The 42,393-nt window shown below is 36.4% G+C and carries 20 protein-coding genes; 13 read left to right on the forward strand and 7 right to left on the reverse strand.

The window, feature by feature from the left end; genetic code table 11:
* The 6 genes from SAGCYANO_RS33580 to SAGCYANO_RS33605 form a co-directional block, all read left to right on the forward strand.
* Nucleotides 1-1,082, forward strand: a 1,082-nt coding sequence (locus SAGCYANO_RS33580) for a phycobilisome rod-core linker polypeptide (protein ID WP_202224010.1), incomplete at its 5' end; no start/stop codon positions are given.
* 850 nt (nucleotides 1,083-1,932) lie between these two features.
* Entirely contained in the window at nucleotides 1,933-2,253 is a 321-nt protein-coding gene (locus tag SAGCYANO_RS33585; RefSeq protein ID WP_202224011.1) for a 2Fe-2S iron-sulfur cluster-binding protein, read from the forward strand.
* Between the two features lie 500 nt (nucleotides 2,254-2,753).
* A complete protein-coding gene (locus tag SAGCYANO_RS33590; RefSeq protein WP_202224012.1) occupies nucleotides 2,754-2,957 on the forward strand; it encodes a hypothetical protein in 204 nt (67 codons plus the stop codon).
* Nucleotides 2,958-3,478: 521 nt separating this feature from the next.
* Nucleotides 3,479-4,537 carry a DUF3326 domain-containing protein gene (locus tag SAGCYANO_RS33595; protein ID WP_375340044.1) on the forward strand — a complete coding sequence of 353 codons (1,059 nt, stop codon included), beginning with the start codon at nucleotides 3,479-3,481 and terminating at the stop codon, nucleotides 4,535-4,537.
* 197 nt (nucleotides 4,538-4,734) lie between these two features.
* Nucleotides 4,735-5,319 carry a CPBP family intramembrane glutamic endopeptidase gene (locus SAGCYANO_RS33600; RefSeq protein WP_202224013.1) on the forward strand — a complete coding sequence of 195 codons (585 nt, stop codon included), beginning with the start codon at nucleotides 4,735-4,737 and terminating at the stop codon, nucleotides 5,317-5,319.
* Nucleotides 5,320-5,678: 359 nt separating this feature from the next.
* Nucleotides 5,679-7,355 carry a M14 family metallopeptidase gene (locus SAGCYANO_RS33605; RefSeq protein WP_202224014.1) on the forward strand — a complete coding sequence of 559 codons (1,677 nt, stop codon included), beginning with the start codon at nucleotides 5,679-5,681 and terminating at the stop codon, nucleotides 7,353-7,355.
* A 317-nt stretch (nucleotides 7,356-7,672) separates the two neighbouring features.
* Here the strand turns inward: SAGCYANO_RS33605 and SAGCYANO_RS33610 are convergent, their stop codons facing one another.
* From SAGCYANO_RS33610 to SAGCYANO_RS33625, 4 genes are all read right to left on the reverse strand, one after another.
* Nucleotides 7,673-7,834 (reverse strand): hypothetical protein, encoded by a 162-nt coding sequence (locus tag SAGCYANO_RS33610; RefSeq protein WP_202224015.1) that lies wholly within the window; start codon nucleotides 7,832-7,834, stop codon nucleotides 7,673-7,675.
* Between the two features lie 102 nt (nucleotides 7,835-7,936).
* The gene (locus SAGCYANO_RS33615) at nucleotides 7,937-8,179 is read right to left on the reverse strand and encodes a hypothetical protein (protein ID WP_202224016.1); all 243 of its coding nucleotides are present in this window, start codon (nucleotides 8,177-8,179) and stop codon (nucleotides 7,937-7,939) included.
* A gap of 1,924 nt (nucleotides 8,180-10,103) precedes the next feature.
* Nucleotides 10,104-10,475, reverse strand: coding sequence for a Lin0512 family protein (locus SAGCYANO_RS33620; protein ID WP_202224017.1), 372 nt, complete (start codon nucleotides 10,473-10,475; stop codon nucleotides 10,104-10,106).
* A gap of 758 nt (nucleotides 10,476-11,233) precedes the next feature.
* A complete protein-coding gene (locus tag SAGCYANO_RS33625; protein ID WP_202224018.1) occupies nucleotides 11,234-15,544 on the reverse strand; it encodes a calcium-binding protein in 4,311 nt (1,436 codons plus the stop codon).
* Between the two features lie 1,749 nt (nucleotides 15,545-17,293).
* On the opposite strand from SAGCYANO_RS33625, the gene SAGCYANO_RS33630 reads away from it, so the two are divergent.
* From SAGCYANO_RS33630 to SAGCYANO_RS33650, 5 genes are all read left to right on the forward strand, one after another.
* Complete coding sequence (locus tag SAGCYANO_RS33630; RefSeq protein WP_202224019.1) at nucleotides 17,294-18,682, forward strand: type IV pilin-like G/H family protein; 1,389 nt, start codon at nucleotides 17,294-17,296, stop codon at nucleotides 18,680-18,682.
* A 971-nt stretch (nucleotides 18,683-19,653) separates the two neighbouring features.
* Nucleotides 19,654-21,693, forward strand: a complete 2,040-nt coding sequence (locus SAGCYANO_RS33635) for an FHA domain-containing protein (RefSeq protein WP_202224020.1) — start codon at nucleotides 19,654-19,656, stop codon at nucleotides 21,691-21,693.
* Nucleotides 21,694-22,042: 349 nt separating this feature from the next.
* A complete protein-coding gene (locus tag SAGCYANO_RS33640; RefSeq protein ID WP_202224021.1) occupies nucleotides 22,043-22,528 on the forward strand; it encodes a type IV pilin-like G/H family protein in 486 nt (161 codons plus the stop codon).
* A 156-nt stretch (nucleotides 22,529-22,684) separates the two neighbouring features.
* Complete coding sequence (locus tag SAGCYANO_RS33645) at nucleotides 22,685-23,569, forward strand: UTP--glucose-1-phosphate uridylyltransferase (RefSeq protein WP_202224022.1); 885 nt, start codon at nucleotides 22,685-22,687, stop codon at nucleotides 23,567-23,569.
* A gap of 345 nt (nucleotides 23,570-23,914) precedes the next feature.
* The gene (locus tag SAGCYANO_RS33650) at nucleotides 23,915-25,144 is read left to right on the forward strand and encodes a glycosyltransferase (RefSeq protein ID WP_375340043.1); all 1,230 of its coding nucleotides are present in this window, start codon (nucleotides 23,915-23,917) and stop codon (nucleotides 25,142-25,144) included.
* 2,088 nt (nucleotides 25,145-27,232) lie between these two features.
* Here SAGCYANO_RS33650 and SAGCYANO_RS33655 read toward each other — a convergent pair.
* Nucleotides 27,233-27,562: a sensor histidine kinase gene (locus SAGCYANO_RS33655; protein WP_202224024.1), complete on the reverse strand. Its 330-nt coding sequence runs from the start codon at nucleotides 27,560-27,562 to the stop codon at nucleotides 27,233-27,235.
* 11 nt (nucleotides 27,563-27,573) lie between these two features.
* A complete protein-coding gene (locus SAGCYANO_RS33660; RefSeq protein WP_202224025.1) occupies nucleotides 27,574-32,868 on the reverse strand; it encodes an ATP-binding sensor histidine kinase in 5,295 nt (1,764 codons plus the stop codon).
* A gap of 342 nt (nucleotides 32,869-33,210) precedes the next feature.
* Here SAGCYANO_RS33660 and SAGCYANO_RS33665 point away from each other — a divergent pair, with 342 nt between their 5' ends.
* Complete coding sequence (locus SAGCYANO_RS33665; protein ID WP_202224026.1) at nucleotides 33,211-38,553, forward strand: VWD domain-containing protein; 5,343 nt, start codon at nucleotides 33,211-33,213, stop codon at nucleotides 38,551-38,553.
* 294 nt (nucleotides 38,554-38,847) lie between these two features.
* Here SAGCYANO_RS33665 and SAGCYANO_RS33670 read toward each other — a convergent pair whose 3' ends face one another.
* A complete protein-coding gene (locus SAGCYANO_RS33670) occupies nucleotides 38,848-40,179 on the reverse strand; it encodes an MFS transporter (RefSeq protein WP_202224027.1) in 1,332 nt (443 codons plus the stop codon).
* A gap of 1,584 nt (nucleotides 40,180-41,763) precedes the next feature.
* Here SAGCYANO_RS33670 and SAGCYANO_RS33675 point away from each other — a divergent pair.
* The coding region (locus SAGCYANO_RS33675; RefSeq protein ID WP_202224028.1) for an FHA domain-containing protein at nucleotides 41,764-42,393 on the forward strand (630 nt) is incomplete at its 3' end.

Here is a 42,393-nt window from a genome sequence, read left to right on the forward strand (position 1 = left end):
GTTCTACTCAAAAAATTATTACAGCTGCTTATCGTCAGGTATTCGGTCGTGATGTTTATGATGGTCAGCGTCTCAAGAGTGCTGAGAACAAACTAGAAAATGGTGATATCACTATTCGCGAGTTCATTCGTGCTTTAGCGAAGTCTGATACTTTCCGTAATATGTACTGGAGTTCTTTGTATGTGTGCAAGGCAATTGAGTATATTCATCGAAGGTTGTTAGGTCGTCCGACTTATGGACGTAAGGAAATTAATTCTTACTTCGATATTTGTGCTAAGAAGGGTTTCTATGTTTTAGTCGATGCAATTATCGATAGTCAAGAATACAATGACGCTTTTGGGGAAGATACAATTCCTTATGAACGTTATCTAACTCCTGGTGGTTTGTCGTTAAGGAATACAAGAGTTGGCAGTATTGCTGACAAGAATCTACTTGTACAGAAAGAAGTTACGCCAAGATTTGTGGAGTTGGGCACTCCTGGGGAGGTTCGTAGCGAACCTGATGTTGAGTTCCGAGTTGGTCAAGGTGTTAACAAGCAACGGGAGCAGTCTAAGGTATTTAAGTTGACAAGTACCCAAGATAAGCAACAGGTGAAATTGATTATTGCTGCTGCTTATCGTCAGATTTTTGAACGCGATATCGATCCTTACGTTGTTAAGAGTGAGTTCTCTTCCTTAGAAAGTAAGTTAGGAAATGATGAAATCAACCTCAAGGAATTTATTGAAGGATTAGGTTGTTCTCAACTTTATGTTAAGGAGTTTTATACGCCATATCCTAATACTAAGGTAATTGAACTTGGTACTAAGCATTTCTTAGGACGTGCTCCTCGCAATCAAGTTGAGATTCGTAAGTATAATCAGATTCTGGCAAGTTTGGGTATCAAAGGTTTTATCAACGCTATGGTGAATAGTGCTGAGTATATTGAGATGTTTGGGGAGGATACTGTTCCTTATCGTCGCTTCCCGACTCTCCCTGCTGCTAATTTCCCGAATACTGAAAGACTGTATAATCAGTTAACTAAGCAAAATGATGATTTGGTTATACCTAGTTTTGAACCTGTAGCTATAGCTGACCGCAGTTAACTAGCTATCAGCTATTAGCGCTTCCCTACGGGATGCTACGCAAACAGCTATCAGCGTAAAAAGGTAGTGCATGGAATTAGCTATCTTTTTGCGGAGTATTCCGTCAAGAAAAGCTTTTTAAATTGCGTTTATCCTCTGCTATAGATTTTTATAGCAGGGATTTTTGATAGCAGAAGGAAGAAGGAAGAGTTCATTAATTGATAATTGATAATGGATAATTGATAATTACCTCGGGTTTTAACCGTTACGGAATTGAATATAAGGAAATATTATTTCTTTATTTCCCCTTAAAAGGGAAGGCTTTAAAGCAGAATTATTTAATTATTAATTATTAATTATTAATTATTCGGTAAGGAGGAAGGAAAAAAGGGAAATAATATTTAGAGAAGCAGGTAATAAGGTATTGCTCAAACCTGCTAAGTCAGATTTTGGTAATACGTTAAATTATTCTCTGCTTTCTATTGCCAAAAAGTGCTAAAGTAGCTTATTTACTAGGTATTAAAAAAACTGCGATCGCTATAAAAATTAAAGCAATAATTAATAGACATATCCAGAAAATAAATTTGCCCTTTATTTGCTATAAATTAGAGTATAATAACTAAAAATCCTTTTTCGTGTTTTTTCCTAAAAATATCTTCCCTGTTCTCTATTCCCTATTCCCTATTCCCTACTTTGATAAAAAGTCTATATCTTTTTCACGCCTATGTCTAATACTATTAAGATTGTAAAATTTTGTTTCATTTCGGAGAATTAACGTTGCCCTCAATCTCTAAAAGGGCTAATATACATAAGATTTCATAAAATCAAAGAGTCTAAATTCCTCTCTGGAATTAAATCTACAAATTACAATATGTCAAAGACTTATACTGTTGAAATTCAACACGAGGGAAAAACTCACACTATTCAGGTGCCAGAGGATAAAAAAATATTAGAGGTTGCTGATAAGGCTGAACTAGGTTTGCCTAATTCTTGCAACGCAGGGGTTTGTACAACCTGTGCAGCCAAAATTATTGGAGAGGGTACTGTAGATCAGGCCGATGGTATGGGAGTTGGTCGAGAACTTCAAGAAGAGGGTTATGTTTTATTATGTATTGCCTATCCTCGGTCTAATTTAAAGATAGAAACTGGAAAGGAAGATGAGGTTTACGACCGTCAATTTGGTGCTTCATAAATAGCTTCAAAATCACTTAAAAGGAAGACTTCAAAAATTAATAATGAATAATTAATAATGAATAATTAATAATTAATAATTAATAATTACCTCTCCTTGAACAGAAGAGGATTGAATAAAAGGAAAATTTTTTCTTCTCTTGGTCGATTGGATATGGCGAGGAGACCCGCTCTTGACAGAGCCGCTCGAATTGCGCCATCCCACCCTACGGGAAGCTCGGAAGATAGAACTCCGTTCCGAGATACGCGTTTCGCGTCAGCGTTGCGTTGCGCCAGCTTTGCGTTGCGCCAGCTTTGCGTTGCGCCAGCTTTGCGTTGCGCCAGCTTTGCGTTGCAAGCCAGCATTTGCGAAGCAAAAGCAAAAGCAAACGACCGCTTTTTCTCCTTTAAAGGAGAGGCTATAAACCTTAATTATTCGGTAAATAAAGTTTATTTTGTAAACTAATTAACTTAAAATTGTACTGATAACTGATAACTGATAACTGATAACTGATAACTGACATGACTACTCATTTTATTAATGTTGAAATTGACCTGCAAGAATCACCAAATAAACTCAATCAAGAAATTGAAAAAGAGTTAGAAAAACGTGGTGCACCTCTACGTTGGGCAGTGACTAAAGTAGATACGGAAACACAAAAGGCTCATGTAGAAGCTGTGGTAGTTAACACTAACTCAATTACAACAGAAATTTCCAAAAAATAAATAGTTATATTTGATATAACTGCTACCTTAGACTAATTATATCAAGTCCTATTTTCATGGTTTTTATAATTAGTTTTACTTTAAAAATACGCCATTATCTTGTGGTTGAAATATTTTTCAATAGATTTATAAAGCTAAGTTTATATACAGTGGATTCCACTTTGGTGAAGTACACCCATCGCGGGCAAGATGCCCGTACTTGCGTTCATTTAATTGTTAATATTTGTACTTCATATACTTGGAATCTTCTGCTTTATCTATAGTTTTAGTGGAGAAGTACGATTGCTATAGCTGTATCACCAGATTTTACATGAGTATAAATAATTTTTTCTATTTACCGATAAGTGGTCTAAAGCCTCCTCTTTTAAGAAGATAAAAAAGAGAATATTCCATATTTCAAGCCTACTTATTGCAGAGGTACTGATAACTGAAATTACCTGTTTCTTGAAATATCTTGCATCTAAAAATCAAATAATTTCTGCTTAAATTACCCTACAAATTTGATTTTGACTTTTAATTTGATACCTCGTCCTTATACAGTAGTCTTAATTATTCCCACTGGTATCGGTGCATCTATTGGTGGTTATGCTGGAGATGCTCTACCAGTGGCACGAGCGATCGCACAAACTTGTGACCTCCTAATTACTCACCCCAATGTTCTGAATGGGGCACAACTTTATTGGCCATTATCTAATGCTCTCTATGTAGAAGGCTATGCTCTTGACAAATTTGCTCAGGGATGGTATGGATTACAACCGGTACATCAAAACCGAGTGGGTTTAATTCTAGACCAAGGCATTGAGCCAGAATTGCAACTGCGCCATTTACAAGCTGCGGATGCGACTAGAGCAACTTTAGGGCTAAATCTCACAGATTATATAATTACAGATGTCCCACTAGAAGTACAATTACAACAATCTGATTCTGGGGCATCCTGGGGCACAATAGCTAATTCTGATAGTTTGCTACGAGCAGCAGAAACTCTAATTCACAAAGCTAAAGCAGAAGCGATCGCTGTTGTTGCCAGATTTCCCGATGATGAAGGTAGTACAGGATTACAACTATATCGCCACGGACAAGGAGTGGACCCTTTAGCTGGTGCAGAAGCAGTTATTAGTCATTTGATTGTCAAAACTTTTCAGGTCCCCTGCGCTCATGCTCCTGCTTTATTGCCTCTACCCTTAGACCCTAACTTATCGCCTCGGTCTGCTGCAGAAGAAATTGGTTACACATTTTTACCTTGTGTATTAGTGGGGTTGAGTCGAGCGCCTCAATTAGTAAATACAAAAGATACTCCCCTACTCCCTAATACTATTTTGGCAAAACAAGTAGATGCTGTGGTTGTACCTGCTACTGCTTGTGGTGGTAGTGCAGTAATGAGTTTCAGTCAAACTCCAGCACAAATTATTGCCGTCAGGGAAAATCAAACTCAAATGCAAGCTTCACCAGAAAGTTTGGGGATAAAAGCATTAGAGGTTAATTCATATTTGGAGGCGTTGGGGGTGTTGGTTGCTCATCGAGCTGGCATTAATGCAGAAGCTTTGAGGCCAGAAATATTACCAATTGCCAAAATTCAGTAGTGCCATCCTGTACAATAGTTACAGCGCAATTTATTTAAGTAGACCACAAAATTATTATTGGGTAGGAAGTTAGGGACGTTGCATGCAACGTCCCTACAGAGTAGAAAAATGCTTTTGGGTTGGCCGTACTAACTGTAGTCTATCTATGTGAAAAGCGCTATAAATATAAAATCTAAAGTTAATTTTATAGAGGACAAGTGACAGAGCAAATTCCTGAAAATCCAGAAACCGAACCTCTAACTCGTACTCAAGTATTGGTGGCAATGGGAGTAACAGCATTAGTATTACTGGCAATCTCTAAAACCTGTTTGCTACTTGGTGTTGATTTATTACCTGTGAGTTGGAATCCCAGAGCGTTATTGTGGGGAGTAGCGATCGCTTTAGGTATTACTATTGCTAGTTCCTTAGTTTATCGCATTTGGCCTACCTATCGTCGTAGTGCAGATCAATATCTTAAATTAGTTGTGACTCCTTTGTTATGGCCCGATTTAATCTGGTTGGGGTTACTACCAGGATTGAGCGAAGAATTGTTATTTCGAGGTGTAATTTTGTCTGCTTTGGGATTGGATACAGTGGCATTAATTGCTTCAAGTGTTTTCTTTGGTGTTTTACATTTGAGTGGTAAGCAACAATGGCCTTATATGGTTTGGGCAACAATAGTTGGAATGGTGTTGGGATATAGTGCCTTAGAAACAGGTAATTTATTAATACCAATTATTGCCCACATTTTGACAAATTTGATTTCTAGTGGTATGTGGAAGTGGGAACATAATTATAAATAGACATCTCCTCCAAAAGAGGGAGTAGGGGTTCAAGAATTTAGAATTTAGAATTTAGAATTTAGAATTAAGAGTTTAGAATTACCTCTTCTTAATAAATAAGAGGATTGAATAAAAGGATTTTTTTTCTTTTTTCTCCATGAATGGAGAGGCTTTATACCTGAATTTTTCGGTAAGGGAAAATAATTGATAATTTATGTGCGATAATTGATTTTATTTTTTATTATTGGACATTTATAATAGTCACAAAAAGTTTAATAATTATAGTTGAAACTGATAATGTTAGTCTCCAACTTGGCTTGATAATTCCAATAAATACTAATTCTAATTTAATTACATATATAGAGACTTAATAATTTAAAATGACAGAATCAGGTTTTGACTTTAGCCACTACTATACATATCAAGAAGTGGTAAGTTTTTTGCATCAGATGAGTGAAAGTAATCCCCATTTGATTGAGTTAAAAGTTATTGGTAAAAGCTACGGCGGATTAGATATTTTCTTAGCTACTGTTACTAATAAAAATACGGGAAAAGCAAAAGAAAAACCTGGATATTGGATTGATGCTAATATTCATGCTGGAGAAGTTACAGGTTCTGCTGTTGCTCTATATATTATTTATCACCTACTAAATAATTACTCTAGCGAACCTCAAATTACTCGTTTATTAGACAACTACACAGTTTATGTATTACCTCGTATTGCTGTTGATGGAGCAGAACAATATTTAACAACTCCTCAAAGATTGCGATCGAGTATTCGTCATTATCCATATCCCGAAGAACGCGACGGACTCCACTGGGAAGATGTAAATGGGGATGGGTTAATTTTGCAGATGCGACTCAAAGATGATTGTGGAGCGTGGAAAATTTCGCCAGAAGACCCTAGAATAATGGTGCGTCGCGAACCTGATGAATTTGGAGGCACTTACTACACTATTCTGCAAGAGGGAATTATCAAAAACTATAACGGTTATGATATTAAAATTGCTCCCGCACTGGAAGGAATGGATTTTAATCGCAACTATCCTTATGAGTGGCAACCGGAGGGAAAACAAAAAGGTGCTGGAGATTTTCCTTTTTCTGAACCGGAAACTCGTGCTGTAGCAGAATTTTGGCGCGAGCATTCTAATATTAATGGTTTTATTAGTTATCATACCTTTTCTGCGGTAATTTTACGTCCTTATAGCATTTATCCAGACGACCGCTTACCTGTGGAGGATTTGGAAATTTACGAGTTGATTGGGGAAAAGGGTACTGAAATTACTGGTTATGAATGTGTTTCGGTTTATCATAACTTTTGCTATCCTGCTAATCGGAAGACTTATGGTGCAATGGATGATTATTGTTACGAGTGCTTTGGTTGGTTTGGTTTTATTATAGAGCTTTGGGATGCACCTACAGCAGCGGGAGTTCAGAAGGAAGATTATGTTAAGTGGTTACAACGCCATCCTGTTTCAGATGATTTGAAATTGATGCAGTGGAATGATGAAAAGTTGGGTGGGAAGGGTTTTATTGACTGGCAACCGTTTGAACATCCACAACTGGGTACTGTAGAAATTGGTGGATGGAATCATAAGGAGGTTTGGCAAAATGCTCCTGTGGAATATTTACCAAAGTTGTGCGAGGAACATTGTCAGTTTGCTATTTCTCATGCTTTGATGTCGCCTCGTTTGGCAGTTAGTCAGGTGGTAGTTGAACATCAGGGTGGCGATATTTATTTGGTAGTGGTGCAGTTGGAAAATCAGGGATTTTTGCCTACTTATACCAGTGAAAAAGCTAGGGAAGGAAAAAGTGTTCGACCTATAGAGGTGATGTTGACTTTGCCTGAAAATGTAGTGTTGCTTAGTGGAAAGCAGTTACAGGAAAGAGGTCATTTGGAGGGGCGATCGAATAAAGCTTTTGCTAATTCTGCTCGAGGTAATGATTATCGTTGTCATGTTGAGTGGGTGGTTAAAGGTTTTGCTGGTTGTGAAATTGAAATGACGGCGCGGGGGGAACGTTCAGGTGTGGTGAAAACTGTTATTACTTTAAAATAATTGGCGTTGCTGAATGATTTTATGATTTTTAGTAGTTAGTAGTTATACCAATTCCCAAAAGTCTTGCTATACTTGGGCAGTACTTCAGTTGTCAACTAATCAGTACAAGCAAAATCACTTTGCATGCTAATTTCAGCTTGCGTTAATGTTAATTATTCTTATGTTTGCTTCTCCCTGTACGGACGCCCTTATGCAACGTCCCTACCCACTCCCCTATTTCCCCTCCTAGGAGGGGGAGGGGCTAGGGGTGGGTCCCCTGCTCAACAAAATGTAGAAAAGTTTTTGAGAAATGGTATTACAGGACTTACGCAGAGACTTTACTGATAGGGAGGGCGAATGCCATTTGCGTTCCGCAAAGCTCCGAATGGCGCCCCTACAGATAGTGGTTTACAGCGCTTTTCAAGTTGATGAACCACATCGCCATAACCAAAATCTTGTAGAGAAGTTGCATGGAACGTCTCTATAAGGGCGAATACCATTCGCCCCTACTGTGGTCTACTCAAATGAAAACCGCTGTAAAAGTCAATTTGCGTAAGTCCTGATAAAATTGCCATACAGGAGTTTTACTGTTTTTATCCCTATTAGGCAATGCCAAGTAAGTTCATAACTGTTTTTTCTTCATGCAAGTGGGTTTCTACAGTTCTGTAGGTATTTTTGATTGCTGCTTGACAAGAATGTTCGCGAAAACTGTTTAAAATAATTTGTTTTTTGAGCTTATCTACTAAATTTGGCATTTCTTGCTTGCATTCCAAACAATACCAATAAATTTGGGAATTACGACTATGGCGCAGCATTTGAGTAGAGCAACAAGGACAGTTATTCATGGCTAAATTATGATTATTTTAAAACTTCACAAATTGAATTTAAATTTTAGTTAATTACTCTAAAATACAAAAGTTATTTAATTAAGGCTTGTATTTAGAGAGAATGAAAAATGGATAAAAAGAACTACAGCTACTTCACTAACTATAGTTAACTGAATTTTGCTGAAATAAAGCTTATACTTTTCTGGTGAAACTGAATCAGCTAGATTATTAAAATTGTTAATCGTAGTTCTAGTTTCACAGAATACTGATATGAACAAATCTAGTTATAACTAGATGGTTGTTAAGTTTTGACTATTAGTAATTGTTGAATTGCAGAAGTAATTATGCTGATTAGAAGAAAATCAGTAGTTGATTTTCAATACTTCTCCCATATTAATGATATTTGTGCAATCAATTTGGGAAATCGATCAAGTTATACAGTTATAGGTACAACTTAATTATTAATGATACATTAAAAAAGTAAATTGTGTATCAAATTTAGCAATCTTTAAAATAAATTAGTATTTCAGAGAAACAATAAATTCAAAATACATATTTTTTACAGCCCTGCCTTAGAAAGCTATGCTTTATAAACATCTTTCTTAACATAAAACGCGGACATTAGTGAGAAGTTATGTATAAATCCTTTGAGAGGCTTTTTCCTCAGAAAAGTATATTAAATTAGACGTTTTTTGAATATTATTACGGACCACACTCCCCACACCTCCCCATCCTCCCCACCCTCCCATCAAGGTTTCAGGAGTTCCTTATCAGGGATAGCTTAGAAAGGGGGGTTGGCAGAGATATTCATTTTCTCAAACTTACCCAAATTCTAAAGCTAGATGTGCTAGTAGGAATAGGTATGGAGGGAATAGGTATGGAGGGAATAGGTAGGGACGTTGCATAAGGGCGTCCCTACAAATTATTTCGTTTACGAGTTGTTCGGGAGCAAGTAATGAAAGGGGTATTCATAATTCTGATGTTGATTACAGTTAGTCCAAATATATTAATTCTGATGTTGATTCACCAATGTCGGTATTTTTAGTAGCCAGTAGTTAGGAAAAATAAAATCTATTTTTTAGTCAAATAGATATTAAAATAATTTAGCAGCATAGCTTTCAGTATTGATAACATTCTTTTTGAAATTGACATAAAAGTTGAATAATTGATTTGTCAACTGTCAAAAGTATTAAATTTAAGAAAAAAATATCCGGAAAAATAATAAATATCTATATAAAAGATCGACATCTTCATCAAATCTTTACAACACTCCATTCTTATTTAAAGATTTGATGAAGAAGAGCAAAAACTGATGTTTTTTAAAAAAAAGTTAATAATAGTAAGTGTGAATTTAAACCCACTTATAGTAACCTCAACTAAGTAACCTAGATATATCTGTTATGTCTTTTGTAGTCAAGCATAGCAGATTTTTTATACTTTCAGACACTATAAACTACATCATGTCTGTATAAACCCAAGCAACTTAGCAGATATAAAATGCCGGAATATCCCCAGATAATTCCCACTCTTAATCATTTCTTCCTCCTGACTCGGTCCTCCTGACTCCTGACTCTGCCGATCGTACGATCGCTAATTATCCGGATACTCTATTACCGAAAATTTCAGGTATAAAGCCTCTCCATTTATGGAGAAAAAAGAAAAAAAACAGGACTTACGCAAATTCTTAGACAATACGCTATTGGTAGGGGGCGTTTTGCTACCGCATAACTCCGTTAACGCTCCGCGACTTGTATTGCGGAGCTTTGCGGAGCGCAAATGCCATTCGCCGGGCGAATGCCATTCGCCGGGCGAATGCCATTCGCCGGGCGAATGCCATTCGCCCCTACTAGATATGGCGGTTATGCGTAAGTCCTGAAAAATTCTTTTATCCAATCTTCTTATTTATAAAAAGAGGTAATTCTAAATTCGCGCATTCTAAATTCTAAATTATTGAAATCTCTACCAATACGGTGACTGCTGCGACAGCAATTAACATTTCATCATTTTTATCTTCCAATTCAGCGATCGCTCTACCCTGCACCACCATACCTCCATCTTCAATAGTGATACTTTTTTGGCCAAAAGGTAATACAGCTAAAACCTCTTCTACCTTCACCTGTTCTGGGTAAGGTACAGCCACCTGTACTTCTACAATCATTTCATTGGGATGACTTAAACCTGCGACTTCCCAAACTCCGGGTAAAGCATTATGAGCGATCGCATTTCTGACTGCCCTAGCTGCAGCGACTGTTGGCTCCTGGCCATGTTGGTCTATTCCCATGCCCATTTCAATAATTAAACGTTTTCTAGTCATAAACACTCCAAATTAACGATACAAGACTTTTCAGATTTATGACTTCACATCATATCAAATCCGTTTGATTGGACATAAAAAAATTCTCCTATCGTCATATAGCGCTGCGCGCAGCTCATATCAAATCCGGTAGCATCGGTGTAATTAGATGGGGGATGGGGGGATGGGGGATGGGGGGATGGGGGGATGGGGGGATGGGGAGATGGAGAAATATTTGGTAATCGTTGAAGATGGAACATTTTTTACGTGCCGAATTAAACGGATTTGATATCATCTGGCAATAGGCAATAGGCAGTAGGGGGGATAAAAAGCTGTTTGCGCAGCATCTCCGTTGGAATAATATAAAATTTTAGCTATTGGACAGTTCCTGAAATTTGTAAATATGCCAGCGCACATTGCTATAACTGCTAAATCTTTGTGATTCTCTCTCCTCCTGACTCCTCCTGACTTAAACAACCAATATATCACTGTTTAACAGGATTTGATATCATATCATGTCCGCACTTTATTGTTTGTGTAAAACCAAGGGTGAATATCTACAGGAAATTTAAGTTGTTTCAAGCTTTTAAGCCTTCTTCCCTCTTCCTTCTTCCTTCTTCCTTACTTTCGCTATACAATACCGATGCTACCGGACATGATATCACACCCAAAACTCTGTAGGGGCACCATTCGGCAGCTTTGCGTCAGCAAATGGCCATTTGCCCCTACTTTATGGAATTTTAACCCCAAGCTGCTAAAAGCTGATAGCTGATAGCTAGTTAACGTAGGAAGAAATCATCAGCACTAATTTCTGCTTCGTTAGTTAAGGTAGCAAAATTACCACCTCCACCTAAACCAGCAGCACTACCATTAGCGTTATAGAACAAACGACCGTTTTCAGTGTTGTAGACAATAAACGCATCAGAAGTTCTTGCCGCTGCATTAGTGGTAACTATTGCAAACTCTGTTGCTACACTGAAACCATCACCTTGAATACTGGTAAGTGCAGTGAAAGTGTCTTTATCCAACAGAATAATATCTTTCCCTACAACAAAATCAGTAATTTCGTCTGTACCCACATCTGCTTGAGTAAACTCTTCATTGGTATTGAAAATAAAGCGGTCAATACTTGCACCACCTGTGAGTACGTCGTTACCAGCACCACCATTAAGGCGATCACGACCAATGCCACCACGAAGGGTATCGTTACCTGCACCTCCTAAGAGATGGTCAAAACCGGAGTTTCCTTCTATCAAATCATTACCTCGTATACCAAGCATGAGGTCGTTACCTGCACCACCCCTGAGAGTGTCATTGCCGTTATCACCGATTAGGCGATCGTCACCACTATTGCCCTTAATCAAATCCCTGCCATTACCACCTTGCAGAGTATCATTTTCACCAAGACCTTGTATGGTGTCATTGCCTCCAAAACCATTAAGGATATCTGGACCAGGGCCACCGGAAAGGAAGTCGTTTGTATTTCCACCTGCGAGGACACCAACAAAGGTAAAGTTGCTGACATTCAGGTTTATTTCTGTTTCAAAGGTAGCAACAATTTCTAAACTGTCTTCTTGGAAAAAGGTTAAGACAGTTTGATTTTGTGCATTAACATAAGTGGCAAAAGTACCATTACTGTTAACACCAAGTTGCTGTAGACGTGTTTCTACTTCTGTTAGATTGGAAAAGTCTTGCTCTAACTTAACTAGACCTATATTCCTTGCTACACTGCTGGTTGATTCATTGACAGTAACCTGTCTGAAGTTACTGTTTCGGAAATTTCCAAATATTCCGGTTTGGAACTGCAGTATATCTGTGGTTTCAAAGTCGCTAATAGTAATAGCTTGAGTTAATGAATTAAAGAAAATTGTGTCTATTACTCCAGTAGTGGCAGTAATTTCTGTGTCTGCAGTTGCTGTGGTTATTTGGGTAAAGTTAAAGTTAGCTTCTGTTAGCTCTACTTGGGATGCAAATTGACTGACAATTTCTACTTGAGTGCTACTTTCGGCAAATGCTAATATGCTACGACCTTGCTGGTTGGTATATTGAACGAATACTGGACTGTCTACTTGTAAACTAACTAGCAGTGTTTGTAGTTCTTGTATTGAGTTAATTTGTTGCTCAACAACCAGTAGACTTTGGTTTTGGATATCAATATTGGTGGTTAACTCAGTGACAGTTACACGACTGAATGTTGAATTGCTGAAACTACCGAATAGTGATGAATTGAAGTTTAAGGAGTCTGACTCACTAAAACCGACTATTCTACCACCAATTTCCTCTAAAGAATTGAATTGAATTACATTTTCAATCTCAGTGTTGAGGACAATTGTATTTGAGTTACTGATGACAACATTGACCTCTGATTCTGGTTCTTCTGGTTCTTCTGGTTCTTCTGGTTCTTCTGGTTCTTCTGGTTCTTCAACTTCAATAAAGTCTAAATTATTGACTGAGAAATCACCGAGATTTTGCAACTCTACTTCAAAGTCTTCTACTACTTCAAACTCACTACCATTGAACAATACTAACTGGGTGCGACCATCAATATTAGCTAATAGTATAACTGAGCGTTCACTTACCAGACTTACTAGACGTTCTTGCAGAACTTCTAAACTAGCAAAACTTTCCGACTCAAAAATCAAGAAATTTTCTTGAACTTCTTGAGTTATATCAGCAGTGATATTAATGCTGGTGAAATTTTCTACTGTGACATCAATATCTATGAGTATCTCAACATCAACTTCTAGCTGCTCTGTAGTCACATCAAATGGTCTGAACAAGTCTAAGTTCTCAATAGAGAAATCACTAATATTTTCTATCTCTATTTCTTGAATTAACTCAAATTCAGTACCATTGAACAATACTAATTGAGTTGTACCTTCAACCTCTGCTAATAGTAGAACCGAACGTTGACCTACTAGGAATGCTAGTCGTTGTTCGAGAACTAGAAAATTATCAAAACTTTCTTCGGTAAAAATTAAGAGAGTTTCTTGAACTTGTTGGGTAGAACCAATTTCGATATTAACGGTAGTGAAACTTTCTGCTGTGACTCCTAATGATTCTAAGAGGTTGGCATTAATTTCTATTCCATCAGCATCATCACCATTGTCTCCATCATCACCACCTATGATAAAGATATTATCTGTATCAAGTTCTACATCCGTTTCTTCATCAGTAGATAAGGTAGCAATAACTTCAACTATACCCTCTTGTGAAAAAGCGAAAACAGTATTGTCTGATTCATCGGTGTAAGTTAATAGGACTGAACCAGTTATGTTCAACTCACTTAGTCGTATTTCAACTTCTTCTATGGAAGCAAATATTTGGTCGATAACTAGAAAATTAGCATCTACTACCTGTTCAGAAGTGGTAAATACTGAAACTAATACTCTTGTTAAATCTTCATTTGTCAGACCACCAAAATCTTCTGACCGTAATTTGATAATGTCTGTATTATCGTCAAAGTCTTCAATTGTAAATCCGCCTTCAATTGTTTCCTGAATGAAAAATTCATCAGGATTATTTGTGGCAGAAATAGTATCATTATCTGCTGTAATTTGGATTTCATTTAAGAGACTCAGATTAACACTACTAAATAATTCTAAATCAGATAGAATCACATCAAATTCTTGAATAGTAGTAATTCCTTCTTGACTACCATCTGAGAATAGTAAAACAGTTTGACCATCAATATTAGCAACAGCTAGAACAGCATTATTAACAGCAAGAGTGCTTAATCTTTGAGCAAAAACTTCTATGCTGTCAAATTGTTCTGTGGCAAAAATGAGTAATTGTTCTGTTACCGGAGCGACATCATCAGCACCTATAACAATGGTATTTAGAGTATCTAAATCTACTCCTAATTGTTGAAGTATAGATACACTAATTGATACTTGACTTTGATTACTAATAAAGTCATCTGTGCTAATGTTCAGATTGGTCTCAATATCAAATGCTTCTAGGTTAGATACTATTTCGTACTCAGCAATAGTATTAACTTCATTGCCATCAAAGGAGGCTAAAAATGTGTTCTCTGCTGTACTGAATAAGAATAAAACTGTACTGCTAAATTCAATATCTACTAGCAATTCTTGCAGCACTGTAATATCAGTTATTTCTTGTGAAATAACGAAGAAATTAGCATCATCAATATCTAGATTATTTCCATCAGTTATTGATACTTCAATCTCTTCAATATTAATGCCCAACAATTCCAGTACAGATGATTCAACACTGATGATTCCTCCATCGTTAAAATCAATTACTGTACCATCATCATTAAATACAGGTGCATCAACTGTTACATACTTAAAATTATCAACACTTAATTCTCCTTTTTTAACTGAAACTCTGGCAATAATATCAGTTACATTATCTCGGACGTAAGCTAATGTACCTTTTTTACCATTGTCGTCCTCATCAAAAAAGATAATAGTTGGAAAATTTCCATTGATGTTGGCACCATCTAATAAATTTGCATTACTTAGTTGGACAGCTACATTATCCCTTTCAACATTAACAAATGTAACGAAATTTATTCCGCTAGTGTTATTGGGATCAAACACTTCTTGCAGAAAACCAATGGTATCATCATCAGCTTCTAGATCGCTAATTTCATCTATACCTTCACCAAGAGCTGTATAAAGAAAAATGTCATCACCGGAACCTCCACGAAGTTTATCGTTACCAGGCCCCCCAACAAGAACATCTTCGTCTTTCTTACCTTCTATATCGTCATCACCCTCATCACCAAAAATCAAGTCATTACCGTCATCACCCTTGATTTTATCTTCACCAGTACCACCAGAAATAGTATCATTATTTTTTCCACCTTTAATATCATCATCATCTTCCTGACCAAAAATCAAGTCATCATTATCTTTACCCTCGAGCTTATCTTCACCAGTACCACCAAGTATGGTATCATTCCCATCATCTCCATCTATATCATCATCGTCTGCTCCACCATCAATGAAGTCATCACCATCCTTACCATCAAGTTTATCCTCATCTCCAAAACCACGGATAATATCATTTTCATCTGTACCTTTGATTTTATCTTTTCCATTTGAACCAAAGAATTGAGCCATTTGTGTTTTTTTCTCCTTGATGAAACAATGCAAATTTGTTTGGAAATTTTTTGCAGTAATCTAATCTTTGACAAAAAAATTATTAGTCAAGATTAGATAAATTTTATTTAACATATTCAGGACTTACGCAGATTCATCTTGAAAACACGATCTGTAGGGGCGAATGGCATTGACTAACGTCAAGCTCCGCTAACGCCCTCCCTATCTGTAGAGTCTATGCGTAAGTCCTGATATTTATAGCGCTGTGCGCAGGCAACAGCTCCGGAAAGCAACAGCTCATCTGGGGGAATAAAAAACTGATAGTATAAGACTTTTAGCTATTGGACAGTTCTTGTAATTTGTAAATTATGCCAGCGCACATTGCTATATTTTTATTTTCTTGGGTAAGAGCTAGCAAAATTCCTAGATATTACTGTTTTTATCAATGACATTTCGTATAAATACGACTAGAAATATCTAAAGAATGTTCCAATTTTTCGCTGTTACAATGCACCCTTAAACTTATTTCCCTACACCATCTTACCCATTGGTGTTAAAAATGACAACTTTATTTATTATAGTTAATACTTTTCTATTAAAATTACCGAAAAATTTAGGTATAAAGCCTCTCCATTCATGGAGAAAAAAGGAAAAAAATCTTTTGCTCCAATCCTCTTATTTATAAGAATAGTTTATTAATGGATAATGGATAATTACCTCTCCCTCAAAGGAAGAGGGTTGACCAATAAGGAAAAAAAATATTCTCTTGGTCAATTGGATATAGCGTAGGTTTCCTCGCCATCCCTCGACCACTTTTTTCCCTTGAAAGGGGAGACTTTATACCTAAATTGTTTAATTATTTAATTGTTAATTATTCGGTAATTCTAAATTCTTAATTCTAAATTCTAAATTCTTAAACATGAATCCTGATGGTTTAAAACCCTTAAAGCTCTTAAAGTCCTTAAGTTAGTCTGATATGATAATTTTTCCGTTCTAAATTTATCAAGTAAAATCAGAGATTGACGCAATATAAAAGTATTTTTTCCCACTTCAACAATAAATATTTATAATCTAATCAATCTCCAAAAGCAGATTCCAATATACAAATCAAAAGAAAAATATTGACTTAGTAAACTATTGATGATATTATCAATTTTAAAAATATTTATAGTATCTATAGCGCTTCCCAAGGTTATGAGGTAGAGTTGTATTTTTGTCTTTTTATTCCCTGTTCCCTGTTCCCTGTTCCCTGTTTCCTAAAAGTTTCCAATATCTCACAACTCAAATCATATTGCTATATACAGCGGATTCCACTTTGGTGAGGTACACCCCTCGCGGGCAAGATGCCCGCACTACAAACATTTCATTATTAATATCTGTACCTCATATACTTGGAATGTGCTGTAACTTTAATTGTTAAGAAACCTAATAGTATTAATAAATTAAAAGCCGATCATAAAACTACAAACTCAAAAGGTGTTTTTCCTCAAAGTTGATTTTTTTCAAAATTGTTAACAGAAAAGAGCTTATATCATGTTCGGTTGAATACTTATAAATAAATGTTGTGAGGAGTCAGGAGTCAACCCACCCCTCGCCCCTCCCAGGAGGGAGGGGAAGAAAGAAGAAAAGAGGAAATATTGGAGAAAAGTAAAGATAATTTCAGTATTTCTTTGGTAGTGTCGATACTGTAAGTCATTAAATTTTATTTATAACTGACCCGTCCGAATATGATATTATTTTAAAAATAAACCAACTATTTGAAGAAATATTATGAGTGGTGCTTTATTAAACGGGCGCTATCGAATAATTAGGGAATTGGGGTCGGGAGGACAGGGAAGAACATTCCTCTGTCAAGATATGAGACTTGCAGGAAATCCCTATTGTGCCATCAAAAAACTTCGACCAGCAAACACTAACGACCCCACTCTTTTGAACAAGGCAAAGCGTTTATTCAGTCAGGAAATAGAAGCTTTAGGTAAAGTTGGACATCATCCCCAAATTCCCCGATTATTAGATACTTTTGAGGAAAATAATGAATTTTACCTAGCACAAGAATATGTTGAGGGGGTGTCTCTGAGTCAAGAGTTGCCTCCTGGTAAACCTTGGCAGGAAAATCAGGTAATAGAAATGCTGCGAGAAGTTTTGCAGATTCTCCAGTTTATTCACCAACAGGAGGTTATCCATCGAGATATTAAGCCTGACAATATTATTCGGCGCAATATAGATAATAAATTAGTACTGATAGATTTTGGCTGTCTCAAGCAAGTGGGTGATACTCAACTGACAACTCAGGGAGGAAAAGTATTATCGACAATGGCTGTAGGTACTCAAGGTTATATGGCTTCAGAACAACATCAGGGTAGGGCTTTTCCATGTAGTGACTTGTATGCATTGGGGATGATAGGTATCCAAGCGCTGACGGGGAAAAGTGCTATAGAACTCCAAATGAAGTATACAGAACCATTAAGTGGAGAAGTGCAGTGGCAACCACTAGCTCCTCATGTTAACTCACATCTTGTTGGTATTTTCAGTGAGATGGTTGCCTATCGAGCGAGCGATCGCTTCCAAAGTACAACAGAAGTGTTGCAAGTTTTACCAACAGTTTACCCAAAACCGACACCATTACCGCAACCAATACCATTACCGCAACCAACACCATTACCGCAACCAACACCATCACCGCAACCAAAGCGACGATCAAAAGCGCGTGGAATTATTGTTTTAGTTGCTTTTATCGGATTGATCTTTGTGCTAAGTCCAATCGCTTTCTCCTCGTTTCAAAATCAGGCAATTAAAGCCAAACAATCAGAAGCAAAACAATATATGAGTTCAATTAATAAAGGGCAACAAGCCTATTATGCAGAATATACAAGATTTTCAGATAACATAAATGATACAGGAATAGGCATTAAGTTAGAAACTGAAAATTACTCATACAATATTAGCAAAATAGATTCCAGTAGTCATGTCATCTCTACTGCTACTGCCAGGGACAAACGATTAAAAAGTTATTCTGGCATAGTTTATATAGTTAATGTTGGTAACGGTAAGATTACTGCATCAATGATTTGTGAAACTAACGAACCTTCATCAAGAGTACCTGATGATTTTAAGTCTGTAGATCAATGTCCGTCAGGCTCTTCTAAATTCAGATATTAAATCTGAATAAACATTTATAATTTCATTTTTTTGAGGGCGGGTTTTAGCTAAATTTACTTAATATAAATAGGTAATAATTTTGAGGTTCGACAAATATGAATTTATGTAAGTATTCAGCCACCAGCTATCAGCTTAAACAGTTGTCATTGCGACCGAAGGAAAGCAATTTTATAGGTTTTGTGAGATTGCTTCCTTCCACGGAGTGACCGTCGCAATGACGAATGTAGTGACCAATTCCCCGGATTCTATATAATACCTGAATGCTTATGAATTTCTAGCAAAACTCGCCCTTGATTCAAATTTTTAATTACTTGATTTACCGATAAATTGTGGTTTAAAGCCTCCCCTTTTAAGGGGATAATAAAGAAAAAATTTCATTATTAATCAATCCTCTTCTTTCAAGGAGAGGTAATTAGGGCTTGCTGAATAAATATAAAAGTATTGACATAGAAAGGTTTTAGCCTTTTTGGAACTTGAAAAAGTACAAGGTTTTCGTTCTAGCGAACTCAAAAAGCTAGGATTTTGGGTTGACTATCGCAGAAAAATCAAGGGATAATTCTTCCTACTGCCTCCTTTAAATTCCCCATTTCTCCTGTCTCCTGTCTTTCCCCTCCTGGGAGGGGCGAGGGGTGGGTTGTCTCCTGTCTCCTACAAAGAGCAAAAAGACTTTTTCAGCAAACCCTAATTATTCATTATTCATTATTAATTATTCATTATTCATTGTTGAAAGTGGGATTAGTCATGTAATACCAATTTGAAAAAAGAATGCTACAAAAAGGTAGACCTCGAACGGATATGCTTAAAAATAGCTATTCTAGTTAATTTTAGATAGTTATTTATATCGTTATTCCATTTTTTAAAATATTTATTCCTTCTTCCTTCTTCCCTCTTCCTTCTTTCTTACTTCTACCATTTGTAACAAACATTTATCAAATTGGTATAATATTATGTCGGCTAAGGAATAAAAATCTATGTCACCAAAATTTGAAAAACTACTACAGCAATTAGAAAGTGTAGAAAAATTTGTAGCAGCTAAATCTAATCAAGAACCTGATTTTGAAATAGTAGCTGAAGAATTAAAGCAATTAACAAATGTTCTAAAAGTAGGAAAAATTCGAGTCAATATTGTAAGTCGTTTTCCTGTATTAACAGCAGCATTAGAAAAGTTGATTAGCTCCCAATATTCTCTCTCATCCATCTACAATTTAAAAACAATTACCCCACCCACTCAACCTCAGCCTAGCTTACCTAATTTATCAGCCTCTTTAACTTTACAACCTTCCGTTACGACAGGAGAAAAACCCACTCCTTATCAACTATCAAATCAGCAAAAAGTTACAATTGGCAGACAGGAAAATTGTCAAATTTCTCTCTCCCATGAATGCACATTAGTCAGTAGAAATCATCTAGAAATTATCCCTAGATTAGAAAATTCCCAAAACTTAGTCTGGGAAATTCGTGACTTGAATAGTACACATGGAACCTATATTAATGGGGAGAAACTATTAGGGAATAGTCAAAAATTAAATCCTGGCGATCGCATCACTCTCGGCAGCTCTCAACATACTTTCAGAAGTCCTGAATTTCTATTTGAATGTGAATCTAAACCAGCAGTTATTCAGCAACCAAAGTTAGAGATTAATTTCAATAATTGTGAGATTTTGTGTTTAGTTATTAACCCTTCTCAACCTTTGGATGAACAGGATAAGCAGTTAATTGAAGCAGCAGTTAACACTCAGTTATTTAAGTTGGTTATTGTCTGGGATACCAGCGCTGAAAATCTGGCATCTCCTCTAGTTAAAAATAATATCTATATAGTTGAAACTTGGTTAAAGAGCTATAACTTCAGGGGTGAGTATCTAGTTCAAACCTATTTACAACTCCCACCTTTCCACCATTATAGTCAGGAACAATCATTAACCCAAATATTAACATCAAATTCTCAGTCAGATTACACCCATTTTTATCAAATTTGGGAAAAATTAGTAAATAGCAATCATCAGGAAATATTAAAAGAGCAAGTTCAGGCAAAAATGATATTACAACTAGGTAAATTAGATGATATCTTCAACAAAAAAGAAGCATTTTTAAAACAAGAAATTAAAAAAATAAATGCAGGATTAGCAGGGCAGAGTATAGAAGATTTTCAAGAACAAATAAATAGGGTTTCACAGCAAATTAATAGCGATATAAGTCAAACTATGCTACAAATTATAAACTTAGAGATTCCTTCTGCAAAAGCTAATTTGATTGAGGCTCATAGCCAGAATAGTTTACTATTTAAAATCAAAAACTTTATCGACAATTTGCAGATTACCATTAAAAAAAATGGCGAGCAATATGAGCTACATTTACATTCAGAACAAATGAGAGAAAATGACACCATACACAGTTATATAAATCGTCTTTGTATATCAGAATTAACCAATTGGTCATACCAAGAATGGCAGAAAATTTTGTATACCTATGCCAATGGTGGTTTAATGGGATTTGCTCAGAGAGCTTGTACAAATCTCAACTTTATACCATCCTTTGAATTATCAATTTCAGCCTTGACAATAACTCAACAAAATTTTGATGTTTATAAATGTTGGCAACAATCTTATGTAGAATTTACTCCAGATATTCCACCAGAGCAAAAAGCTAATTATCTAGTTGAGATTGGTAGATTTGGAGCAGGAGCAATGGGAATTACTTTGGGAAATCCCTTTCCTTTGATTACGAGTTTAATTAATGTGTTTGATAAAAATTCTGCCAAACAGTTTCACCAAGAACAACAAATAGAACCTTTAAAAAATAAGTTATGTGACTATTACCAATCTATAGGCAAGTCAATGGTAGAAAAACTAATGATACATCTTAACTATACTATCCAAATGGAAGAAAATTGCTTGAGTAAAACTATTCAAATCAAAGTAGATAAAATGATATCTCACCTGGCTAAATTTAAAAAGTCCGAGAAGAATACCAAGTTAAACTACAGAATTTACAGAAAGAAAAAATTGAACTAAATCAACGAATTAAAGGAGAGATATCTTAGATGTGAATAAGGTTTGTTTCATTGTCAATAGACGGGATTAATATCATGTCCGGTTGAATACTTATTATTAAGGTAGTAGGGGAGTAGGGGAGTAGGGGAGTAGGGGAGTAGGGGAGTAGGGGAGTAGGGAAAATAGGAAGATTTACTGTTTAAGCAAGAGGATAAGTTTTTTCATCACTGATTATCCGGACATGATATAATTTAATAAAAATAACAGCGATTACTTTTTATTTGGCTATATTATTGCTGCCTTTACAGGACAAACAATACATGAAATGATAACAGGTTGCTTAGTAGTCAAAAAACAATAGGAAGCAAAAATGTCAACAACAGAATATGGTGGTTTTTGGGATATAAATGCAGTCGGTTTAGTCAGTTTTATCGGGTTGCTCTTTGTGGCAGTTTACATTCGTATACTCCTCTCTGCTACAAATCAGGCCATTAAAGCGAAACAATCGGAAGAGAAACAATCAAAAGCCAAACAATATATTGCTTTAATGAATAAAGGACAACAAGCTTATTATGCAGAATGGGAAGAATTTTCAGATAACATCTCTAATTTAGGATTAGGCATCAGCTTAGAAACTAAAAGTTACTCATACGATATTAGAAAGATAAGTTCTAATCATTATGTCATCTCTACTGCTACTGCTAAAGACAAACAATTAAAAAGTTATTCTGGCATAGCTTATTTTGATGACGGTATTACTAAATCAATGATTTGTGAAACTGATGAACCCTCATTAACTGCACCTGATGATTTTGAACATTTTGATCGATGTCCATCAGGGTCTTCTGAATTATGATATTAGACATCTCCAATAATAAAAAATAAAATCAATTATCGTACATAAATTATCAATTATTTCCCCTCCTGGGAGGGCGAGGGAGTGGGTTCCCTACTCCCTACTCCCTACTCCCTTTTATTATCATTTATTGGTTAGCAAAAAAACTCAAAACATATGACAGAATTAAAAGCCAAAGTAAGAAAAGCAGTAATTCCAGCAGCAGGTTTTGGTACGCGGATGTTTCCAGCTACTAAAGTTGTCAAAAAAGAACTATTTCCCATCATCGATCGAGATGGTAAAGCAAAACCGATAATTCAAATAATTGTTGAAGAAGCCATAAGTGCAGGAATAGAGAATGTGGGAATAGTAATCCAAAAAAGCGATCGCCAAGTTTTTACAGATTTTTTTCAAGCTATCCCTAGTTATTATCAGAAACTTTCACCAGAAAAACAAGAATATTGTCAATATTTACAAAATTTAGGCAGTAAAATTACTCTATTAACTCAGTCAGAACAAGCTGGTTATGGTCATGCAGTTTTCTGTGCTAAAGAGTGGGTTGAAGATGAACCTTTTTTACTATTACTAGGAGATCATATTTATGCTTCTGAGGTAAAAAAATCTTGTGCAAGTCAAATTTTGCAAGTCTACGAACAGACCAATAAAAGTGTAATTGGGGTGAGAATAATACCAGGAGCAGAAATACATCATTATGGTTGTATTAGTGGGAGTTTAGTTGCCGATGGCATAATTAATATAGATACAATCTATGAAAAACCAGAACTCAATTATGCCAGACAAAAACTTCATGTGGCAGGAATGAAAGAAGATGAATTTATAGGAGTTTTTGGCATATATTTACTGACAGCCAAAATATTTGATTACCTAGAAGAAAATATCAAACAAAATGTTAGAGAAAAAGACGAGTTTCAACTGACATCTTGTTTAGATAAGTTGCAAAAAACAGAAGGAATGAACGGGTATTTGGTAAAAGGGAAATGCTTTGACACCGGAATGCCAGATGTGTATTGGCAGACAATGATTGATTTTCGTAATGCTTGATAGTATCATTGTAGAGAAAAATTCAGAAAACAAGGAAAAACTTACCCAAAAATTAAGGTATAAAGCCTCTCCATTCCTGGAGAAAAAAGCGGTCGAGGGATGCTGAGGAAACCTAGCCATATCCAATCGACCAAGACAGCGGTCGTTTGCGGAGCATTCCGTAGGATGGGATGCTGAGGAAACCTAGCCATATCCAATCGACCAAGAGAAAAAAAATTCCTTTTAACCCAATCCTATCCGTTTTCAAGGAGAGGTAATTCTAAATTCTAAATTCTAAATTCTAAATTCTTGAATATGACTCATTTTGGTCTCATTTGCCCTGCATCAGCAGGACACCTAAACCCAATGCTTCCCTTGGGGCAAGAATTGAAAAGGCGGGGTCATCGCGTTACTATGATCGGGATACTTGATGCTGAAGCTAAAACATTAGCAGCAGGATTAGAATTTCTGGCCTATGGTACAGAAGAATATCCTAAAGGAGCGATCGCAGAATCTTTGCAGAAGCTGAGTAAACTTAGCGGGTTAGCTGCCTTTCGCTATACCATTAAGCTGTTTAAAGAAGGGACAAATGTTTTGCTTCGGGATGCTCCGCAAGTTATCAAAAATGCTGGCGTAGATGCTTTGCTAATTGACCAAGCTTCATCAGGAGGCTCGATCGCCGATTTTCTCAACATTCCTTTTATCACTATCTGCAATGCATTAGTATTAAATCAAGATGAGAATGTCCCCCCTTTTTTTACCAACTGGAAATATAGCACTGCCTGGTGGGCCAAATTCCGTAATCAAGCTGGTTATGCTTTACAGAAACGCCTGGCAAAATCTATTAGGGAAGTAATAGCTGAGTATCGTCGCCAATGGAATTTACCCGTATACACTCAACTTAGTGATACTTATTCTCAACTAGCTCAAATTAGTCAGCAACCTGCTGAGTTAGAATTTCCTAGGAAAAATTTGCCCCAGTGGTTTCATTTTACTGGACCCTATCATTGTTCCAGTAGTCGAGAACCTGTTTCCTTTCCCTGGGATAATTTGACAGGAAAACCTTTGATTTATGCTTCTATGGGAACTGTGCAAAATCGTCTGATTGATGTCTTTTATAAAATTGCAGCAGCTTGTGATGGGTTAGATGCTCAGTTAGTAATTTCTCTGGGGGGGTCTGCGACTCCAGAATCTTTACCCAACTTGCCAGGAAGTCCTTTAGTTGTGGAATATGCACCCCAGTTAGAGTTGCTCAAGAAAGTCACTCTTACTATTACTCATGCAGGTATGAATACAACTTTGGAATGTTTAAATAATGCAGTGCCAATGGTTGCTATTCCTATTGCTAACGACCAACCAGGGGTAGCAGCACGCATTGCTTGGACTGGAGCAGGGGAAGTTGTACCTCTCAAACAGATAACTGTGCCTCGGTTACAAAAAGCTATTTCCCAGGTATTGACACAACCTTCGTATAAAGAAAATGCTTTGAGACTACAGTCAGCAATTCAGCGATCGGGTGGAGTAACTCGTGCTGCTAATATTATTGAACAAGCAGTATCTACAGGAAAACCAGTCTTAGCTGAAGCTATAAACTAGAATTGGCTATTTTTTAATCTTGCTCTGTCAAAAATTCCATCTTTTGAAGTTAAATAATTAGACAATTATGAACACAACCGATCTAATCTAAGAATGGATAATATCATGTTCGGTTGAATAGTTATGATTAGGATATAGATGGAAGAGATACCTCAAACCCTTGAGATTGCTTCCTTCCACTCCGTTCCAGTCGCAATGACTTTATAGTTAGTGTTTATCCGAACATGATATAAATTTACAAAATTACCAGATCATATGCAATTTAATACTTTCAGGACTTACGCAGAACCACCATATCTGGTAGGGGCGAACGGCCGTTCGCCCCTACAAATGGTGTATAACTTGATATTTTGCGTAAGTCCTGACTTTAATAGACCTCCTAGCTGAATGCAGTTTATTAGAGTTGTCGCTAAATAAAGGAAAAAAATCGCTCTAACCTAGACAGAGCAATAATTCCAAGTTTTTTTCTCCAATAGCTACAATCCTTACAGAACAAGGTTTTTGGGGATTTTTAAGCTATAAAGCGACAAGTCTATTATTCTAGTCTAAATGACTTGTGGTTATCTTGGGGAAGATAACCCCGATGGAGATAGGTTTGAGATTCCATCGGGTATCTCATTTCAGGAGCAGACTTTTATTGATTGTCCTGATTAATGCAACTATCTGGTTTATTGCCAAAAGTTTCAAAATTAGAAGAACTTTTGTTTAGTTCAATTCTAATGCTTTTCGGAAATTCGATTTCCAGTATAAAACTAGATGGTGGCACGGGAAAAAAAACAGTTGATAATCGTACAATCAGTATAATCGTATTGATCAATAATTTTTTTCTTTTGTTGCTTGACAGTTTTCTTTGGTTGTGGTTCCATAGATATCTTCTCCTCAATTTTCTAAAATTGCTTACTACGCAACGTTTTCAGAAGATTATTTATGCCAAAGACTTGACAAACAGTGAAAAACTATGTAAATTAGGGAATGTAGGGATTTTATGCTTAAAATCTACTACCTAAAATACTTTTCACAGTATTTGCCATAGTATTGGCACAAAAGAAAATAGGGGCAAAAGCACTCGTTAGGTCTCGCAAACTTTTACTGGGTGCTTTTGTTACCTTGTTTTAACTACTTACAATCAATAGTACCTCCTTCCTTGTAATAAGTCAATACACAAATAGTAAAGCTATCAGGTTAAGCTCCTCATACTATACCTCAAAAGGAATAAGGTGGGATAATTTCCTTCCCGGAAATAAAGCTAGTTTGAGTTACTATCCAATACTAATACATTATATCGTTCGTCCTCAACCTTCCTGGTTCTGCTCTATATCTACTATTTCTATCAGAATTTCTTATGTTTCGCAAGTTCTTTTGTGAAAATAAGTTTAGTAGTGAAAAAGTTGTGTCAGGAGGCTAGATGAGTAGAGAAAACCGTATATTGTTGTTCTAGTTTTCAGCAATACTTAACTGCACAAGACCGTTTTTATGTTTCCTCACTTAATTTATCGGTATATTGCAAAGAAGCTGTATTTTAATGTTGACTTTTACATCCTAAGATACTGAATGATACCGAAGTTAATACAATTTTCATACGGTAGCCTTCTTAGATTTGTTACAGGACACTTACTATTGTCTGCAATTTTTTTGTTTTATGGGGTGACATTTATCCTTACAAAGCGTGAAATTTATCTATATAAATTAGTGACATAAATCACTGATAAAATACACATTAACTGAACACCTTTCAGACTAAATCCCTTTACATACTTTGCATTAAATCCGGTCACTATAGACCGAAATTTTAGTTGAGAAAAGCTTTATATATATAGATTGTAGTTGACTTATATGTGGTCTAGCCAAACGGATTGGTATTATATAAAATTTAGGATCAACTTAAAATTTTAGCTAATCAATTCTTTTTTGAGCAGGAATAGTTTCGCAGCCAATTTCATAATTATCCCCATCTAATCTGATGATGGAGGAGGTATACAAATTTGGGGATTTTGTGCTAATAACATTATTTCTACTATAACCTACGGAATGTGGGTTGAAATCCTTTACAGTCAATAGTTTTTACTTGAGCTAATAGCAGAATGTATATTAAAATGGAATCTCAATAACAAATTCTACCCCTTGCCCTGGTACAGAATTACATATTAGTTTTCCTTTGTGTTTTTCGACAATAATTGAATAACTAATTGACAAACCTAAACCTGTACCAGTACCTACTGATTTAGTCGTAAAAAATGGGTCGAATATCTTCTGTTGAATTTCTGGGGAAATGCTAGGACCATTGTTACTAATTTTGATTTGTACAGTTCGGTCTTTGGTTACTTTTGTGCTAATTTTAATGGTTGGTTTTTCACTATACCCACTATCTTTTTTCCTCATATCTTCTAGGGCATCAATACCATTATTAATAATATTCATAAATACTTGATTTAGTTGGGAGGGGTAACAATTAATTCGTGGTAAAGAGGCATATTTTTGACTATTTTTATTTCTGATTTATTTCTCTGAAAGTTGAGTCTATTTTGTAAAATTAGTAGAGTGCTATCAATACCATCATGGATATCTACAGGTTTCATATCTGACTCGTCTAATCTCGAAAAATTCCGTAGAGAAAGTACTATTTTGCTAATTCTTTCGACTCCTATTTCCATTGAATGTAGTAATTTATCCAAATCTTGAATTAAAAAATTTAAGTCTATTTCTTCAATTATTTCTTTGATTTTAGCTGTGGGATTAGGATATTCCTGTTGATAAATATTGATTAAATCTAGTAAATCTTGACTATATTCAGCTACATGGTTAATATTGCCAGAGATAAAAGTAATAGGATTATTGATTTCGTGAGCAATTCCTGCTACCATCTGCCCTAAACTAGACATTTTTTCTGTCTGAATTAATTGGGATTGGGTATTTTGAAGTTTTTTAATAGTTTCAGATAAATGTAGATTTTTTTCGTTTAATTCTTCTGTGCGTTCTTTTACTTTTTCTTCTAAAGTGCGACTATATTCTTCTAGTTGATTTTTAGCTGTAGATAAGTTTTCATAAAGCTTGGCATTTTCGAGGGAGAAAGCTGCTTGAGTAGTCAGAACTTTTAATACTTCTAGGCGATACTCAGTAAACGCTCCAACTGTTAAATTATTTTCTAAATATAGTATGCCAATAAATTGACTGCGATTAATAATAGGAATGCATAAAATACTCTTGGGTTGATAATTTTGAATATAAGGATCGGCGGCAAATTGAGTTTCATTAGTGGCGTTATCTAGTACAACAGTTTTTTGAGTACGCGCCACATAATAAATCAGGGAATTTGGAAGCTCGTTTGTTGAGTCTAGAGGGACAGATTGTTTTGATTTTAGTTGTATTTCTTCAGAGGAATTATTCTCACGAATAGCTTTAGCTTTTATGACCCATTTTCCTGTTTCGAGAAGGATTAAATAACTTTTTTGAGCGCCAGCATTTTCTAGGGTAACTCGCATCAAAACTGAGAATAAATTTTCTAGTTTTATTTCTCCTGAAATAGCTTGGGTTGCTTTCATTACACTATTGAAGTCAAGTAGAAGGGAACTATCAGTGTGTGTGTAAGTGACTGTTTCTTGAGTAATGTTGCAAGTAAAGTTAGAATCTTGCTGTAGAATAGGTTTGAGTAGTTCACCGTAGGATTTTTCTAGGTGTTTAACTTTAGCAACTGCGCCCCACTGAGCATAAGCGTAGTAAGCTTTGATGAGATATGCTTGGGCAATAGTTTCCTTATTCCACTCTAGGTAAAATTTAGCTGCAAGTTCTTTACCGAGAGCTTCTTCTTGAATGTATTCGTTTTCTTGCGCTCCGGCGATCGCTTGTTCATAAAGTTCAATTGCTGCGATATAGTTACAAAGTACTCGATGTTTTTCTGCTTCTACTAAATGAAATTTATGTAAAAAGTTCATAGGAGCATGGTCTGCCCAGATTTTCATTTGTTCCTGGTTTGAGGTTACTTCTTCTAACCACTGCTGTTGTTGTTCCTTAGAAGCTTCATTGTAGAGAGCAAGTCTGCTCAAAGAATCATAAAAGTACAAAAGTACTTGAATATATTGAGAAGTAAATAGATGGAGATATGATTGTGTTGCGATAGAGATTGTTAAAGATTTCTGATACTCGCCAAACAAATAACATAAAGAAAGTTTGTGCAAATTTAGATATACCAGTGTTTGGTCTTGAGATTTTATTTTTGTCTCATCAAAAGCTTCGCCAACTAAAATACAGGGATTTTCACAGTGGTCGGTTAAGTTCAGAATAGTCTGTTGAATTATTTGCAACCTCCCTAGAGAATCTTCTTGTTTCATTTGAGCAACGGTATCAATAGCATTATTGAGCTTTAGAGTAAGTTCTGTTAATTCTAATCCACTGTAGAAAGCATGAAAATAGTGAAACAAGAGACTATAACTAGCAAATTCTAAATCTCCTCTAGATAATGAAAGGGAGTAATATTCTAAGAATGAAGGTAAACTATTTCGCAAGTGTTCTTGCCAATGACGAAGGTGCATATTTGTTACTGCTACTCCTTTGAGAGCATTTCCACCACAAGACTCAAATACACTTTCTGTTATCTGAGACAATTCATAAGACGCTTTAATTTCTCCCTGACTCCAAAGCATAATTCCATAACAGCAATATCCATAAGCGGAAGCAGATGTATTTCCCCACTTGACAGACAAAGTGATGAGAGCAAAAACTACACTTGACCATAGAGGTGAACCACTCACAAAAGCTGCTGCTCCAATTAATTCCATAATTTGCATCAAGGCCAGCTTTTCAGGATTTGTCATCTTTGGCAATTGTTTGAGGTCTTCAGTAGAGCGATCGCTCAGAAATAACTTGACTTCTTCAATACCAGCAAGCAAGTCTGCTTCTTCTGGTCTAGGGGATAATTCTAATCCCAAATCTTTAATCGCAACTATTGCTAGATCGATACCTTGGGAAAATTGGTACTGAGCAAATTCAGTCTGAATTTTGGCGATGAAAACTGGAACTTGGTCTAATAAATTCTTCGCTTGTTGCTGTACAATTTGAGCTAGTTGTTCCATCTGCTCATAGTCGCCGATCAAATACCTAGCTTCTACTGCTTCTAAATATAGAGCTAATGTTAATTCGTAATTCGTTTCCCAACTATTAGTTGTTAATAATTCTAGTCCTGTATTTAGATAGTCAACTGTGGCGTTATAAGCAGTAGAAGCTTTTGCTTTGCGACTTGCTATTAGGTTGAGTTGAGCGAGTTGTTCTCGTTCAGTGGGATGAGAAATTAAATCTATTCCATAGTTCAACTGATTAACAATATCAAAAATTTTCTCTTGTCTTTCCGTTTCTGGAATATTTTCTAATAATAATTTTCCTATTTTCAGATGAGTTAATTGTTTTTGTGTTTCTGGGATTAACAAATAAGCTGCCTGTTGGACGCGGTCGTGCAAAAATTTATAACTAGCATCAGCTTCTATTGCAGTAAAAGATGTAAATATATTTGACTCTTCTGTATGATAAAATTTATAGACTTCGGTAACAGGTAAAATTAATCCTTCTGGCAATGCCTCCCACAAATCCTGTGCTGTTTCTGTGACAGATTTTTCATAAATAATAGCTAAAGTTTCTAAGGTGAATTTATTGCCAATACAAGCTGCTAATTTTATTACATCCTGGGTCGCTGGTGATAATTTTTGTAGGCGACTTGCCATAAATTCTACAACGTCATCTGTGGCAGACAATAACTTTACTTGAGCAACATTGCATTCCCAATAACCCGCTTCATAATTAAAGGTAATTAATCCTTCTTCATACAGTGCTTTCAGAAATTGAGTGATAAAGAAAGGATTTCCTTTTGTTTTTTGATGGACTAATTTTGCCAAAGGAAATGCTAACTCCAAAGAGCAATGTAAAGTGTCTGCTATTAAGGGGTTTAAATCAAAAGTTAATTCTAGCGGTCTTAAAGTAATAGTATTAACAATTGCCGATGTTTTAGTAATTTCTTCTAATGTTAATATGAAGGGATGAGTAGGACTTACTTCATTATCCCGATAAGCTCCCAATAATAATAAATATTGACTATTTTTGTCACTCATCAACAGTTGCATTAACTTCAATGAAGCAGTATCTGCCCACTGTAAATCATCTAAAAAGATAGCTACAGGATGCTCTTTTGTTGTAAATGTTTGAATGAATTTTAAAAATACTAAATTAAACCGATTTTGAGTAGCAGTTCCTGATAATTCTGCCACTGCAGGTTGAGAACCAATAATATATTCTAATTCGGGAATAACTTCAATAATAACTTGCCCATTTTCACCCAATGCTGAGAGGATTTTAGTTTTCCATTCCTCTAATTGAGTTTCCGTTTCACTCAACAATTGCCCCATCAAATCGCGAAATGCTTGGACAAAAGCACTAAGGGGAATATTGCGTTGAAGTTGGTCAAATTTACCTTTAATAAAGTAGCCTCGTTGCCGGACTATTGGTTTATGAACTTCATTAACTACTGCAGTTTTACCAATTCCTGAAAAACCAGCAACTAACATTATTTCAGAGCCTCCCCGAAGATATCCCCCTCCCGTCCCCTTTGTAATCCCTCTCCCGTCCCCCTGGTTTATCCCCCTCCCGTCCCCCTTGGAAATCCGCCTCCCGTCCCCCTGGTTTATCCCCCTCCCGTCCCCCTTGGAAAGGAGGCCAGATGTTGCTGCGCTTTTTGTTGAACGGGGGAAGCCAGAGGATGCTGCGCTTTGGCTTTGATGGGGGATTGAGGGGATTGCAACTCTTTCAAAAGCATCTAATAAACTTTTAACTTCTGCTTGGCGACCATAGAGTTTTTCTGGTATGGTGAAACGGTCAGAAATATCCCGACTTCCTAACTCAAAAATGACAAAATTTCCTGTTTTTTGCCAAGATTTTAAACAGGTTTCTAAATCATATTTTAATCCCAAAATATTCTGATAGCGGTCTTCAGGATTTTTCGCTATCATTTTCAAAATAATATTACTTACCATCAGAGGTATTTCCGAATTTAACTCACAAGGAGAAGTAGGTTTTTTAGCAATGTGACAGTAAACTAATTCCATTGGGTCAGTTGATAAAAAAGGTAGTTTACCTGTGAGTATTTCATAGAATGTAATTCCTAAAGAATAAATATCACTACGGTAGTCTATACCCCGATTCATTCTTCCTGTTTGTTCTGGAGACATATATGCGAGAGTACCTTCCAGAACATTAGGGTTAATAAATTCTTGGTTTTCTCTTGGTAATAATGTGGAAATACTAAAGTCAATTAATTTGATATCTCCAGTGTCTGGATTAATGACAATATTTGAGGGTTTAATATCTTTATGAATAATCTGATGATGATATAATCCTTCTAAAATTTTTACTATAGAAATAGCAATATTAAGAAAGTCTGGCAGGCTAAGTTTTTTATTAGTCAGGTATTTTTTGAGAGAAATTGCTCCAGTATCCTCCATAATTAGAGCATAACTATTACCATACTTTTCTAAGCATAGAGATTTGACAATTCCCGGTAAATTAAGATTTTTAGTAATTGTATATTGATGGCGAAACTGTAATAATTCAGAAAAGGTAGGGTATTCTTTATTGATAACTTTGATAACTACTGGTTGTTTATTTGTGGTAGTTAGTCCGCGATAAACAGTAGTTCTTATGCCTGTATAAATTTGTTGATTTATTTGATAATTAGGTAGTTTAATCATGGGAAAATTAATAAATTTATTGTTCTATAGGAACCATAGAAGTTATAACAACCAACACCTTTTTACTTCTTATTTAATCTATACTAACGCAGGCATTATTAAACTATCAAACTTAGCAAATATTATATTATAACTTATGAATAAGTCTAATGTCACCCTTGTTGCTAAATCTTGTCGAAAATCGACAAATTTTCAAAATATTTTTGTCAACATCTGCTGAAAAGCTTGTTATATATAGGTTTTAGATTATTGTTGATTTTTGTTAAGCAAGTGTCGATTATCGACAACAGGATTTATTGGGTATGCAATATTTGGTGATATAAGTTATTAACGGAAATTGATATGGAAGGTCTTTTTTTTAAAGATGAAGTATCCTCCTTGGTTTCAGGAGATGGCTATTTTGGGGTAGGCGATGTTAGTGGCGATATAGCTGCCGCTAGGCTCCGCCAACGCTTATTACCTAGTGATGAATTTAACAGTAATTTATACCCAAATCTTCTAGATACTTTGGCGGATAATGCTTTGCCAATAGTCCAAGATTTGCTGCAAAATTTCTCCAGTAAACCTGATTTTAAAGAGCAAATGAAGTTGGCTTTTGGAGATAGTTATGACGTTAGTAAGGCTGATGTTTTAATTGGTGCTTGGCAAGATGAAAGTTTAGAGTTTTTGCCAAAGATAAAAATTGTTTCTGAAGGTCAAATTAATGGGGCGAATGGTGCTTTTGCTGGAGAGACAGAGACAATTTATTTAGCTGAAGAGTTTGTGTCGGAAAATTTGGGGAATGTAGAGGCGATCGCTTCTGTAATTGTTGAGGAGTTTGGTCATTATTTTGATGGAGAAGTTAATAGTTTTGATACTCCTGGGGATGAAGGAGAAATATTGGCCAATTTTGTTTTGGGCAAGGAATTGAGTGCGGATGAGTTTTTGCGGATGAAAGTCGAGGATGATTGGGCGATCGGCTTTTTGGATGGGGAGATGGTGAGTATTGAGCAGAATTTTGTAATCGAAGATAGCACTCTTGATTTTTTTGCCAGAGATGTCGGTGTCTGGAATAATGGCTTTGATGGTAATTTTGAAGAAGCTTTTGGAGGAGACCTAAACGTACCATTCAACTTAAATTTACCTCCTGGTTCCCCAATAGGTATTGTTGGATTGGCTGGAAACCTTCAGGCATCGTTAGGTATAATTCCTTTTGCCAACATTGGTAATCTTGGGCAAGCGTCCTTTGATTATCCAATCAATATAAGCGTAGAACAGTCGGAGAGAAATTTAGGTAATGGAGAAAACTTTTCACTGGACATACCGTTTACAGTTGACAACGTATCATTTAGTGGCTCTGGGTTGAATCTACTTAATGCAGGAATCGATCTAGAGTATGGCATAGGTCCAATTAATTTTGATAGATTTACAGTTGGAAATACACCTTTTGGTTCTCTTTTTGAGGTGGATATTCCACCAGTAGAGTTTGAGGGTTTTCAACCAGATAGAGCTAGTTTAGTTGGTATTGGTCTAGCACCTGTTGGAGCTGAAGCAAATTTTCTTGACTTTTTTAAGGCAAGCATTCAAATTCCTGACATTAAACAATTGACAGTACAACAACCAGAAGTAAGTCTAGGGGAACTACCTGTTATTGAGGGCAAAGGACAAGGAAATTTTGCAAGTTTACAAGGCGATTTAGATGCAGCGGCAGCCACGTTATTCCCACAGTACCGTGCTTTAAACCTTGCTTTTGAACAGGCAAATAATGCCATCAGAGTGGAACGAGGTGGCCAAATTATCGCTGGTCAATTAAATGGGTTAGGGTTCGATCTCAAGATTCCTGGTGGTCGAGAAGAAAGGAAGTTTTTAAGCTTGAGCCTTGACCTTTTAAATTTGACCGCAAATTTGGGATTAGGTATAGAGCAAATATTCAGACTTAATAATCCCAATGTTGATGTCACTATATCTGTAGATAGTGGAGAAGTTGATGGTTCCACAACAGAAGTAACAAAACCTCTAGGAGAAAGCTTCTCCTTGACAACTCCATCTTCTGATACGGGAGTAATGGAAGTAACAGCCAGGTACAATTTAGCTGGCGATCTAGAAAACCAGGTCGATTTGATCACTCAAGGATTTTTCCAGGCTGATGTGTTAAAGGGTGGATTATCTTATAAATTCGGAAACGCTATTGGTACATCAGGTTCCCTAAATTTTAGTCCTCTGTTTACTGATAAGTTTTTTGAAAGCCAGGGTAATTTACAAACCATAGTTGGTCCTTCAGAATCTAGTCCTTTAATTACAATTCCTTCCTTTAATATTGATGAAATTGGCGGTCAAGAAGATGGAACTAAAAACCTAGAAATTGAAAGAACCTACTACATCCCCTACGGAATGCCTGTATCCATCTCAGATGCCAGCGTCACCGAGGGAGAAACTTTACAATTCACAGTCACTCTAACCGAAGCATCCGATGAACCAGTCAGCGTTAATTACAGCAGCGAAAAAGGTAGCGGCACAGTTAGCTTTGCCCCTGGAGAAACTACCCAAATAATTGAAATACTAACACCAGACGATACAACAGAGGAAGACACCGAGACCTTTGAAATATCCCTCAATAACCCTAACGGTATCAGCTTCCCAGAAAACTTACCAAACGGCGAATCTACAATTACCGCTACAGGAACAATTTTCGACAACGACGAACCACCTCCAAACCCAGATGGCAGTGCTTCTAGCTTTGGCGACCCCCATTTAGTCACCTTTGACGGCTTGCAGTATGATTTTCAAGCAGCAGGGGAATTTATCGCAGCAAGATCCGATAGTGGCGATTTAGAAATTCAAGTACGACAAAGACCCTTTCGCGATCAACCCGTTTCTGTTAACAGCGCCCTGGCAACTAAAATTGGCGACCAACGCATTGAATTTTACGCAGGTGAAAGTCCTCCCGTTCGCATTGATGGTCAACCCCGAGAAATCTCTAATAATAACTCAATTCAACTGGGTGAAGGCCGTATTTTCCGCAGGGGAGATATCTATACAGTAGTTTATCCTACAGGCGATCAGATGGAAGTCAACACAGGTCGCAGTTTCCGAGGAGTAGAGCTTTTGAATTACAATATCTTCCTCAATGAAGACAGAACAGGTACAATTTCAGGCATTCTCGGCAATAATAACGGTGAGACCAACGATGATATTGCCCTCGCTGACGGAACTGTCCTGGAAAGACCTTCCCGAGAAGAGTTGTATGGTAGTTACGCTGATAGCTGGCGCGTGACTCAAGAAAACTCCCTATTCGACGACGAAATCGGCAGTCTCGCAGTTCCCGGATTTCCCGAAACAGATATTACCGTTGAGAGCTTGCCAGATGAAGAGGTTGCCAGAGCTAGAGAATTAATAGGCGATCGCATTACTGACCCCGCTCTAATTGACTCAACCATAATTGATTTAGTATTAAGTGGTTTTGACGAGTCATTTATAGAATTTGCGGAACAAGTATCGAGAACCCCAGAAACTAGCATTATCATCGACATCGAACCAGAAGCAGTTCCTGATACAGCTATCACCGCTATCAACACGCCAAATGTCATTAATGTCCTTGCCAACGACATCTCTACTCAAGGAGTCCCCTTATCCCTAGAAACTTTCCCAGAAACTTCAGCCGGAGGAGGCACTATTACTCGTAGCGACAATGGTACTCCTGAAGATACAACCGACGACCAACTAATCTATACTCCACCCATCAACTATAGCGGTACGGACACCTTCCAATATACCATCAACGATGGAGACGAAACTGCCTCCGGAATTGTTACCATCAACATTCCTGGTGTTAACCTTGGCAACTTTGATAATGGCTTTACAGTCAACGGTGCTAACCAAGGTAGTTTCTCAGGAGCATCTGTCAGCAACATCGGTGACTTCAATGGCGACCAAATCGACGACTTTATTGTTGGCGCTTTAGGTTCCGCCCCCAACGACAGCACTGCAGCAGGAGAAGCTTATGTCATATTTGGCACTGATAACGGATTACCATCTGACCTTGACTTAGCCAACCTAGGAAATAACGGCATCGTTCTCCAAGGTATTGAATTTCAAGGTTTACTAGGCAGTGCAGTTAGTGAAGCAGGAGACGTCAATAACGATGGAATTGACGACTTAATAATTGGAGCCATCGGTGCCACTGCTAATGGTAACAATAATGCAGGTAAAGCCTACATTGTCTTCGGCAATACTCAACTCCCGGTAATTATTGATATTTCTCAACTAAACGGTTTCAATGGGTTCATTTTTGAAGGCATTGACGAATTTGATTACGCAGGTCTCGCAGTTGGTGGTGCAGGAGATATCAACAATGACGGCATTGACGACTTATTTGTTACTGCTCCCGGTCCCCTGAGCAACCCTCCCAGTCGCAGTTATATCATTTATGGTAGCGACACCGGATTTCCTGCAACCATCAATGCTTCACAATTCAACGGTTTCAATGGCTTCGTTATTACCGATTCAGAAGGTGAAGCTGGCAGTACCGTTAACAATGCAGGAGATGTCAACAATGACGGCATTCCTGACTTAATTATTGGTGCTGATGCTAACTTCACTGACAGCTATGTAATCTATGGTGGCTTTGCCTATCCTGGTTTTGTTGAACTATCCAGCACCATTAATGGCACCAACGGTTTTGTGCTTACAGGTATTGACGTACAAAACTCCGATGGTACAACAGTACAAGGTGTAGGAGATGTGAACAATGATGGCATAGATGATATCATGGTTGCAGTTAGTGGCACAACTATTGTTGACAACCTACCTATAACTAAAGGTTATGTTGTTTTTGGCAATCCCTCATTACCTTTCCAGTTCGATCTATCTACTCTCAACGGTAGCAATGGTTTTGTGATTAATGATTTCAGCATTGATGACATCGTAGGTTTCTCTATTGGTGAAGTGGGAGATTTTAACTTAGATGGAGTTGATGACATTCTTATAGGTACCTCTCAAGCAGACACTAATAATATTAATGCAGGTAAAGGTTATGTAGTGTTTGGTAAAAGCGACGGTCTATTTCCTGCCAACATTGAGTTATCTACTCTTGGAAGTCAAAATGGTTTAGTTTTCAATGGTTCTGAGATTGATGATTTAACAGGTACAAGTATTGATGGTGCAGGTGATGTCAACAATGACGGGGTTAATGATTTAATTATTGGTGCTCCAGGCAGCTTATTTAATGATGCACCAGGCAAGAGTCATGTAGTATTTGGTAATAGTAATTTTGGTAGTTCTACAGCTTTTGTTTTTGATGAAGCTTATTACCTGACTCAAAATCCAGATATTGCCACCTCAGTTGCTAATGGTGCATTCAGGAATGGATTAGACCACTTTAGCGAATTTGGTGTAGAAGAAGAACGTGATTTCCGAGTTTTATTATTCAATGAAAATTACTATTTAAGTCAAAACCCAGATGTTGCTAATTTGATAGCTAATGGTGAATTTCAAAATGCTTTAGAACAGTTTACTCAAGTTGGGCAATTTGAAGGTCGTTTACCTAGTCCTTCGGAAGCAAATTCTGTTTCTTTAAGGTTTGACGAAGATTACTATTTGAATCAAAATCTTGATGTAAATAATTTAGTGAAACAAGGTCTATTTAGCAGTGGATTTGAACATTATCTTGAAATAGGTCAATTCGAGCAACGGCAAATAGCAGCATAGTTTTCAGGACTTACGCAAATTCACCTTGAAAACACTATATGTAGGGGCGAATGGCATTTGCGTTCCACAAAGCTCCGCTAACGCCCCACTGGATTTAATGTCAGTGCGTAAGTCCTGGTTTTTTTAAGGCGATCGTAAACTGCCATAAAGTTTAATATCTTTAATATTGTGATAAGCGATCGCTCTACTACTCACCAAAAGCGATCGCTTTCTCTTTACTTACGCATGGACACTAAATCCAGGGAGGGCGTTAGCGGCAGCTCTGCGTTAGCAAATGCCATTCGCCCCTACATATTATTCTGAACCAACCATAGAATCACGTTCCGCTAGTAGACGACGTAATTCTTGTTGCCGAACGCTATCAAGTGGAAAATTCCAGATAGCGATCGCTGCTATAAGACTAATTGGGATAGGAACACAAATAAACATATATTTAAGCGCCTCAATTGCTGCGGGAGTATTTGTACCTCCAGGAACAAAACCAATCCAATCTAGAATGGGGTACACTATACCAACTCCCAAAGCAGAACCAACTTTATTAGTCATGGTCAACAAAGAATAGTACAAACCTGTACGCTGTGTACCAGATTCCAGATTATCATGGTCTGTAACATCTGCCATGATCGAGCGTAACAAAAATGCTCCCGCACCAGATTCGATGCCAAAAAGAATATTAACTAAAGCATAGAGCCATAAATTCCCTGGTTCAACTAGCAATAAAGTAGCGATAATTATACAACCATAAATTTTAGCAACACCAAAAGTCCGATGCTTCTCCAAGCTATAACTAAGACGCATCCAGAAAGGAATGCCACAAAAACTAGCGATGAAATAGAGTAAAAGCATCAGACTAGACCATTGACCTAGATCCATGGCATAAGTAACAAAAAAAATGTAGATTGAACCAATAATTCCAGGAGCAAGACCAATCATGACATTTGCCAGTAGGACTCGCATTAGTAACTTGTTTTTGAATAGTAGAGAAGTTGACCTGACTAAACCAAGTTGAGGTGATGGTGTCACAGGTCTTTCTTGAACATTACAAACAGCGATCGCTACAGTAATAGGCAGTAGTATAATAGTAAACCAACCCATAGCAGCAACTTTATTCCCAGCATCAACACTCCCCGTCTGCTCAAGAATAGCTGGAAGTATCAAGACAGCTAACATTCCAAAGACTAGAGCAAATTCTCGCCAACCTTGAATTCTTGCTCGCTCATAATAATCAGATGATAATTCTGCACCCCAAGACATATGAGAGATACTCAACAGAGTCCAACCCACATAGAGCAGCAACATCCAAAATAGAAGATAATTTCCTGCGATAGGAGCTTCGGGAATAAATACTTTGTAAACGCAAATCATTAAAATAGGAACAGATAATATAATCCAATGACGGCGACGCCCAAGAGGAGTTGTCACTTTATCGCTGAGAATGCCAAGAACTGGATCGGTAAAAACGTCCCAGAAACGGGTAATCATAAAAATTGTGCCCACCAGAGAAAGGCCAAGTCCCATTTCTTCTGCATAAAAAGGGGGGAGGTAGACCATAAGAGGAAGACCAAGAGCGGAAAGGGGTATTGCAGGAGAGACAAAAGCTGCGATAGTTTTTTTGGTCAGATTCATCTTTTTGTATTATTTATGGTCTTGGAGCAAGTATGAAATTATATTTCATTTAATTTTAGTCAGATGAATCAGAAATTACCGAATAATTAATAATTAATAATTAATAATTAATAATTAATAATATAAGAGTTGATAGTTAATAATTATTCATTCAACAATTCACGCCTTGAAGTTTCCCCTTTTAAGGGGATAATATCAAATCCGGTAGCATCGGTGTAATTAGAGGGTGGGGAGTGTGGGGAAGGTGGGGAGATGAGGAGGTAGGGAGATGGAGAGATGGGGTTAGGGGGAGATCAAGAAATATTTGGTAATTGTTGAAGATAGAACATTTTTTACGTGCCGAATTAAACGGATTTGATATCAAATCAAAAAAATCCTTTGAGTCAATCCTATCCGTTTTAAAAAGAGGTAATTATTAATTATTAATTGTTAATTGTTAATTGTTAATTGCTGAAATTAGTTCTATATTTACTTAAGATTAGAGAATTTTTTGGGCAATACCGAGGCGATCGCGATTTTTCAAGAATTTAGAATTTAGAATGCGCGAATTTAGAATTACCTCTCCTTGAAAAGAAGAGGATTGACTAATCATGAAAATTTTTATTTATTATCCCCTTAAAAGGGGAGGCTTTAAACCACAATATTTCGTTCAATAATTGATAATTGATAATGGATAATTGATAATTACCTCTCCCTAAAAGGAAGAGGATTGAATAAAAGGAAAAAATTTATTCTCTTGGTCGATTGGATATGGCGCAGGTTTCCTCGCCATCCCTCGACCGCTTTTTTCCCCTTGAAAGGGGAGGCTTTAAACCTGAACTATTTAATTATTTAATTATTTAATTATTAATTCTTCGGTAATTTTATTTGTCATAACCTAAAGTACCAGGAACAATAAAATCTGGTGTTTTAATCTCTGGATGTTTTTTTTAATAACCGATGAATTTTTTGACGAATATACCAGGAACAATAAAATCTGGTGTTTTAATCTCTGGATGTTTTTTCAATTTATAGAGATATATGCCATTGTCGCCAAAAAAAAAGAATGGTTTGAGTCGAAATTTTAAATTTTTCCCAAGCGATCGCTAATATTATGTCCGTTTAAATATACACACTCACTCTTAGGCATCAAATCTTACAGAAAATATAGTAATTTGTCTAGATTAACCCGCCCTACATTTTTGATATTCTCTTACTGTATAATCAAAGATAATTATACTTAAATATTATAACGTTTCTCAGACTAATGAGGTACACCTATCTTTATTTCTATTCTATTCCCTATTCCCTATTCCCTGTTCCCTGTTCCCTGTTCCCTAAAACAACCCAATTTTGTACTTCACCAATATGGGAATTGCTATATCAAAATTATGGTAGAGATATTTAACAATTTATCATCAAATAAAAACGTCAAAATAAAATTTACTAGTGCAGGATGGCAGAAATAACTGACCAGTTACAAAATCCTAAAACAATTACAAATCAATACTTTTGACTTTTGACTTTTAACTTTTAACTTCCGCGTAGCGGCACTAGATAATTAATAGAAATCATCGAACAAATATCAACAATTTTAATTCCCTCATGTCTGCTAAAGTAAAACTTACTATTATCCAAGGAAGTATGATCGGCAAAGAATTTATCTTTGAAGAACGAACTACCTGTATTATGGGTCGTCATCAAGACTGTAGACCCAGACTACCTAGTGATGAACAACATCGTACAATTTCTCGTTATCACTGTCTACTTGATATTAATCCTCCAGATATACGAGTGCGTGATTTTGCCAGTAAAAATGGTACTTATGTTAATGGTAAAAAAATTGGGCAACGTCAATCTGAGCATCTCCCTGAAACAACAACAAAAAATAATTTTCCTGAATATGAATTAAAACCAGGAGACCAAATTCAATTGGGAAATACTATTTTTCAGGTTAGTCTTGAAGAAGAAACAGAGATGCCTCCAGAAATGCTTGAGGAACCAAAACCTTGGCAAGCAAAAACAGTTGAATTATCAACTTTAGCACCAACTTTAGGAGATTCTACTATAACTACAATTGCTGGTTATACTACACTTAATTTATTAGGAAAAGGTGGCTGTGGAGAAGTTTATTTAGCTAGAAATAATCATACTCAAGAGTTAATAGCTTTAAAAACAATGTTGCCAGAAGTCACAAATAATCCTAATGCTATAAATCGTTTTTTGAGAGAAATA

Source organism: Okeania sp. KiyG1 (assembly GCF_014132355.1).
GTDB lineage: Bacteria > Cyanobacteriota > Cyanobacteriia > Cyanobacteriales > Microcoleaceae > Okeania.

Bases quoted from the DNA above. Each gene is read 5' to 3' on its own strand.
- SAGCYANO_RS33585 (WP_202224011.1), top strand. From the start codon at position 1,933: ATGTCAAAGACTTATACTGTTGAAATTCAACACGAGGGAAAAACTCAC.
- SAGCYANO_RS33590 (WP_202224012.1), top strand. From the start codon at position 2,754: ATGACTACTCATTTTATTAATGTTGAAATTGACCTGCAAGAATCACCA.
- SAGCYANO_RS33605 (WP_202224014.1), top strand. From the start codon at position 5,679: ATGACAGAATCAGGTTTTGACTTTAGCCACTACTATACATATCAAGAA.
- SAGCYANO_RS33610 (WP_202224015.1), bottom strand. From the start codon at position 7,834: ATGGTATTCGCCCTTATAGAGACGTTCCATGCAACTTCTCTACAAGAT.
- SAGCYANO_RS33615 (WP_202224016.1), bottom strand. From the start codon at position 8,179: ATGAATAACTGTCCTTGTTGCTCTACTCAAATGCTGCGCCATAGTCGT.
- SAGCYANO_RS33620 (WP_202224017.1), bottom strand. From the start codon at position 10,475: ATGACTAGAAAACGTTTAATTATTGAAATGGGCATGGGAATAGACCAA.
- SAGCYANO_RS33625 (WP_202224018.1), bottom strand. From the start codon at position 15,544: ATGGCTCAATTCTTTGGTTCAAATGGAAAAGATAAAATCAAAGGTACA.
- SAGCYANO_RS33630 (WP_202224019.1), top strand. From the start codon at position 17,294: ATGAGTGGTGCTTTATTAAACGGGCGCTATCGAATAATTAGGGAATTG.
- SAGCYANO_RS33635 (WP_202224020.1), top strand. From the start codon at position 19,654: ATGTCACCAAAATTTGAAAAACTACTACAGCAATTAGAAAGTGTAGAA.
- SAGCYANO_RS33640 (WP_202224021.1), top strand. From the start codon at position 22,043: ATGTCAACAACAGAATATGGTGGTTTTTGGGATATAAATGCAGTCGGT.
- SAGCYANO_RS33645 (WP_202224022.1), top strand. From the start codon at position 22,685: ATGACAGAATTAAAAGCCAAAGTAAGAAAAGCAGTAATTCCAGCAGCA.
- SAGCYANO_RS33650 (WP_375340043.1), top strand. From the start codon at position 23,915: ATGCTTCCCTTGGGGCAAGAATTGAAAAGGCGGGGTCATCGCGTTACT.
- SAGCYANO_RS33655 (WP_202224024.1), bottom strand. From the start codon at position 27,562: ATGAATATTATTAATAATGGTATTGATGCCCTAGAAGATATGAGGAAA.
- SAGCYANO_RS33660 (WP_202224025.1), bottom strand. From the start codon at position 32,868: ATGATTAAACTACCTAATTATCAAATAAATCAACAAATTTATACAGGC.
- SAGCYANO_RS33665 (WP_202224026.1), top strand. From the start codon at position 33,211: ATGGAAGGTCTTTTTTTTAAAGATGAAGTATCCTCCTTGGTTTCAGGA.
- SAGCYANO_RS33670 (WP_202224027.1), bottom strand. From the start codon at position 40,179: ATGAATCTGACCAAAAAAACTATCGCAGCTTTTGTCTCTCCTGCAATA.